At 70.2% G+C, this 41,200-nt stretch carries 38 protein-coding genes and 1 pseudogene (1 of these 39 running past the window's edge); 8 read left to right on the top strand and 31 right to left on the bottom strand.

Annotated elements, in window-relative coordinates; translation table 11 throughout:
- From Acor_RS07595 to Acor_RS07580, 5 genes and pseudogenes are all read right to left on the bottom strand, one after another.
- On the bottom strand, positions 1-723 hold a 723-nt coding region (locus Acor_RS07595; RefSeq protein ID WP_155336004.1), incomplete at its 3' end, for a Clp protease N-terminal domain-containing protein.
- An 82-nt stretch (positions 724-805) separates the two neighbouring features.
- Entirely contained in the window at positions 806-1,180 is a 375-nt protein-coding gene (locus tag Acor_RS44080; protein WP_340163126.1) for a DUF6508 domain-containing protein, read from the bottom strand.
- Positions 1,181-1,207: 27 nt separating this feature from the next.
- Positions 1,208-1,708, bottom strand: a pseudogene (locus tag Acor_RS44075) (O-acetyl-ADP-ribose deacetylase); the annotation flags it as partial.
- 178 nt (positions 1,709-1,886) lie between these two features.
- On the bottom strand, positions 1,887-3,959 hold the full coding sequence (locus tag Acor_RS07585) for a hypothetical protein (RefSeq protein WP_155335843.1): 2,073 nt from the start codon (positions 3,957-3,959) through the stop codon (positions 1,887-1,889).
- Positions 3,960-4,290: 331 nt separating this feature from the next.
- Positions 4,291-5,439: a low temperature requirement protein A gene (locus Acor_RS07580; RefSeq protein ID WP_155335842.1), complete on the bottom strand. Its 1,149-nt coding sequence runs from the start codon at positions 5,437-5,439 to the stop codon at positions 4,291-4,293.
- 155 nt (positions 5,440-5,594) lie between these two features.
- Between Acor_RS07580 and Acor_RS07575 the strand changes: the two genes are divergently transcribed.
- Complete coding sequence (locus Acor_RS07575; RefSeq protein WP_155335841.1) at positions 5,595-5,819, top strand: hypothetical protein; 225 nt, start codon at positions 5,595-5,597, stop codon at positions 5,817-5,819.
- 75 nt (positions 5,820-5,894) lie between these two features.
- On the opposite strand, the gene Acor_RS07570 is transcribed toward Acor_RS07575, so the two are convergent.
- The 8 genes from Acor_RS07570 to dnaK all read right to left on the bottom strand — a co-directional run bounded on the left by Acor_RS07570 (position 5,895) and on the right by dnaK (position 16,042).
- Positions 5,895-6,581, bottom strand: coding sequence for a DUF4386 domain-containing protein (locus Acor_RS07570; protein ID WP_155335840.1), 687 nt, complete (start codon positions 6,579-6,581; stop codon positions 5,895-5,897).
- Positions 6,582-6,741: 160 nt separating this feature from the next.
- Positions 6,742-9,450 (bottom strand): winged helix-turn-helix domain-containing protein, encoded by a 2,709-nt coding sequence (locus Acor_RS07565; protein ID WP_155335839.1) that lies wholly within the window; start codon positions 9,448-9,450, stop codon positions 6,742-6,744.
- A 162-nt stretch (positions 9,451-9,612) separates the two neighbouring features.
- Positions 9,613-10,035 carry a thioredoxin gene (gene trxA, locus Acor_RS07560; RefSeq protein WP_155335838.1) on the bottom strand — a complete coding sequence of 141 codons (423 nt, stop codon included), beginning with the start codon at positions 10,033-10,035 and terminating at the stop codon, positions 9,613-9,615.
- A gap of 1 nt (position 10,036) precedes the next feature.
- Positions 10,037-12,613, bottom strand: coding sequence for an ATP-dependent chaperone ClpB (gene clpB, locus Acor_RS07555; RefSeq protein ID WP_155335837.1), 2,577 nt, complete (start codon positions 12,611-12,613; stop codon positions 10,037-10,039).
- On the bottom strand, positions 12,603-12,884 hold the full coding sequence (locus Acor_RS07550; RefSeq protein WP_155335836.1) for a chaperone modulator CbpM: 282 nt from the start codon (positions 12,882-12,884) through the stop codon (positions 12,603-12,605). The genes clpB and Acor_RS07550 overlap by 11 nt, the downstream gene beginning before the upstream one ends.
- On the bottom strand, positions 12,881-13,657 hold the full coding sequence (locus Acor_RS07545) for a DnaJ C-terminal domain-containing protein (protein ID WP_155335835.1): 777 nt from the start codon (positions 13,655-13,657) through the stop codon (positions 12,881-12,883). Before Acor_RS07545 ends, Acor_RS07550 begins: the two co-directional genes overlap by 4 nt.
- Positions 13,657-14,217, bottom strand: a complete 561-nt coding sequence (locus Acor_RS07540; RefSeq protein WP_155335834.1) for a nucleotide exchange factor GrpE — start codon at positions 14,215-14,217, stop codon at positions 13,657-13,659. Before Acor_RS07540 ends, Acor_RS07545 begins: the two co-directional genes overlap by 1 nt.
- Positions 14,180-16,042 carry a molecular chaperone DnaK gene (dnaK, locus tag Acor_RS07535; RefSeq protein WP_155335833.1) on the bottom strand — a complete coding sequence of 621 codons (1,863 nt, stop codon included), beginning with the start codon at positions 16,040-16,042 and terminating at the stop codon, positions 14,180-14,182. Before dnaK ends, Acor_RS07540 begins: the two co-directional genes overlap by 38 nt.
- Positions 16,043-16,220: 178 nt before the next feature.
- On the opposite strand from dnaK, the gene Acor_RS07530 reads away from it, so the two are divergent.
- Positions 16,221-18,452 (top strand): helix-turn-helix transcriptional regulator, encoded by a 2,232-nt coding sequence (locus Acor_RS07530; protein ID WP_155335832.1) that lies wholly within the window; start codon positions 16,221-16,223, stop codon positions 18,450-18,452.
- 286 nt (positions 18,453-18,738) lie between these two features.
- Here the strand turns inward: Acor_RS07530 and dmpG are convergent, their stop codons facing one another.
- The 7 genes from dmpG to Acor_RS07495 all read right to left on the bottom strand — a co-directional run bounded on the left by dmpG (position 18,739) and on the right by Acor_RS07495 (position 24,575).
- Entirely contained in the window at positions 18,739-19,737 is a 999-nt protein-coding gene (gene dmpG / locus Acor_RS07525; protein ID WP_155335831.1) for a 4-hydroxy-2-oxovalerate aldolase, read from the bottom strand.
- The gene (locus tag Acor_RS07520; protein WP_170316838.1) at positions 19,734-20,609 is read right to left on the bottom strand and encodes an acetaldehyde dehydrogenase (acetylating); all 876 of its coding nucleotides are present in this window, start codon (positions 20,607-20,609) and stop codon (positions 19,734-19,736) included. The genes dmpG and Acor_RS07520 overlap by 4 nt, the downstream gene beginning before the upstream one ends.
- A 61-nt stretch (positions 20,610-20,670) precedes the next feature.
- Positions 20,671-21,441: a 2-keto-4-pentenoate hydratase gene (locus Acor_RS07515; RefSeq protein ID WP_155335830.1), complete on the bottom strand. Its 771-nt coding sequence runs from the start codon at positions 21,439-21,441 to the stop codon at positions 20,671-20,673.
- 101 nt (positions 21,442-21,542) lie between these two features.
- Positions 21,543-22,478 carry a DODA-type extradiol aromatic ring-opening family dioxygenase gene (locus tag Acor_RS07510; RefSeq protein WP_155335829.1) on the bottom strand — a complete coding sequence of 312 codons (936 nt, stop codon included), beginning with the start codon at positions 22,476-22,478 and terminating at the stop codon, positions 21,543-21,545.
- Positions 22,475-23,335, bottom strand: coding sequence for an alpha/beta fold hydrolase (locus tag Acor_RS07505; RefSeq protein WP_155335828.1), 861 nt, complete (start codon positions 23,333-23,335; stop codon positions 22,475-22,477). The genes Acor_RS07510 and Acor_RS07505 overlap by 4 nt, the downstream gene beginning before the upstream one ends.
- Positions 23,332-23,835, bottom strand: a complete 504-nt coding sequence (locus tag Acor_RS07500) for a cupin domain-containing protein (RefSeq protein ID WP_155335827.1) — start codon at positions 23,833-23,835, stop codon at positions 23,332-23,334. Before Acor_RS07500 ends, Acor_RS07505 begins: the two co-directional genes overlap by 4 nt.
- On the bottom strand, positions 23,835-24,575 hold the full coding sequence (locus Acor_RS07495; RefSeq protein WP_155335826.1) for an SDR family oxidoreductase: 741 nt from the start codon (positions 24,573-24,575) through the stop codon (positions 23,835-23,837). The genes Acor_RS07500 and Acor_RS07495 overlap by 1 nt, the downstream gene beginning before the upstream one ends.
- A gap of 62 nt (positions 24,576-24,637) precedes the next feature.
- On the opposite strand from Acor_RS07495, the gene Acor_RS07490 reads away from it, so the two are divergent.
- The 3 genes from Acor_RS07490 (at position 24,638) to Acor_RS07480 (ending at position 27,428) form a co-directional block, all read left to right on the top strand.
- On the top strand, positions 24,638-25,399 hold the full coding sequence (locus Acor_RS07490) for an IclR family transcriptional regulator (RefSeq protein ID WP_155335825.1): 762 nt from the start codon (positions 24,638-24,640) through the stop codon (positions 25,397-25,399).
- 86 nt (positions 25,400-25,485) lie between these two features.
- On the top strand, positions 25,486-25,938 hold the full coding sequence (locus Acor_RS07485) for a cupin domain-containing protein (protein ID WP_218034175.1): 453 nt from the start codon (positions 25,486-25,488) through the stop codon (positions 25,936-25,938).
- Positions 25,935-27,428: a flavin-containing monooxygenase gene (locus tag Acor_RS07480; RefSeq protein WP_155335824.1), complete on the top strand. Its 1,494-nt coding sequence runs from the start codon at positions 25,935-25,937 to the stop codon at positions 27,426-27,428. Before Acor_RS07485 ends, Acor_RS07480 begins: the two co-directional genes overlap by 4 nt.
- Here Acor_RS07480 and Acor_RS07475 read toward each other — a convergent pair.
- From Acor_RS07475 to Acor_RS42070, 7 genes are read right to left on the bottom strand one after another with little or no spacing between them, the layout of a single operon-like run.
- Positions 27,418-28,341, bottom strand: coding sequence for a sugar phosphate isomerase/epimerase family protein (locus Acor_RS07475; protein ID WP_155335823.1), 924 nt, complete (start codon positions 28,339-28,341; stop codon positions 27,418-27,420). The genes Acor_RS07480 and Acor_RS07475 overlap by 11 nt on opposite strands.
- 13 nt (positions 28,342-28,354) lie before the next feature.
- A complete protein-coding gene (locus Acor_RS07470; protein ID WP_155335822.1) occupies positions 28,355-29,284 on the bottom strand; it encodes an NAD-dependent epimerase/dehydratase family protein in 930 nt (309 codons plus the stop codon).
- Complete coding sequence (locus tag Acor_RS07465; protein WP_246238498.1) at positions 29,269-30,153, bottom strand: formylglycine-generating enzyme family protein; 885 nt, start codon at positions 30,151-30,153, stop codon at positions 29,269-29,271. Before Acor_RS07465 ends, Acor_RS07470 begins: the two co-directional genes overlap by 16 nt.
- A gap of 11 nt (positions 30,154-30,164) precedes the next feature.
- Positions 30,165-30,446, bottom strand: coding sequence for a MoaD/ThiS family protein (locus Acor_RS07460; protein WP_155335820.1), 282 nt, complete (start codon positions 30,444-30,446; stop codon positions 30,165-30,167).
- A 5-nt stretch (positions 30,447-30,451) separates the two neighbouring features.
- Positions 30,452-31,411: an NAD-dependent epimerase/dehydratase family protein gene (locus Acor_RS07455; RefSeq protein ID WP_155335819.1), complete on the bottom strand. Its 960-nt coding sequence runs from the start codon at positions 31,409-31,411 to the stop codon at positions 30,452-30,454.
- A 9-nt stretch (positions 31,412-31,420) separates the two neighbouring features.
- Complete coding sequence (locus tag Acor_RS42075; RefSeq protein ID WP_170316837.1) at positions 31,421-32,569, bottom strand: UDP-galactopyranose mutase; 1,149 nt, start codon at positions 32,567-32,569, stop codon at positions 31,421-31,423.
- Entirely contained in the window at positions 32,566-33,480 is a 915-nt protein-coding gene (locus Acor_RS42070) for a hypothetical protein (RefSeq protein WP_170316836.1), read from the bottom strand. Before Acor_RS42070 ends, Acor_RS42075 begins: the two co-directional genes overlap by 4 nt.
- Before the next feature lie 102 nt (positions 33,481-33,582).
- On the opposite strand from Acor_RS42070, the gene Acor_RS07445 reads away from it, so the two are divergent.
- Entirely contained in the window at positions 33,583-34,659 is a 1,077-nt protein-coding gene (locus Acor_RS07445) for a Gfo/Idh/MocA family protein (RefSeq protein WP_170316835.1), read from the top strand.
- A gap of 326 nt (positions 34,660-34,985) precedes the next feature.
- The gene (locus Acor_RS07440) at positions 34,986-35,852 is read left to right on the top strand and encodes a ParB N-terminal domain-containing protein (RefSeq protein WP_218034174.1); all 867 of its coding nucleotides are present in this window, start codon (positions 34,986-34,988) and stop codon (positions 35,850-35,852) included.
- On the opposite strand, the gene Acor_RS07435 is transcribed toward Acor_RS07440, so the two are convergent.
- From Acor_RS07435 to Acor_RS07420, 4 genes are read right to left on the bottom strand one after another with little or no spacing between them, the layout of a single operon-like run.
- A complete protein-coding gene (locus Acor_RS07435) occupies positions 35,849-37,780 on the bottom strand; it encodes a glycoside hydrolase family 127 protein (RefSeq protein ID WP_246238481.1) in 1,932 nt (643 codons plus the stop codon). The genes Acor_RS07440 and Acor_RS07435 overlap by 4 nt on opposite strands.
- Positions 37,781-37,814: 34 nt before the next feature.
- Positions 37,815-38,621 (bottom strand): carbohydrate ABC transporter permease, encoded by an 807-nt coding sequence (locus tag Acor_RS07430; protein ID WP_155335816.1) that lies wholly within the window; start codon positions 38,619-38,621, stop codon positions 37,815-37,817.
- The gene (locus tag Acor_RS07425; RefSeq protein WP_155335815.1) at positions 38,618-39,535 is read right to left on the bottom strand and encodes a carbohydrate ABC transporter permease; all 918 of its coding nucleotides are present in this window, start codon (positions 39,533-39,535) and stop codon (positions 38,618-38,620) included. The genes Acor_RS07430 and Acor_RS07425 overlap by 4 nt, the downstream gene beginning before the upstream one ends.
- Positions 39,532-40,812 carry an ABC transporter substrate-binding protein gene (locus Acor_RS07420; RefSeq protein WP_155335814.1) on the bottom strand — a complete coding sequence of 427 codons (1,281 nt, stop codon included), beginning with the start codon at positions 40,810-40,812 and terminating at the stop codon, positions 39,532-39,534. The genes Acor_RS07425 and Acor_RS07420 overlap by 4 nt, the downstream gene beginning before the upstream one ends.
- A 273-nt stretch (positions 40,813-41,085) precedes the next feature.
- Between Acor_RS07420 and Acor_RS07415 the strand changes: the two genes are divergently transcribed.
- Positions 41,086-41,200, top strand: partial view of a LacI family DNA-binding transcriptional regulator gene (locus tag Acor_RS07415; RefSeq protein WP_155335813.1) — the beginning only. Its footprint extends 911 nt past the window's final position; only the first 115 of its 1,026 coding nucleotides appear in the window; the start codon lies at positions 41,086-41,088; its stop codon lies beyond the right edge, outside the window.

The following is a 41,200-nucleotide window of genomic DNA, read 5'->3' as shown; positions in this document are numbered from 1 at the left end:
GGGGGTTTCGGGGGTGAGGTGCTGCTCCAGGCGTTCGATGCGGGCGATGAGGGGCTGTAGCGCCGCGGCCAGTGCTTGGGCGGGGTCGGTGGAGGTCTGGGCGCGCAGGTGGACGTATCCGGCGAGGGCGGCTGTCACGGCGCGGCGGGTGAGGCGGGGGTCGGCGCCCTGGGTGCGCAGGATCTTTCCGGCGGTGCCGTCAGGTTCGGTGACCAGGCCGAGGAGGAGGTGCTCGCAGCCTACGTAGTTGTGGCCGAAGGCGGTCGCCTCGGTTACGGCGAGTTCGAGCGCGGCGGCGGCGGGGGCGCTGAAGTGGACCGATGGGCTGTCGCCGGAGGTGCCGGCTTCGGGGTCGGTCGGGCGTTCCAGGTCGTGCTGGATCTGGGCGGGGTCGATGTCCACCGCCTGGAGTACCTGCAGTGCGAGGTTGCCGCCCTCGGTCACCATGCCGGCGAGCAGGTGGCCGGTTCCGACGTTCGGCGCGGCTTCGGCGCGGGCCTGGTCGATCGCCAGTTTGACGACGGTGCGGGTGCGCGCGGTGAACAGCGGGAAGCGGGCGCTCATGTCGTCGGCTTCCAGTTCGCCCAGGGCGGTCTGGCGGATCGCGGTGATGCGGCGCACTGCCTGCTCCAAGGCGCGCTGGCAGATCGCGGACACGGGTACGCCGGTGTCCTTCACGGCCTCCGCCAGCTCGTCGGGCAGATAGACGTTGATCTTCGGCATGGCATCGTCCTCGGGGTGGGGTTATCAAGGGGTTACTCAATACTTATACCCCCTGTGTGGGTATATGCAATAACCCCAACCCTCATTGGCGTTCGTGCTCGTACCAATGGCGTAGTCGTCGCAGGATGGCGTGGAAGGTGCCGTTCTGGATCGCTGCGTGGATCGTCCCGTCGGAGAATCGCTCGCCGCGGATGAGAGTGGTCGCCAGGCGCGCGGCGTCGGCGACCGGGGCTTGATCCAGCCCGTTTCCGCCGGGGAAGGCGCGCCATGCCGGCCAGTCGAACACCACAGTGATCTTCAGGCCGACCAGCATGCTGATGACGGCGTTCAAAGGCTCGCTGTAGGGGCCCTCTTCGCTCCCCCAGGAAACCTGCAGGTCTGCCTCCGTCAGCCCGTCGTACAGCAGGAAGAGTCGCTCCCAGCGTTCGGACGGCTGCTCGGCGAGTAGCGCCGCGATCTCCTCGTCGGTGGGTCCCAGGCCCTGAAGGACCTGTTGGAACGTCTGGTACGCCGCCGTGTCGAATAGCACGAACCGGACATCCTCGACCTGCGTAACCACCGACCGCACCGTGCCGAGGGCGATTCGGGCGGCGTCCTCCATCGGCCACCCGAAACTCCCCGCGGAGATGGCGGGGAAGGCGACACTCCGCGCGCCGAGTTCGTCGGCCACCCGCAGTGATTCCCGATAGCAGGAGACCAGTAGTTCTGACCTGTCCTCCCGTACCGAATGAATCGGCCCGACCGTGTGAATCACCCACCGTGCGGGCAGGTCCCCGGCCGTGGTCGCGACCGCCTCCCCGGTCGGCAGGCCCTGGTCGTAGCGCGACGCCCGCAACTGGCGGCACTCCGCCAGAATCCCGGGCCCGCCCCGCCGATGGATGGCCCCGTCGACGCCGCCCCCGCCCATGAGCGAGGAGTTCGCGGCGTTGACCACGGCGTCCGTGGCCTGCCGCGTGATATCGCCTTGCAGCAGCGTGACCTTCATGCGGTCGAGTATCCCCGCCGAAGATCAAGCTCAGGCGTCAGGCACCTGCGGCCCCTGTGCATGCGCGGCGGCCGCGCTCAACGCGGCCCCCGCGGCCCTCGTATGTGTACGGCGTTCGGCGGCGGACGTGCTCAACGTGGCCCTTGTGTGTGCGGCGCTCGCTTTCGGCCGGGCCGCGCTAGACCCGGAGCTTCTTGCGCACCGGTGACTTGGTGCGTTTCTTGCTGGTTGTCGTCGTGCTCTGCTGCCGTGGCCTGTCGAGGTCCATATCCGAGTCAGTCGTGCCGGAGTCCGTCGGAGACGTTCGCGTTGTGCTGTGGCTCGGCAGCGATGCGGTCCGCCCCCTGCTTGGGGACGTCCGGTCGGAGTCGCCGCTCGCCAGGTCAGGCTGCTGGGTTCGTTTGACCTTGGTGAGGGGTGCTTTCGTGATGGTCGGCTCGCTGGGCCTGCGCGGTGCGGATCGCTGATCTGTCGGCGAGGTCTCGGTGCGCGTGACGTCCTTGTCGGGGTAGAGCAATCCGTCGTAGAGCTCCGCTTCGCGCTCCGCTTCCTCGGCCGTCGGCCCGTCCTCCTGTTCCGGCCACGCGGGTGTCGACGGCAGCTGCGAGGCGGGCACCTGGGTCGACGGGAATCCGGTGTCGAGGGCCCCCTTGATCCCCTGTACGGCGAAGAACGCGTTGACCAGCGCCGCTCGGCCCTGGGGGTCCTGGAGCGCGGCCCGCAGGTCCTCCGGCGGGTCTTCCCAGCCGGCGAACAGCTGCGCCAGCGCCTGCGCGTCGGCGAAGAAGCCCGGCGGGGGCCATGGGTAGGTGTTCAGGTGGGAGGCCACCGGACGGTTGTCGAAGGCCTCCGGCCAGAGGTCGTGCAGGACCAGCCAGCACTTGAAACAGCACAGCCTGCCGATGCCCAGCTTGGCGCCGGGATACCTGAGGGCGATGGACGTCGCCTGCATCTCCGCGTGAACTTGCTGCTCGCGATGGACCAGCTGCGGATGGCCGAAGGAGTCCTTCTCGGTGACCGCCAGGGTGGGAAGCGGGTCGTCGTAGGCGACGACCCGGAGGCGGCCGTGCTCCTGTTCGAGTTTGCGCAGGTAGGAGATGGCTTTGAGAATCCGGACCTGGTCCCGGCGTTTCGAGGATTCGGGCGCCGATCTGCTGCTCCTGGACGCGCGCCAGGTCATTTTGGCCAGGATGCCCCACACGAGATTCTCGGCCTCTTTCCCCGTCGCGCGGGAAGCGGTCAGTAACTCCGCCAGGTCCACGGCCAGCTGGTTGTCCGGCTTGTTGGCGAAGACTCCGATCTCGCGCCCGTTGTGGAGCACCGCGGCGCAGACGCGATTCGCGTTGAGCAGGGTCATCACGTCGGCCAGCCGGTCGAGCGAACGGTCATCGCTGAGTTCCGGCTTGGCGCGCAAGTCCCCCAGCCACTTCTCGGTCGTCTCGTGTTCCGTGCCGAGCTCCGATTGCCTGGCGGGCACCGCCGTCTTCAGCCACGCCGCGGCCTTGTCCTTCAGCGTCCCCCACCTGCCGTATTTCATCGACGCGATCGTCGCGGGCTCGGGGTCGGGCAATCGCTGCCTGGCCTGGAACGCCGCGCGCCGCTGGTCGAAGTCCGACGCCAGGCCCGCTTTTCGCAGATCACTCTGCACTTCGGCCAGGTCCCGGGTCCGCACCGCCCTGGGCTTGGTCCAGTAGAGCTCGGCCAGCATGCCGGTACGGCTCGTCTCGCTGAGGTTCAGCGCTTTCCCGGTGACCGTCAGCAGGGTCTCGTCGGTGATCTTGCTGACTTTGGTCAGGTCGTCGGGGGTGACTTTGCGGACGTGCGCCAGCCAGTACCGCGCCATCTGGTGATCGGCCGCGAACGGGTGATCGAGCGCGTCCAGCAGGCCCGCCGTCAGTTCCGCGTGGTCGGCGGTGAATTGCGCGAGGTCGTCGAAACTCCCGAATGGCGTACGGTCCTGGAGCGCTTTGTACTTGGCCGGGATCCGCGGCGGGGGTTCGATGACAGGGATCGCGTCATCGGCTTCGACCTCCGGTCGCGGGCTCTCGAACTGGGTCTCCGGGATGACGATGTCGGAGTCGCTGTCGCCGCCCTGGGAGCTTGGGAAGTCCAGGAAGTCCAGGAAGGAGGTCTGGGTGTCGGGAGCCAGGATGATGGGCTGCGGCTGGAAGATCGACAAAGGCGGGATGGTCGACTCCGGCCGGATCGGGGAGCGAGTCTCGGCTTCCTGCTCGTGTGTCAAATCGATCAATCGGCGTTTGGGAGGATCGATCAGCTTGGTCGCGGGACGTCTTTCCTGGCCCTTCGGTTTCGGCGCCGTCGGGTAGCGCAGCTTTTCCTTTCCGGTGAACACATCTTCGAGCGATTCGGGAAAGTCGGGAAGCCGCGGGGCTGGCTTCTCCCGTTGACGTTTGGCCTGCCGTGTCGACTTCTTCTTGCGCGGATTCAGATCCGGGGGTGGGAGCCCCGGAATCTGCCCGTACGTTCTCTTGGGCTTGTGCATCGGTGTCGACATGACGTAGCCCTCGGTCGCTGCGGCCCCGTTGTCCCCCTATGGTGTTCGCCCTCCGGAGTCTTCGGACCTACTGCCGTGGTGACAGTTGACGCGCCCGCTCGGCCACCAGGACCGTACCCAGCAGCGCGACGAGGGCGGCCAGCTGGGCGAGCGCCGACACCAGCCCGAGCAGGATGGTGAGCGGGGCCGCCACGGCGGCCATCGTCCGCAAGCGCAGCGCGGGCATGGCCAGCACCCGCCGGTACAGCGCGTCGCCCGCCATGAACAGCGTCACTCCGGCCGCCATCGTGACGGCGGGGGCGAGATGGAACGGGTCGAGCGGATGGCTGAGCGCGGTCTTGACGCCGGCCGCGATCGCGACGATGCCCACCAGCAGCGGGATGTGCGCGTAGAAGTACGCCCCCAGGATGAGCCGGGTCCGGCTCACCACCTCGGCGCGCATCAGCGCGTGCTCGGCCGCCACCTCGTCGTCGCCCCCGAAGTAGGCCCACCACAGACAGGACGCGAGGGCCAGGCCGAGCACCGCGGCGATCAGCACGGCCGGGCCGGCCGAGCCGTGCGCGCCCAGGCCGATGGCCACCACCGACTCGCCGAGCGCCACGATGACCAGCAGGCCGTGCCGCTCGACCATGTGCGCCGGATGCAGGGTGAAACCCTTCTGGCCGATGAAGTACGGGCTGACCCACAGCAGGATCACCGCGGCCCCCCACAGCAGGTGGGCGACGGTCCCGTCGAAGAACGCGGCCGTGAAGAGCAGCGCGGTCCCCACCAGGTTGAACGGCAGCACCCGGACGAACGACGCGGTGGCCTGCAGGAAGAGTCCCGCGTGGACCAGCACGATGATCAGGTAGCCGAACGCGAAGGCGATCCCGCCGCCGTCGAAGGCCGTGGGGATCGCCAGCGCCATGATCAGGAACCCGGCCATGCCCAGCAGGATCAGGACCCGGCGGGCGGGCCGGGCGGGCGGGACCGTGTTCGTCAGCCAGGCGTACCCGGAGTACATCCACCAGATGACGCCGAACACCAGCAGAACCCTGAGCGCGCCTGCGGCGGGGGCCGCCGCGTCCCCGGCGAACCCGTCCACCAGCAGCGTCGTCAGCTGGGTGATCGTGAAGACGAAGACCAGGTCGAAGAAGAGCTCCAGCGTGGAGACGCGTAAGGCGTTCTCCGCGGGAGTGGGTTGGATGTGCTCGGCGAACCAGCCGGGGAGGCGCATATGCCTATTTTGCCGCCTTTGTTGGGGTCCTTTACCGGGTCGTTCGCCGAAGCCGTATTTATGCGTAGCCGTTCGGCGAATCGGTTGGTGTACTGCGGAGGCTGGCGGGTTGTCCGGCGAACCCAACCGTCACCGTCTTTATCGGGGGAAATCCAATGAAGCTCACCCTTGTCACGTTGCTGCGCCAGGGCCGGAACAGCCGGTCCGTCGAGGTCTCCTATCTGGCGGGCCTGGCCGCCGACGCCCGGATCCGCCGGGCGCGGATCCGCCCCGAGACCTGGCCCACCCGTCCGCCCGGCTTCGGCGGCGGGGACCTCGCTGTCCCCATGCCGCGCCGCCCGCGGCCCGCCGACGCGGAAATGGCTGCCAGCTCCCGCTGAAGAGCGCCCAACGGGTTCGATTCCCATATACGAAAGGCCCAGGTCGGGATGTGAATCCCGATCCGGGCCTCGTTATCAGACGGCGCTGTCGCGGTGGGCGGGTGCCGCTGTGATGGGGGAGGGCTTGAAGCCTTTGACGACCAGATAGACGCCCAGCGAGAACTCCCATAGCGCGACCGGGAGCGCGGCGATCGCCGACAGCGCGGACACTTGTCCCCATGAGCCGAACAAGGTGGCGGCGGCGGAAGCGACGAGCAGGGGCGCTCCGATGAATCCGAGCAGGGGAAGAATCCGCGGCACCAGGCGCGACTTGTACAGCAGGGAGCCCAGCAACAGGGCGTTCAGGGCCGGAAGGAGCCCTTGTCCGAGGAGGAACGTCCAGTTGTGCAGGGCGACCAGCGCCTGGCCGGTGACCAGCGCATCCGCTCCGGCTCCGGCCTGACGCAAGGTCACGATCGTCAGGAGGGGTGCGACGCCGGCGAAGATGGTGGCGGCTTCCAGGACCCGGACGCCGACGAAGCCCAGCGCGACCCCTTCGTTCTGCCTCTTGAGCACCGGATACAGCGCGACGGCCGTACCGATGCAGGCCAGGGCCACGATCATCTCCAGGACGCCGGCGAAGAAGACGGCAGTGTCCGGGCCGGAGCCGAGGATGTAGTCCGGAGCGAGCACCGGACCGTACATGGCGAGGGTCGGGATCGAGACAAAGGTGATCAGGTAGAACACGCCCGCGATAAGCGCGGTCTTCCTCAGCGAATCCATCGGGACTGGCTTCGTCGCTGTGTTCGGTCGATGATGGCCGGTCGATATCTCACTCATGGTGCCCCCTCCGATGGTGCGGATGCTCTTGGTCTGATCGAAAAGTAGGAGGAGACGTGATGAGGAAGCATCACCACATGTGATGAATGACGTGGTGAAATGGTCAGCGGTCGCGGTTCCGGGACATCAAGTCGAGTTCCACCGCCCGGCGGACCGCGGCCCGACGGTTGTTCACGCCGAGCTTGGTGTAGATGTTCCTGGTGTGAGTCCGTACGGTGCTCAGGGACACGCTGAGTTCGCGAGCGATGTCCGGGCCATTCAGGTCGGTGACGAGCAGCCGGAGCACGTCCAGCTCGCGCTCGCTCAGCGGTTCGACCAAGCCCTGTCGGACGGGCGGGGTCTTGTCAGTCTTGTCGAGGGCCGCCAGGAGCCGGCGGACATAGCTCGGGGCGATCCCCTGTTTCGCGGCCGCTCTCAGCAGGGCGGCCATCGGCGGACCCTCGTCCACGAAGATGCGAACGTAGCCCTCCGGCTCGGCCAGCGTCAGCGCGCGCCGCAGCGATGCGAGGGCGGCGGGGATGTCGCCTCGCGTCTGGTGGGCAAGCGCCTGCAGCACCAGCACTTCGATGACACTCCCCGTCCTCGCTCCCTCTTCCGCCGCGCGCAGCAGGCGCTCCAGGAACGGGGTCGCCTCGTCAACGGAGCGCTCGGTCGCGGCCAGGAGCACTCTGGCGAAGGTGATGTGCTCGAACTCGCGCAGATAGCTGAGCTCGTCCGAAACGGATAGACCCCGTTCACGCGCCCATCCCAGTGCTTCACCCAGCCCGCCCCGCGCGACGTGCACCCGTGCCCTCATCGCCGGGATCGGCCGCACATTGGGGAAGAGATCACCCGTGTACAGGCGCTCCGCCTCGTCGAGCAGGTCAAGCGCGCCGCCCAGATCTCCTTCGGCCTCCCGGATCCGCGCCATCGCGACCCGCCAGCGATACCGGTTCTGCGGCAACCCGGTGTGCTCGCCCAGCTCCTGGCTCCGCAGCAGATGCCGCGTGGCGGCAGGCAGGTCGTCGCGCTCGCGGTGGAGCTCGCTCATCCCCACGTACATGTCCGCCGTTCCCCGCAGAACCGACCCGTCCTGGTCAGGCGCACGCAGCAAGGCCTGCTCGTAGGTGCGCATCGCCTCGCCGGGACGACCTTGCACAAGCCGGATGTCCGCCAGCGCGATCGCGCACCCGAAGGTGTCGGCGACGTGCCCGGCCCGGTGCAGCCCCGCCATGCAGTCGGCCCACGCCCGGTGTGCCGCCTCAAGGTCCCCGCTCGTCCAGAACGTCAGCCCCAACAACCCAGCTGCCGCCGCCCCGCAAAGGTGGTCCTCCGCAGGGGAGAGATCGAGGGCTCGCCGGGCGTGCCGCGCGGCGCCGGGCACCTCGCCCCGGGCCAGGGCCTGTCCGGCTCGGTACAGCTCGATCGTCGCCGGGAGGCGGCGAAATTCCGCGGTGTCGACGACGACCATCTCCGCCGATGCGCCGACACCCGTCGTCGTGTTCAGCCACCGCTCGGCGTCCAGCAGCCGGTCCTCAACGCCCTCGAACTCGCCGACGGCCAGTAACACCCCGGCGAACCCGACGCTGAGCACGGGCCTGACGCGGACCAGCTCGTCGGGAAGCATCCGGAACCAGCCACGCACCGCGGCCTCCTGCCTGCTCATGCGCATGGCCGGAATCGCCAGCTCGACCAGGTCCGCCGCCCGCTCGAAATCCTCGGCGGCCAGCGCGTGGCGGATCGCCTCGGCCGGCTCGCCGTTCCGCTCGTACCAAGCGCTGGCCCGCCGGTGCAGGTCGGGAACGTCGCCGGGCCGCTCGTCCAGCAGGTGCGCCTGCAGAACGTCGGCGAAGAGCTGGTGATAGCGATACCACCGGCGGCGGTCATCAAGCGGGACCAGGAACAGGTTCCCTCGCTCCAACGCCGCCAGCCTGGCCTTGCCCCCGTCCTGGCCCGTGACGGCATCGCACAGTGAGCCGCACAGCCGGTCCAGGACGGAGGTCTGCAGCAGGAAGCGCTGGACCGGTTCTGGCTGGCGCTGCAGGACCTCCTCGGCCAGGTAGTCGACGATGTACCGGTCATCCCCGGCGAAGCCGGCGATGAACGCGGCGACGTCGTCGCGCCCCTGCAGCGAGAGCGCCGCCAGCTGGAGCGCGGCGATCCACCCTTCGGTGCGCCCCTCCAGCGCGGCGACATCCCGCGCCGTCAGCATCAATCCCATCGCCCCGGTGAGGTACGCCGCGGCCTCGCCGGGCGTGAAGCGCAGATCGGCGGCGCGGATCTCGGCGAGCTCGCCACGCCCGCGCAACCGCGCCAGCGGAAAGGCCGGGTCGGCGCGACCGGCGATCACCAGGTGCAGCTGTGGCGGCAGGTGCTCCAGCAGGAAGGCCATCCCGTCCTGTACGTCGAGCGCGTCGATGACGTGGTAGTCGTCGAGCACCAGCACGACATCAATCGGGAGGGCGTCCAGGTCGTTGAGCAGAGTGGCGAGGACCGCTTCGACCGGTGTCTGGGGTGACCGCAGGAGCGAGAGCGCATTCGCGCCGACCCCGGGCGCCGCCGTCTTCAGCGCGGTGACCAGATATGTCCAGAACAACGGGGGATCGTTGTCGCGCTGGTCGAGCGAGAGCCACGCCGCGGCGGGTCCATCGGCAGGGGCGGCTGCCAGCCATTCCGCCAGCAGCGTCGTCTTACCGAACCCGGCCGGGGCCGACACGAGCGTCAACGCCGACTCCGCCCCACGGCTCAGGCGCTCGATCAATCTCGGACGCGTCACCAGATCGCGTCGCCGCCTGGGGATGTGGAGCTTGGTCTCAAGCAGTGGGCCTGCCATGACCACCATCCTCCCGTGCCGCCGAGAGATCATCTGGTCACACGTGGCTCCACCGTACGCGGAGTTCGCCATGACCGGTGGGCCACAACCGGCTGCCGATCACCACCGTGGAGGCCACGTGGCGTCCCTCGTCGGTCTCGTCCTGCTCATCGCGGGAGCGGTCTAGATCCGGGCGAGGACGTCGTCGATCCATTCCTCCAGCACGTATTCGGGGACGGCCCCGCACCGGACCGCGATCACCCGGCCGTCCCGTACCACCATCAGGGCGGGGATGCTTTTGATCGCGAAGCGTTCCGCGGTTCTGGTGGCCTCGTCCACGTTGACCTTGACCAGTTTGATCAGGCCGGCCCGGTGTTCGGCCACGTGTTCCAGCGCCGGGCTGATGATGCGGCACGGCCCGCACCACGCCGCGCGGAAGTCGACCACGGCCGGGATCTTCGCCGCCTCGACCACCTCGGCGAACGTGTCGTCGCCGGCCTCGGCCAGCCAGGGCAGCGAACAGTGGCAGGCGCCGCAGTGCGGCAGGCCGTCGCCGACGGCGGGGACCCGGTTCTTCCGCCCGCACCCGGGACACTGGACGACCATGTCAGTCACCGAACCGGATGACGAGGTCGCCTTCCGCGGCGTCCACGACAATCGTGGTGCCGGGCGGCACGTCTCCGGCGAGCAGGGCCCGGCCGATCCTGGTCTCGACCTCGCGGGCGATGAAACGGCGCAGCGGGCGCGCGCCGTACACGGGATCGAAGCCCTGCCGGGCGAGGTGGCGGCGGGCCGGCTCGGTGACCTCCAGGTCGAGGTCGCGGTCGGCGAGGCGGACCCGGACGTCGTCGAACATCAGCTCCACGATCTGCTCGATCTCGTGCTCGGTCAGCGGCTTGAACAGCACGATGTCGTCGACCCGGTTGAGGAACTCCGGCCGGAAGTGCCGGCGCAGCTCGGCCATCACCCGGTCGCGGCCCTCGGGTTTGAGCTCGCCGCCCGGCGTGACGCCGTCCAGCAGGTACTGCGAGCCGATGTTGGACGTCATGATGATCACGGTGTTGCGGAAGTCGACCGTGCGGCCCTGCGCGTCGGTCAGCCGCCCGTCGTCCAGGACCTGCAGCAGCGTGTTGAACACGTCCGCGTGCGCCTTCTCGATCTCATCGAACAGCACCACGCTGTACGGCTTGCGCCGCACCGCCTCGGTCAGCTGCCCGCCCTCCTCGTATCCGACATATCCGGGCGGCGCTCCGACCAGCCTGCTGACCGTGTGCCGCTCCTGGTACTCGCTCATGTCCAGCCGGACGATGTTCTCCTCGGTGTCGAACAGCGCCGCCGCCAGCGCCTTGGCCAGCTCGGTCTTGCCGACGCCGGTCGGCCCGAGGAAGACGAACGAGCCGATCGGGCGGCGCGGGTCCTTGATGCCGGACCGGGCCCTGATCACCGCGTCGGCGACCAGCTGGACCGCCTCGTCCTGGCCGATCACCCGCTCGTGCAGGATCTCGTCCAGCCGGAGCAGCTTCTCCCGCTCGCCCTCCCGGAGCCGGCTCACCGGGATGCCGGTCCACCGGGACACGATCGACGCGATCTCCTCCTCGGTCACCACCTCGCGCAGCAGCCGGTGCCCGCTCTGCTTGGCGGCCAGCCGCTCCTCCTCGGCGGTCAGCCGGCGGGCCAGCTCGGGCAGCCTCCCGTGCCGCAGTTCGGCGGCCCGGTTCAGGTCGTAGGCGCGTTCGGCCTGGTCGGCCTCGCGGCGCGCGTTCTCCATCTCCAGGCGCAGCTCCTGCACCTGGCGCAGCACCCGCCGCTCGGCCTCCCACTGGGCCCGCGTCGCGTCGGCCTCGGCCTTGAGGTCGGCCAGCTCCCTGCGGAGCCCGGCCAGCTGGGCGTCGTCCTGCTCCTTGGCCAGCGCCGCCTCCTCGATCTCCAGCCGCATCACCCGGCGGGTGAGCTCGTCCAGCTCGGCCGGCATCGAGTCGATCTCGGTACGGATCAGCGCGCACGCCTCGTCGACCAGGTCGATGGCCTTGTCCGGGAGGAACCGGTCGGAGATGTACCGGTGGCTGAGCGTCACGGCGGCGACCAGCGCGCCGTCCTGGATCTTCACGCCGTGGAAGATCTCCAGGCGCTCGCGCAGGCCGCGCAGGATCGACACGGCGTCCTCCACCGACGGCTCGTCGATCATGACGGGCTGGAAGCGCCGCTCCAGCGCGGCGTCCTTCGCCACGTGCTTGCGGTATTCCTGCACCGTGGTGGCGCCGATCATGCGCAGTTCACCTCTGGCCAGCATCGGCTTGAGCATGTTGCCGGCGTCCATCGCGCCTTCGGCCGCGCCCGCGCCGACCACGGTGTGCATCTCGTCGACGAACAGGATGATCCGGCCCTCCGCCGCCCTGACCTCGCCGAGCACGGCCTTCAGGCGTTCCTCGAACTCGCCCCGGTACTTGGCGCCGGCGACCAGCGCGCTCATGTCGAGGCTGAAGACGGTCCGGTCCCGGAGGCCCTCCGGCACGTCGCCCCGGTGGATGCGCTGGGCCAGGCCCTCGACGACGGCGGTCTTGCCGACGCCCGGGTCGCCGATCAGGACGGGATTGTTCTTGGTCTTGCGGGACAGGATCTGGATGACCCGCCGGATCTCGGAGTCCCGCCCGATGACCGGGTCGAGCCGGTCGGCGGCGGCGTCGGCGACCAGGTCGCGGCCGTACTTCTGGAGGGCCTCGTAGGCGGCCTCCGGCATCGCGGACGTGACGCGCTGGTTGCCGCGGATCGCGGTGAGCGCGTCCAGGAAGGCGTCCCGGGTGAGGCCGGCCTCGCGCAGCAGCGGCACGTCCTCCAGCAGGGCGATCAGCAGGTGCTCGACCGAGACGTACTCGTCCTTGAGGCGGCCGGACTCCTGGGCGGCGGTGTCGAGCAGGCGGGACAGGCGCTGGGTGAGGAACACCTGGCCGGGCGCGGCTCCCGGTCCGCTGACCCGGGGGCGGCGGGCCAGTTCGGCCTCCAGTTCCGCGGTCAGCCGGGGGACGTCCGCGCCCGCACCGGCCAGCAGCCGCGGCCCGAGTTCCTGGTCCAGCAGGGCCAGCAGCAGGTGTTCCGCGTCCACCTCGGTGTGGCCGAAGCGCAGCGCCTTGGTCTGGGCGTCGTGCAGGGCCTCCTGGGATTTCTGGGTCAGCCGGTCAGCGTCCACGGTTGTGCTCCTCAAGTTCGGCGATCCGGTCGAGCAGGTCGATGACCAGGCCCAGCGCCGCGTAGTTGAGGGCGAAGCCGGCGCGCAGGCGCTGGATGCGGGCCACCTTCGCGAGCTGGTCCGCGGGCAGCCACAGGTTGCCCGCCGTGTCGGCCGAGGCCTGGAGCAGGTCCAGGGCCACCAGGCGGCGGACGAGTTCGGGGTGCAGGCAGGTTTCGCGGGCGAAGGCGTCGAGGGTCAGCCGGGCGGGCCGTACCAGGGCGAAAGTCATGGTCGTCTCCTGGGGTCGAAACGGGAGCTGGCCGCGAGCCGCTCGAACAGCTTGCGTTCCTCGTCGGTGGGGTGGGGCGGGACCATGATCCGGGCTTCCGCGTACAGGTCGCCGCCGGCCAGGCCGCGGCCGCGCAAGCGGAGCCGGCGGCCGGACGAGGTGCCCGGCGGCACCCGGACCTTGGCCTCGCCGCCCGGGGTGTCGAGGGCGACGTTCGCGCCGAGCGCCGCCTCCCATGGGGTGAGCGGGAGCCGTACATAGAGGTCGCGGTCTTTGACGCGGTAGCGCGGGTGTTTGGTGATGCGGACCGTCAGGTAGAGGTCGCCGGGCCGCGCGCCGCCGCCGCCCCGGCCGCCCTGACCGGAGAGCCTGATCCGCCGGCCGTCGGCGACGCCCGGCGGGATGGTCACGTCGATCGACCTGGAGTCGATCTTCAGTGCGTGCTGGCCGCCGCGATAGGCCTCCTCGACCGTCAGCCACAGGTCGGCTTCCTGGTCGGCGCCCGCCATCGGCCCCCAGCGGCGGCCGAAGACGCCGCCGAACAGGTCCTCGACGTCCGAAGTCCATCCGGGCGCCGGCGCCTTGTCGTATTCACGGCGCCGTTCGGGGTCCGAGAGCACCTGGTAGGCCTCGGACGCCTCCTTGAACCGGTCCTCGGCCGCGGGGTCCTTGTTGACGTCCGGGTGGTAGGCGCGCGCCAGTTTGCGGTACGCCCGCTGGATCTCCTCCTGGGACGCGTCCCGCGACACCCCCAGAATCTCGTAGAAATCCATCAGTCGCCCTTCGTCGCCACCACGACCGCCGCCGGCCGGAGCCGCCGGCCGCCCTCGCCGTAACCGGGCCTGACGACCTCGGCGACGGTGCCGGGCGGAGCGCTGATGGCTGGTACGGTGGCGACCGCGTCGTGGCGTTCCGGATCGAAGGCCGCGCCCTCGTCGTCCTGGCGCGGGTAGCCGAGGCGGCTCAGCACCGCGAGCGCCTGCTCGTGTACGGCCCGCAGCCCGTCCACCACGGCCTCCGGATCGGCTTTGGCGTGGCGCAGCGCCAGTTCGAGGTTGTCCAGCACGGGCAGCCACTCGGCGGTGGCTCTGGCCCGCTCGCGTTCCAGCTCCCCGGCCAGGCGTTTGCGTAGATTGTCCAGGTCGGCGGCCGATCGCAGCAGCCGGTCCTCCAGCTCGGCGACCCTCGCATCGGGGCCTGCGGGCGGAAGGTCGGCCGTTCGGCCCGACCCCTGACCGGCGACCCTCGCATCGGGGCCTGCGGTCGGCTCTTCCGTCGGGTTCGCGGTCGTGTGCTCAGTCGGATTCGGTGAATTCGGCGTCGATGACGTCATCGCCGTCCTCCTCCTGCGCCCGCGTCCGCTGCCCGCCGCCCGCGCCGAGGCCGTGGTAGACCTGCCGCAACTCGGCGGTCAGCGACCGGAGCCGGTCCAGTGGCGCCTCCTCCTTCACGGCCTGGCGGGCGTCGCTGACGAGCATGTTCGCCCGCGCCTTCTCATGCGTCGGCACCGCCTCGCCCTGCTCGTTGAGCTTGCGTTCGACCTGGTACGCGGCCGAGTCGAGCTCGTTGCGCGCGTCGATCTGCTCGCGCAGCCTGGCGTCCTCGCCGCGATGCTGCTCCGCGTCCCTGACCATGCGCTCGATCTCGGACTGATCCAGGTTGGAGCTCTCACTGATCGTGATGCGCTGCTCGCCCCCGGTGTCCTTGTCCTTGGCGGACACGCTGAGGATCCCGTTGGCGTCCACGTCGAAGGTGACCTCGACCTGCGGCACACCCCGGGGCGCGGGCCGGATGTTCTCCAGCCGGAACCGGCCGAGCACCCGGTTGTCCGCGGCCCGCTCCCGCTCACCCTGGAGCACCACCACGTCCACCGCGCCCTGATTGTCCTCGGCCGTGCTGAACGTCTCGGTACGCCGGGCCGGGATGGTGGTGTTCCGCTCGATGACCTTGGTCATGACGCCGCCGAGCGTCTCCAGCCCCAGTGACAGCGGGATGACGTCCAGCAGCAGGACGTCGCTCACCTCGCCCTTGATGATCGAAGCCTGCAGAGCGGCGCCGACCGCCACGACCTCGTCAGGATTGACGGTCATGTTCGGGTCCATGCCGCCGGTCAGCCGCTTCACCAGGTTCTGCACGGCCGGGATCCTGGTCGAGCCGCCGACCAGGATGACCTCGTCGATGTCGTCGGCGGTGAGCTTGGCGTCGGCGATGGCCTGCTCCACCGGGCCGATACAGCGTTCGATCAGGTCGGCCGTGAGCTCCTCGAAGGTGGAGCGCATCAGGGTTGTGTTCAAATGCTTCGGCCCGTTCGCGTCCGCCGTGATGAACGGCAGGCTGACCGACGTCTGGGTGACCGAGGACAGCTCCGTCTTGGCCTTCTCCGCCGCCTCGAACAGGCGCTGCAACGCCTGCGGGTCGGTACGGAGATCGATGCCCTCCTGGCGCTGGAACTCCACGGCCAGCCGGTCGACGATCCTGCGGTCGAAGTCGTCGCCGCCCAGGTGGCCGTCCCCCGAGGTGGCGCGGACCTCGACGACGCCGTCGCCGATGGCCAGGATGCTCACGTCGAAGGTGCCGCCGCCCAGGTCGAACACGAGCACGGTCTCGTTGGCCTTCTTGTCGAACCCGTACGCGAGCGCTGCCGCCGTGGGCTCGTTGATGATCCTCAGCACGTCCAGCCCGGCGATCTTCCCCGCGTCCTTGGTGGCCTGGCGCTGCGCGTCGTTGAAGTAGGCGGGCACCGTGATGACCGCCTCGGTGACCCGCTCGCCGAGGAACTTGCCCGCGTCGTCGGCCAGCTTGCGCAGCACCTGCGCGGAGATCTCCTCCGGCGCGTACTGCTTGCCGCGCACCTGGAACCTGACCGCCCCGCCCGGCCCTTCGACGACGTCGAACGAGACGGCGTTCATCTCGCTGGTGACCTCGTCGAACTTGCGGCCGATGAAACGTTTGGCCGAATAGATAGTGCCCTTCGGGTTCAGGATGGCCTGCCGGCGGGCGAGCTGGCCGACCAGGCGTTCGCTCTGCTCCGTGAAGGCCACGGCCGACGGCGTCGTCCGCGCCCCCTCGGCATTGGGAATCACGGTCGGCTGACCGCCCTCCGTCGCCGCGATCACCGAATTCGTGGTGCCCAGATCAATACCTACGGCTTTGGCCATCACTGCACCCTCCCCAGTCGGGTCACTTCTCCAGCGTGTCCGGGTGACGTGGGTCTCACATCCTCCGATCGGATAGCCATCCACCCGCCAACTTGAGGGGGTGAGCGCCTCTGACCTGGGTATTCCCTGCGAGAGAGGCGGCCGCAGGGCCCGCCTGCCGACCGGGGAGTCCGCACCAATGAGGGGCCGCGAGCGCGAATGGTCCGCCGTCGCCCGCCTGTTCGAGGCCGCCGAGGGCGGACACTCGGCCGCCCTCCTCCTGGAGGGCCAGCCAGGCATGGGCAAGTCCCGGCTCCTCACCGAAGCCGCCACCGCCGCACGCGCACGCGGTTTCTCGGTGACGGCCGGCACAGCCGAGGAACTCGGCCAACTGATCCCCCTGGCACCACTGGTCCTGGCAGTCACCGATTCCCCCGATTCCCCCGATTCCCCCGATTTCGCGGATGGACCGAATCCCGCGGAGGGACCTGGTCGGGCGAATGAACCGAATCTCGCGAGAGGACTTGATTGGGCGGATGGACCGAATCTCGTAGGGGAACCTGGTCGGGCGGGTGGATCGGATCTCGCGGGGGGACCCGATCGGGCGAATGGACCGAATCTCTCTGGAGGACCGGTTCTCGGGGTAGGACAAGCTCTTCTCGCTCAGTTGCGGAGCGGTCTGGCGGCCATGGCCGGGCGACGGCCGCTGCTGGTCACCCTCGACGACCTGCAGTGGGCCGACACGACCACGCTGATGGCCGTGCGCACCCTGCACGCCTCGCTCGCGGAGCTGCCGGTCGCCTGGCTCCTGGCCCGCACGGTCACGGACGGTCACCACCACGTCGACGCACTGTTCGACATCCTCGAACGGCACGGCGCCCCCCGGGTGAGGCTCCCGCCACTACCGGCCGCCGCGGTCGCCGAACTGGCCGCCGACGTGCTGCGCGCGCCCCCCGACCCCGCGCTCCTCGCCCTGGCAGCCGACGCGGACGGCAACCCCGGCCTCCTCGTCGACCTCCTGCGCGGCCTGCGCGACGAGAACTGCCTGGAGATCACCCCCGGCCGCGCGCGGATACTGTCCGCGCACCTGCCCGACCGCCTCCAGATCTCGGTACGGCAGCGCCTCGACCTCCTGACCCCCGAAGCACGGCAACTGGTGGAGACAGCGGCGGTGCTCGGCCGGGCCTTCCGGCTGGAGGAGACGGCCGAACTACTGGGCTCCTCCCCGGCCCTGCTACTGCCCGCCCTGGAAGAGGCAATCACCGCCGGGGTGCTGGCCGCCGACGCCGAAACGCTCACCTTCCAGCACGAGGTGCTCTGGCGGGCCGTCATCGAAGGACTGCCCCCGGCCATACGCGGACCCCTACACCGCCAGGCCGACGACATGCGCGCCGCCCACGGAACGACGAGCGATTCGGACGTGCGGGACATGCTCCGCCGCGGCGACCTGGCGGACGCGGCGGCACGCGCGGAAGCCGACCGATCGGCCCTCCCACCGGACACCTCCCCGGCCAGGATCCGATCCGAACTGCTCCTAGCCCAGGTCGTCGAGGCCCGCGACGGCGCCGGCCCGGCGATGACACTCCTCCGCCACTTCTGCGCCGAACCGGCCACCTGCCGGACCCTCCTATCGGCCGAACCTACGGCCGCCCCCTGGCTGGTCAGACTGGCGCTCACACTCGGCCGCCGAGCCCTCGCCGAACGGGTCACCGTGCTCTCCGCCGAACTGGCATCCACGACACCGGCGTCTGCGGCACCAGCGTCCGCGGATCGGGCCTCTGCGGCACCGACGTCTGCGGACCGGGCGTCCGGAGAACCGGCGTCCGTGGATCGGGCGTCTGCGGACCAGGTATCCAGAGGACCGGAGTCTGCGGACTGGGCGTCCGCGGAACCTGTGTCCGCTGAACTGGCGTCCGCCGACCCGGGACGCCGCCGCTTCACGGCTGCGGCGGCGCACGCGCATGGCCTGCTCTGCGCCGATGCGTCGGCTTTGTCGCGGGCCGCAAGGACGGCACCCGATGCCTGGTGCCGGGCGTCCGCGTCGGAGGATCTGGGCGTGATCCTGGCCCGGGCCGGTGAACGGCCGGGCGCGCTGCGTGGTCTCGACGAGGCACTGACCGGCTACGGCGAGTGCGGCGCGACCCGGGACGCGGCCAGGGTTCGCCGCCGGATGCGCCGGATGGGCGTGCGCCACCGGCACTGGTCCGCCGCCGACCATCCGGTGTCGGGCTGGGACAGCCTGACCGCCACCGAACTGCGGGTGTCCCACCTGGTCGCGCAGGGCTGGACCAACCGCCAGGTGGCCGAGCAGATGTTCATCAGCGTGCACACGGTCGCCTTCCACCTCCGGCAGGTCTTCCGCAAGCTGGAGATCGACTCCCGGGTGTCCCTGGCCCGCCTCGCGGCCGAGGCCGACCACCGCCCCGAATAGGGCGAGCCGAGGCTGGCCACCGCCCCCAATGGGGCTGAGGCCGATCACCGTCCCGAATAGGGCGAGCTGAGGTCGATCACCGCCCGGAAAAGGGCGAGCTGAGGTCGATCACCGCCCGGAAAAGGGCGAGCTGAGGTCGATCACCGCCCGGAAAAGGGCGAGCTGAGGTCGATCACCGCCCGGAAAAGGGCGAGCTGAGGCTGGCCACCGTCCCGAATAGGGCGAGCTGAGGTCGAGTAGCGCCCCGGAAAGGGCGGATCGAGGCTGGTCACCGGCCGGAATTGGGCTATTTGCGTAGGTCGAGGGCGATGTCGAGGAGTAGGTCCTCCTGGCCGCCGACGAGGCTGCGGCGGCCGGCTTCCAGGAGCAGGGTTCGTACCTCGATGCCGTATCGGGTGGCGGTGGTTTCCGCGTGGCGGAGGAAGCTGGAGTACACCCCGGCGTAGCCGAGGGTGAGGGTTTCGCGGTCGACTCGGACTGGGCGGTCCTGTAGTGGGCGGACCAGGTCGTCGGCGGCGTCCTGGAGGGCGAACAGGTCGCAGCCGTGTGGCCAGCCGTCCAGGGTGGCGGCGGCGGTGAACGCTTCGAGGGGGCAGTTGCCCGCGCCTGCGCCGTGACCGGCCAGTGAGGCGTCCACCCGGATCGCGCCGGATTCGACGGCGGCCAGTGAGTTGGCCACCGCGAGGGAGAGGTTGTCGTGGGCGTGGATGCCGATCTCGACGGTGGGATCGAGTTCCTCGCGGAACAGCCGGACGCGTTCGCGCACGCCCTTCGGCGTCAGGTGCCCGCCCGAGTCGGTTACGTAGACGCAGTTCGCCCCGTAGGAGGCCATCAGCGCGGCCTGTCCGGCCAGGGCGGCGGGGGCGGCCATGTGGCTCATCATGAGGAATCCCGCCACGTCCATGCCCAGGTCGCGGGCGGTGGCGATATGCTGGGCGGCGATGTCCGCCTCGGTGCAGTGGGTGGCGACGCGCACCGAGCGGACCCCCAGCGCGTACGCCTGTTTGAGGTCGGCGATGGTGCCGATGCCGGGGAGCAGCAGCGTGGTCAGCCGGGCGCGGGTGACCACGCCCGCGACCGCCTCGATCCACTCCGCGTCGGTGTGGCTGCCGAGCCCGTAGGCGAGGCTGGAACCGGCGAGCCCGTCGCCGTGGGCGACCTCGATGGCGTCCACCCCGGCCGCGTCAAGGGCGGCGGCGATCTGCGCGGCCTGGTCGGGGTGGAGGCGGTGCCGGGTGGCGTGCATGCCGTCGCGCAGGGTCACATCCTGGATGTACAGGCTCATGAGGTCTCCAGGGCCAGCCGCTCGCCGACCCGCAGGGCGGCGGACGTCATGATGTCGAGATTCCCGGCGTACGCCGGCAGGTAGTGTCCTGCGCCTTCGACTTCGAGCAGGACGCTGACCTGATGGGCGTCGCCCAAGGGGGTGACCTGCACCGGCTGTTTGAGCCGGTAACCGGGCACGTACGCGGCGACTTCGGCGACCATCCGCTCGACGGCCGCTGCGATCCCGGGATGGGCCTCGCCGACCAGGCAGAACACGGTGTCCCGCATGATCAGCGGCGGCTCGGCCGGATTGAGGACGATCACCGCTTTGCCGCGGGACGCGCCCCCGACCGACTCGATCGCCCGCGCGGTCGTCTCGGTGAACTCGTCGATGTTGGCGCGGGTGCCCGGCCCTGCGGACCTGGACGCGATCGACGCGACGATCTCCGCGTACCCGACCGGGGTCACCGAGGACACCGCGGCCACGATCGGAATGGTCGCCTGCCCGCCGCAGGTGACCATGTTCACCTCGCGCGCCCCGAGATGCTCGCGGAGATTGACGGCGGGCACCACGAACGGCCCCAGCGCGGCCGGCGTGAGGTCCACCATCCGGATGTCGTACGGAGCCAGCTCGCGGGCGTTCTCCAGATGCGCCGCCGCGGAGGTCGCGTCGAACACGATCCGGATGTCCTCGAACCCGGGCAAGGCGGTCAGCCCCTTCACCCCGTCGGCGGTGGTGGCGACGCCGAGCCGCCGGGCGCGGGCGAGCCCGTCGGAGGCCGGATCGACGCCGGCCATGGCCGCGACCCGCAGGCCGGTGTCCCCACGCAAGATCTTGATCATGAGATCGGTGCCGATGTTCCCCGAACCGATCACAGCCACATCCGTCATGAACGCTCCCCACTGAAGGCCGCGCTGACCGCGCCGATCCCGTCGATCACGGCCACGTCCGTCATGAATGCCCTCCGCTGAAGGCCGCGCTGACCGCGCTGATCCCGTCGATCACGGCCTCGAAACGGTCGCCCGGCAGAACCGGCACCATCGGGCCGAGCGCGCCGGACAGCACCACGTCACCCGCCCGCAGCGGACGGCCGCGATCGCGCGCGGTCACGGCCAGCCACGCGACCGCGTTCAGCGGGTCACCGAGGCACGCGGCCCCGGACCCGGTGGACACGACATCGTCGCCGCGCCGCATCGTCATCGCGCAGCCGCGCAGGTCCAGCCCGTCCAGGCGGCGCCGCCCGCCCAGCGTGAACAGGCCGGAGGAGGCGTTGTCGGCGACGGTGTCGACGATGTCGATGTCCCAGCCCGCGATCCGGCTGTCCACGATCTCCAGCGCCGCCGCCACCCAGCCGGTCGCGGCCGCCACCTCGGCCGGTCCGATCGTGTGGCCGGTCAGGTCGGCCGCGAGCACGAACGCGACCTCGGCCTCGATCTTCGGCTGGAGCGTCCTGGCGATGTCGATCTCCTGCCCGGCCGGGCACTCCATGGTGTCGAGCAGCACCCCGAAGTCGGGCTGGCCGACCCCGAGCTGCCGCTGCACGACCGGATTGGTGAGCCCGACCTTGCGCCCCACCACCCTGGCCCCGGCCGCGACCTGCGCGGCCACCCAGGCGGACTGCACGGCGTAGGCCGCGCCGACGTCCCCGGGCGGCAGCAGAGTCCGCACAGGAGCGCAGGGCCGCCCGGTGGCACGCGCCTCGGACAGTTGTGCCAGCGCCATCTCAGCTCACCTCGGACAGTTGTGCCAGCGCCATCTCAGCTCACCTCGGACAGTTGTGCCAGGGCCATTCAGCTCACCTCGGACAGTTGTGGCGGCGCCATTCAGCTCACCTCGAAGGTCGTGCCGATGCCCATGCCGGTGATCCATTCGGGCACTGGCTCGTAGCTGGTCCACACCAGTGGCCGGTCGGCGGCGGCGAGCCCGATCAGCCAGGTGCGGATCTCGTGGCCGCCGCTCCCGGCGTGCCGTTCCAGGCCCTCGTCGCCGAGGTCGGTCACCGGGCCGAGGTCGGCCGCGGCGAGTTGCTTGAGGAACCACGCGTCCCACCCGGCGTTGACCGGCGCGTCCGGATTGCCGGCCATCGCCAGCACCCTCGGCTCGCGGGCGGCGGCGAACGCGCGGGGGTCCTTGCGGCCGTGGATCACCGCCGCGCGGCGTTCGGCGGCGACCGAAGGGTCGCGCGGGTCGTTGGACGGCAGCCAGTGCGACAGCCCGCCGCTGGCCACGATCAGGACCCGCCCCGGGTAGGCGGACGCCCGGATCGCCGCGCCGAGCGAACGGCCGAGCCGTACACAGCGCGGCATGCCGGGCAGGGGCGGGGCGGCGGTGTTCACCATCAGCGGGACGATGGGGAGCTCGGCTCCGCCGCGGACCATCTCGTAGCTCTGCACGATCCCGTGGTCGACGGTCAGCGCGTACGACAGGGACAGGTCGAACCCGTCGTCGGCGAGGGAGTCCCGGATCGACCACGCCAGGTCGGCGGCGACCGGCAGCGGGCCCGCCTTGCTCCCGAAGTCGCCGAAGCCGTCGGCGTGCTCGACGCCGAGCACGAAGGGCGGCATGGCGTCGTAGAAGTTGGCGTGGAAGTGGTCGGGCCCGATGACCACGAGCGCGTCCGGCGCGAGCCCGGCCACGGCGGCCTCGACCCGCCGGGCGTCGGCGAGGAACCGCCCGCCCGGCTGGCCCGCGCCGGGCGGCGGCAGCAGGGTCGCGAACGGCGAGTGCGACATGCCGACCATGCCGATGATCTCGCTCATGACGCGCCGAGCAGGAACTCGTGGTGCACCCGCAGGTACTCGTCCGGTTTCTCCCACTGCGGCCAGTGCCCGGCGTCGGCGATCACGTACAGCCGGGAGTCCGGCAGCCACTCCCGCAGCATCGCGGCCTCGTCCAGGCCGCCGGTCGGGTCGTGGTCGGTCCACAGCAGCAGCGTCGGCGCGGTGATCTTGCCGACCCAGCCGGGCTCCCAGGCGAAATCCTTGCGCACCACCGGGTCCTGCAGCACGAGCGTGTTGGTGATGGCCCGCACGAACCCCGGCCGCCCGTAGACCGCCCGGCGCAGCCCGACCAGCTCGTCGGTGACCATCTCCTTGTGGTGGAACAGGAACTCGACCCGCCGCCGCACGTTCGCGTCGCTGGGGTCCAGCACCGCGGTCATCGTGCTCTCCCGCAGCCGCGCCATCACCTCCGGCTTGTTGGCGATGTTCCCCGGCGTGTTGAGCACCAGCCGGTCGACCCGGCCGGGATGGTGCGCGGCCGTCCAGGCGGCCACCCACCCGCCGAGCGACTCGCCGGACAGGTGCGCGGCCTCGATCCCCAGCGCGTCCATCAGGCCGATCAGGTGGCCGGAAAGCACGTCGATCGTGTACGGCCGGTCCGGCAGATCCGACCAGCCGTGCCCCACCATGTCGTACGCGGTCACCCGGAACCGCGCGGCCAGCCCGGCGATGTCCCTGGCGTACGCCTCCAGGTGCCCGCCGGTGCCGTGCAGCAGGATCAGATCCGGCCCGGCCCCCGCGCGCAGCACCCGCGTCCGCACACCGCCGACCTCGACGTGGGACAGCTCATGGTCGACATCCGCCAACTCACCCCAGATGCTGATATGTCCGCTCATTCCGTGGCCTCCGGGAAGCGGGCGCGGGCCTCCGCGACGGTGGCCAGGCCGGCGCTCTGGCGGCGGCCGACGCACAGCAGGTTGAGTAGCCGGGAGTTCTCGATGGTCAGGAACTCGACCGGTTCGTCCGCCGAGTCGTTGTAGTGCCGATGCCACGTCCACGGCGGCGTGTACACGAAGTCGCCCGCCGCCCAGTCCGCGGTCTCGTCCTCGATCTCGCTGTGCCCCCGGCCGGAGATCACGTAGTGCACCGTCTCGTGGTGGTGCCGCTGCATGTCGGAGCTCAGCCCCGCCGGGATCGTCTGGCGGAAGATCTCGAACGACACCGTCGGCAGCTTGCCGGCGATCGACAGCTTGGTCGGATTGTGCACCTGGTCGGCCGGCAGGGTCTCCAGTTCGGCCGCGTGCACGACCACCGGACGCGCCGGGCTCGGCCGTACCGTGTCGCTGATCGAGCCGAGGAAGCCTGCCAGGCTGAAGCCGAATCCTGAATGGGTCATCAGATCGTTTCCGTCCTTCCGCCGTCGACCGTGAGCACGGTCCCGTTGAGGTAACTCGCGTCCGCCGACGTCAGGAACGCGACGGCGGCGGCGATCTCGTCCGGCCGGGCCGGCCGCCCGGCCGGAATGCCGCCGGTGTCGTCCGCGTCCAGGTCCTGGTAGGACCGTCCGGTGCGGAGCGCCCGCCCGGCCAGGATCTCGCGGCGGCGTGCCGTGTCGGTCGCGCCGGGGGCCACGCAGTTGACCGTGACGCCGTCGGCCGCGTACTCGCGGGCGAGCAGTTTCGCCGCGGCTGTGACCGCCGACCGCAGCACCACCGAGACGGCCAGGTCGGGCTGCGGCTGCCGTACCGCCGCGGAGGTCACGAACACCACCCGGCCGAAACCGCGCCCGGCCATGCCGGGCAGGGCCTGCCGCGCCAGCCGCAGCGGCCCGAACAGCAGCAGTTCGGCGCCCGCCCGCCACGCGTCGTCGGCCACGTCCAGGATCCGCCCGGGCGGGGGACCGCCCGCGTTGACGATCAGGATGTCGGCGGATCCGACGTCGGCGTCGCCAGCGGAGACGTCGCTGACCTGCGTCTCTACGGTCGCGCCCGTTTCCTCCTTCAGCTGGAGCGCGGCGGCGTCGAGCGCGTCGCCGCGGCGGCCGGTGATCACCACGCGGTGCCCGGACCGGGCCAGCCGCGACGCGATCGCGTAGCCGATGCCGGTGGCTCCGCCGCCGACGAGTGCGGTACGCATGACTGCCTCCCCAGGTATGGATGCCGGGTTTAGCCTGACTCGTATGCACAAGGGAACCAACGTTGAGTCCCACTGAGCGGGACGAATCCGGAGCGGGCGGGCTGGACCGGGCGGCCGCGATCCTCGGCGCGTTCGACGCCACCCACCGCGAGCTGACCCTCGCCGCCCTGGTGGCCAGGTGCGGCCTGCCCCGGTCGACCACGCACCGGACCGCCGACCGGATGATCCGGCTCGGCTGGCTGGACAAACCCGGCGGACGCTACCGGATCGGCAACCGCCTGTTCGAGATCGCCAGCCTCGCCCCGATCCGGATGGAGCTGCGCGAGGCGGTGCTGCCGTTCCTGCAGGACCTGCACCACGCGACCCGGATCACCGTGCAGCTCGGCGTCCTGGAGGGCGGGCAGATCCTGGTCGTCGAGAAGATCACCGGCCATCGGGCGATGCCGATGCTGTCCCAGGTCGGCGGGATCATCCCGGCGTACTGCTCGGCGCTGGGCCGGGCCATCCTCGCCTACTCCGACCCGGCGGTGATCGACTCGGTGCTGCGCGGCCCGCTGCCGGCGCGCACGCCGCGCACTCTGACCAGCTCGGTCGCGATCGTGCGCGAGCTGACGGCCGTCCCGGAACGCGGCTGGGCGGTGGAGCGCGAGGAGGGCAACATCGGCGTCAGCTGCGTCGCCGCGCCCATCTTCGGGCCGCTGGGCGATGTCGTCGCGGCCCTGTCCGTCACCGGGCCCAGCCAGTTCATCCGGGCCGACAGGATCGGCCCGGCCGTGCGGATGGCCGCCTCGGCCGCGTCCCGGGCCTACGCCAAAGGCCGATAGTCCTACTGAGTGGGACAGATCATTGCCAAGCACGCCGCGGAACTCCACGCTGTGACCTCAGACACACCGACACAAAGGAGACAGCGGTGACTCTCGGCGGTGGATACATGTTGCCGTCCCGCGACGGGCACAAGATCGCGGCGATCGGCATCGGGATCACGATGAAGACCGACGGCAAGTCGACCCACGACGCGTACTCGCTGTTCGAGTACACGGTTCCGCCGCGGACCGAAGGACCGCCGCCGCACCTGCACACCCGCGAGGACGAGTCGTTCATCATCCTGGCCGGACGGCTCGACGCCCACCTGGGCGGCCAGGACTTCACCCTGGAGCACGGCGACTACCTGTACCTGCCGCGCGACGTCGTGCACACCTTCCGCAACTCCTCCGACGAGGAGTGCCGGGTCATCTCGGTGGTCTCGCCGGCCGGGCTGGAGGGCTACTACCAGGCGCTCGCCGAGATGCCGCCGGGCCCCAAGGACATCTCGCTGATCAAGAAGATCATGGCCGACTTCGGCCTTGAGATGCGGCTGCCATGAGAATCGGGATCATCGGCGCCGGGGTGGCCGGCCTCGCCACGGCCAAGGTGCTCAAGCAGGCCGGGCACGACGTGCTGATCTACGACAAGTCGCCCGACGTCGGCGGCGTCTGGAGCCGCACCCGCCGCTACCCGGGCCTGTGCACCCAGAGCCCGAAGGCGCAGTACGCGCTGTCGGACTACCCGATGCCCAAACACTTCCCGCAGTGGCCCGGCGGCGAGCAGATCCAGGAGTACCTGGCCGCCTACGCCGAGGCGTCCGGCCTCACCCCCGCGCTGCGGCTGGACACCGAGGTGACCTCCGCCGAACCCGGCCCCGGCGGCTGGACGGTCACCGCGGGCGGCGAGACCACCCGCTTCGACCGGCTCGTGGTGGCCAACGGCGTGTTCTGCGAGCCCGCCGTCCCGGCCTACCCCGGCCTGGCGGAGTTCACCGCGGCCGGCGGCCGGCTGCGCGCGGTCTCCGACGTGCACGACGCCGAACAGGCCCGCGGCAAGCACGTCCTGATCGTCGGGTACGGAAAATCCGCCAACGACATCACCGTGCCGGTCAGCCTGACGGCGGCCACCACCACCGTGATCGCCCGCCACCTGCTCTGGAAGGTGCCACGCAAGATCGGCGGCTTCCTCAACTTCAAGATGCTGCTGCTCACCCGCATGGGCGAGGCGCTGTTCCGCTACATCCGCCTACGCGGCCTGGAGAAGTTCCTGCACGGCCCCGGCGACGGGATGCGCGGCCGGATGATCAACTCCATCGGTTCCGTCTCGGTGCGCCAGTTCGGCCTCGCCAAGCTGGGCCTGGTGCCGCCCGGCCACATGGAGGACATCGTCAGGGGCGCGATCGGCCTGGCCACCGAGGGCTTCTTCGAAGGGGTCGGGGAAGGCAGGATCTCGGTCCGCCACGACCGCGTCATCACCCGGCTGTACGCCGAGGACGGCAGTCCGTACGCGGAACTGGACGAGGGCAGCACGCTCCCGGCCGACCTCGTCATCTGCGCCACCGGCTACACCCAGGGCGTCCCGTTCCTCCCCGGCGACGTCCAGGACCGGCTGCTGGACGAGCGCGGCAACTTCCTGCTCTACCGGCAGATCCGGCCCCTCGACGTGCCCGGCCTGTACTTCAACGGCTACAACTCCTCCTTCTTCAGCCCGCTCAACGCCGAGATGGCCGCCGTCTGGATCGCCGCCGACCTCGCGGGCCAGGTGCCCCTGCCGGACCAGGCGGAGATGCGCCGGCGGGTCGTCGACCAGCTCGCGTTCATGGACGTGGCCACCGATGCGCACCACTGCCGCGGCACCAAGATCATCCCGTTCTCCATGCACAACGTCGACGAGGTGCTCGGCGATCTCGGGCTCAACATCGGCGCCCGCGTCCGGGCGTCGCACTGGCTCAACCCGATCAACCCGGCCGCCTACCGCCGCGTCACCCCGGCCCTGCTGAAACGCCTGACCCCGGCCGCCGCCGAGGACCCGGTCGGGCTCAGAGGATGAGCGGGCGGAGCGTACCGGCGGCTATCTGGAGCCCCTGCTTGATCCGCTCTTCCGAGCCGCCCCACACCGGGTCCTCGTGCTCGACGGCCACGACGCCGTCGAAGCCGCCCGCGTAGAGGGTGTCCACCAGGCGGTTCCAGTCGAGGAGGCCACGGCCGGGCACCCGGTAGCGCCACCAGCCGACGTCCTCGGGGGCCTGCCGCCCGACGGTCTTGCCGAAGAAGCCGTAGCGGGTGCGGGCCCGGTCGTCGATCTCGATGTCCTTGGCCTGCACGTGCAGGACCTGGCCGCGCTCCAGGCGGGGGCGGAGCGCGTCGATCGGGTCGATGCCCAGCCACACCAGGTGGGAGGGGTCGAAGTTGAGGTACAGGCCGAGGCCGGACAGCCAGTCCCACAGTTCGGGGGAGTAGGCGAGGTTGCCGGGATACCCGTCGGGGTGCCAGGACTCCATCGGGCAGTTCTCGATGACCAGGCGGATGCCGCGGGCGGCGGCGTACTCCACCAGCGGCGGTAAGTGCCGCTGCGCCCGCGCGAGGTTGTCGGCGACCGAGCGGGACGCGTCGCGGCCCACGAAGGTGCCGACGCACGGCACCTCCAGGGCGGCGGCGGCGTCGACGCAGGCCAGCAGGTGGCGGTGGATCCGCTCGCGTTCCGCGTCGTCGCCGTGCAGGTTGTTGGCGTAGTAGCTGATGGCCGACAAGGTCAGGCCGTTGCGGGTGAGCACGCCCCGGACCCTGGCGATCTCGTCGCCGGTCATCCCGGCGACGTCGATGTGGGCGGCGTAACCGGCCTCGGTGGCGGCCGTCGGCCAGGCCGCCACCTCCAGCGCGTCGTAGCCCTGCCGCGCGGACCATTCGGCGATCGCCTCCAGCGAGAGGCGGGGCAGGCATCCCGTGAACAGTCCGAGCCGCATGTGTTCCCCTCTGTTATCTGTCGGGTTCTCCGGCGAGCACCCACGCGTAGACGCTCGCGACGCCCTCCTCCAGCGAGGTGGCCGCCTTCCAGCCCAGCTCACCGGCGGCGCGCGTGACGTCCAGCGCGCTGCGCCGCAGCTCTCCCGGCCGGGCGGGGCCGAAGCCGGGCTCGACCGGGCGGCCCGAGACCTGGCCGATCACGTCGGCCAGGGTGAGGATGCTGGTCTCGGCGCCGGTGCCGATGTTCCACACCCCGGGCCGCGGGGCGTCGGCCGCGGCCAGGAAGGCGTCGGCGACGTCGCCGACGTGGACGTAGTCGCGGGTCTGGCCGCCGTCGCCGTAGATGACGGGCTGCTCGCCGCGGCTGACCTTGCCGCAGAAGATGGCGACCACGCCCGCCTCGCCCGCCGGGTCCTGGCGCGGGCCGTAGACGTTGCCGAGGCGGAGCACCGAGTGGGCGGTGCCGTGCAGTCGGTTGGCGAGGCCGATGTACTGCTCGGCGCAGTACTTGGCCGTGCCGTAGGGGGCTTCAGGTTCGGGGAACTGGTCCTCGGCGGAGGGGATGGCCGCGTCCATGCCGTACAGGGCGCCGCCGGTCGAGGCGAACAGCACCCGGGCGCCGCCCGCGCGGGCGGCCTCCAGCACGTTGATGGTGCCGATGACGTTGGTCCTGGCGTCGGCGGCCGGGTCCTCGACCGAGGCCCGGACGTCGATCTGGGCCGCCAGGTGGCAGATCAGCTCGGGGCGGACCGCGTCGACGACCGCCGCCAGCGCGGCGGCGTCGGTGACGGAGACCTGGTGCACCGCCACCCGGGGGTCCAGCCGGCCGGGCCGGCCGGTGGACAGGTCGTCGAGTACGGCGACCTCGTCGCCCCTGGACAGGAACGCGTCGGTCAGATGCGAGCCGATGAACCCGGCCCCGCCGGTCACGAGAATGCGCATGGGGAAGAGCCTAGGGGCAGGTCGGCGGCGCAGCGGAAACCGAGCGCGAAGCTGGAGTAAACGGGGTCCACCGCGATCCGCTCGCTGGTGCGGACCTGGAACCTGAAATCCTTCCAGGAGCCCCCGCGGACCACCATGTAGCGGCCGGCGGCCATCGTGTAGACGGGATCGTAGGAGCGGTCCCGGTCGTACAGGTGGTAGGTGGTGGCGGTCCACTCCGCGACGTTGCCGGCCAGGTCGGCGACGCCGAACGGGGAGTCGCCGGTCGGGGAGAAGGCCCCCACGGGGGTGGTGGCCGGGGTCTCGCCGTGCTCGGCGCGGCGCCGCGCCCACCAGGACCGCCAGGCGGCGAAGTCGCTGATGGCCGTGCCGCTCCAGTGCTCGGCGCAGTTGGCGAAGCCGGGCCCCCACTCCGCCCCCCACGGCCAGCACCGCCACTGCGGGCCGTGCGCCGCGTACTCCCACTCCGCCTCCGTCGGCAGGCGTTTGCCCGCCCAGGCGGCGTACGCGAGCGCGTCCGCGTGGCCGACGTGCACGACCGGGTGGTCCAGCCGGTCCTGGACCGAGTCGCCGGGGCCGGCCGGGCGCCGCCAGCAGGCCCCTTCCCGCTCCTCCCAGTACGACGCGCCGTACACCAGCCCCCAGCCGCGCAGTTCGGCGGCGGTGCGGTGGCCGGTCGCCTCGGTGAAGGCCAGGTATTCGCCGTTCGTCACCGGATAGGTGTCGATCGCGAACGTGGCGACGGCCCGCCGGTGCTGGGGCGACTCGTCCTCGAACCATTCGCGCCCGTAGTGCTGGACGGAGGTGAGGCCGTCCATGTGCTCCTCGGACGAGCCGATCTGCACCTCGGCCGCCGGGATGGTCACCATCGCGCCCACGCTCAGCCCCCCGCGAGGGCCGGCACGACGGTCAGGCGCGCGTCGCCGGAGAGCGGGGTGTCCAGCCCGTCGAGATGCCGGACGTCGTCCTCCCCGACGTAGATGTTGATCCACGAGGCGAGCCGCCCCTGGCCGGTGTAGACCCGCGCGGCGAACTGGGGGTGGGCCTCGGTGAGCCAGTCGAGGGCGCCGCCGACGGTGTCGGCCGAGCAGCGCAGCTCGCCGAGCTCACCACCGGCGACGGTACGCCAGTTGGCCGGCACGATGAACTCCACGGTCGCCATCCTGGTCACTCCTTCCCGGCGAGCTGTTCGCGCATCCAGGCCACGGTCTGGGCCAGCCCGTCCCGCAGCGAGGTGGTGGCCTCCCAGTCCAGGTCCTCGCGGGCCCTGGTCAGGTCGGGGCGGCGCAGGTTGACGTCCTGGTCCCGGGCGGGCAGGAACTCCAGCTTGCCCGTCCCGGAGATCTCGACGACCAGTTCGGCGATCTCCCGGACCGAGGCCTCGTCCGCCGAGCCGAGGTTGACCGGGCCGGCCAGGTCGCTGTCCAGCATCTTGATCAGGCCCTGGACGAAGTCGCCGACGTAGCAGAGCGAGCGGGTCTGCTTGCCGTCGCCGTGCAGGCGCAGCGGCTCGCCCCTGATCGCGGCGGCGGAGAAGGCGGCGACGATCCGGCCGTCGTCCGGCCACATGCCGGGGCCGTACACGTTGAACGGCCGGACGATGCCGGTGTCGAGCCCGTGGTGGCGGCGGTAGGCGACGGTCGCGGCCTCGCTGAACCGCTTGGACTCGTCGTAGGCCGAGCGGGGGCCGACCGGGTCGACGTTGCCGCGGTAGGTCTCCTTCTGCGGGTGCTGCTCCGGGTCGCCGTACACCTCGGAGGAGGAGGCGAGGATGAACCGCGCCTCCTTCGCGCGGGCCAGCTCCAGCACGTTGAGGGTGCCGATCGAGCCGACCCGCAGCGTCTCCAGCGGCATCGCGAAGAAGGCGACGGGGGAGGCCAGCCCGGCCAGGTGCACGACCGCCCGGACCGGTCCTTCGAGTTCGAGGGGCTCGGTCACGTCGTGCTCGACGAAGGCGAAGCCCTCACTCTGGCGCAGCAGGTCCAGGGCCGCCGACCGGCCGGTGAGCAGATTGTCGACCGCGGTGACCCGGTCTCCTCTGGCGAGCAGGGCGGAACAGAGGTGGGCCCCGATGAAACCGGCTCCGCCGGTCACCACGATCCGCCCTTCGGGCTGTGACGATGTCATGCCGTCCTCCTAGTGTTCTGGCGTGCCGGGGAACGTGCCGAGGAATTCGAGCACCTGTCGCGCGCAGGCCATGCCCTGGCCGATCGCGACGTCCTGGTTGATGTACACGTAGTTGGCCAGCCGCCCGCAGAAGAACACCCGCAGCGAGGTGACCTGCCGGATCTCGTCCTGGAGCCGCTCGTTCGCCCGCTCGTAGCGGCGGTCGGGGGTGGGCACCGGATAGTGCTTCTCCGGCGCGCCGGGATACTCCTCGGTGACGACCGTGCCGCGGATCGACTGGCCGGAGGCGTGCTTGGTCTCGACCGTCCGGGTGTACGGCCGGCGCAGCGAGGGCTGGTTCACGATGTAGCCCGCCGTCACCGTGCCCGCCGGGTCCTCCAGCGGGATGTACGTGCTCACCGAGCGGATCCCGCGCCACTCCAGCTCGCCCGGGAGGCCGAGGAAGTCGTCCAGCGGCGCCGTGATCACGATGGCCCGGTAGGAACGTTCGAGCTCAGGCAGGTCGCCGGCGCCCAGCTCCTGGCCGAACGTGGCCGGGATCGGCCGGACCATCTCCTCGATCACGGCCTGGGCGCTGGGCAGCGGGAACAGCTCCCAGGAGTCCTTGAACATCCGCCGGTTGCCGTCGGCCCGCAGATCCAGGCGGCTCGGGGCGAACGTGCTGGACATCTCCGCCGGATCCCGCCCCCACTGCTTGATCGTGTAACCCTCGATGAACAGCCGGAAGAGCGTCTCGCCCATCAGCCCGACGCAGTAGTCCCGTAAATTCTTCGTGGACGGGACTTCGGGCAGCCCGGCCAGCTCTTTTTCGATCGCCGGCCACAGCGGGAGGTCCTTGAGTTCGCCCACCTGCGGCGGCCAGGAAAGCAGCCGGGGTTTCTCGTCGGCGTCGTCCAGGAAAATCTCGGTGAGGCCGTGGTGGGCGTAGTCGTGGGCTATTCCGAAACGCCGTACGAAATTCATCACGGTCACGTCGGAGGTGTGGAACACATGGGGCCCGTGCGGCTCGAACATCACCCCGTTGATGGTGCCGCTCTTCGAATGGCCGCCGACCGAAAAATCGCGGTCGAATAGGTGCACTGGATATCCGGCGTCGTGAATCAACCGGGCGGCGGTGGCGCCCGCCCAGCCCGCGCCGACCACCGCGACGGCGCTCACGGCGACCGCCGGCCGGCTTCTTCGACCTGCTGCCTGGCCGCGATCAGGGCGGCCCTGTTCTTGTCGACCAGCCCGTCCGAGTCGAGGCCCTCGTCGGCCTCGAAGACGACCCGGTTCGCCGGCAGCGGATCCGGCACGGGGACGCCGCTGATCGCGCTGATCTCCTTGATGAACTGCCAGTAGGCGGGCCGTTCCGGAAAGGTCGCGTGAATGGCGGCCAGGCCGTCCAGGCTCACCACCGGCGGGTCGTTGATGGGGGAGACCAGCGCGTACCTGGCGGGATCCAGGGCCACGGCGCGCCCGCTCTCGAAGTGGCTCTGCAGCACGTGGGCGAGCGTGCCCTGCTCGTCGAAGAAGTCCATCTGCTCGGCGCCGCGCTGCTCGGTCAGCCACGTGTACGCCTGGCGGATCTCGTCGGTGAGATCGCAGCCGGCGCGCTGGCCGACCAGTCCCGTGTTGATCGGCTGGAAATCCTCGGGCAGCAGGTCGCCGAATCGCCCGTAAACCCAGCGCGGTTTGATCGGGAAATCTTCCATCGTCACGATGTAGTCGTGCCGGTCGCCGTTCACGAATTCGAGCAGTTCGGTCGGCGTGTTGACCAGGAACAGATCCGCGTCCACGTGGATCTCGGTCCTGCCGGGGTCGTAGCGGAACCGGGGCGCCCATTTGTGCCAGCGGTTCCACCGCCATTGTTCGTCGATGTACTCGGGCCGTCCCTCATTCATGTCGAGAACGACGGCGTCCACCTGGAGCCCGGCCTTCATGGCGGCCACGTCGTCGGTGAAGACGATGTAGTCGCTCGGCGCGCCGAAGAATCGCTGGAAAGTGCCGATGCTGTGGCTGAGCATGCCGAGCGCGTTCTCGTTCGGCGCCCACAACGCCCACCGAAAAATGGCACCGACATTTCCCATTGTGCCTCCTAGCTCGGGATTTGACACAGATACTTCAAGCCGGAAGCCGATCGTGTCAACGTGATCTGGTTGGACAGACGATCGCTGGGTGATGCTGTCCGGGTGCTTCCGACTCTCGGTCCCGCGCCGGCCCTGGACTACCTGCCCCCCGCGCCCGCCGGGCCGGCTCCCCCCGTCGCCCTGATCGGCTGCGGCGGCGTCAGCAACCTGCATCTGGCCGCCTACCGCGAACTGGGGCTCCAGGTCGTCGCCCTGTGCGACGTCGACAGGACCGCCGCCGAAAGACGGCGGGCCGAGTTCTATCCCGGCGCCGAAGTGTTCACCGACCACCGCGAGCTGCTCGCCCGCTGCCCGGCCGCCGTCGTCGACGTGGCCACCCACGTGGACGTCCGGCTGGACATCGTCAGGGCCTGCCTGCTGGCCGGCCGCCACGTGCTGAGCCAGAAACCCTTCGCGATCGACCTCGACGACGCGGAACGCCTCTGCGATCTCGCCGACTCCCGGAACCTGGCGCTCGCGGTGAACCACAACGGCCGGTTCGCCCCGCACTTCGCCTGGCTGCTCGCCGCCGCCAGGGGCGGCCTGCTGGGCCGGGTGGAGACCGCCGACTTCAGCCTGTTCTGGCCGCACGACCAGGCGGTGGCCGGGACGGTCTTCGCGGACATGCGGGACCTGGTCCTGTTCGACTACGGCATCCACTGGTTCGACCTGCTCGGCATGCTCTTCGCCGGCCGCCCCGCCACCGGCGTCTACGCCTCGGCCAGGCCCACGGCGTCCCAGCGCATCACCGCGCCGACCCTCGCCACCGCCCTGATCGAGTTTCCCGACGCGCAGGCCGTCCTGCGCTTCCACGCCTCCGCCACCACGCCGGAGCTGGGACACTACCGGGTCGGCGGCGACCTCGGCACGGTGAGCAACACCGGCACGACGGTCGGTGGCGAGCGCGTCATCCTCGACACCCCGGCCGGAACCGGGTTCGCCGACCTGCCGGGCCGCTGGCTCGCCGACGGCTTCCGCGGCTCGATGAGCGCCCTGCTGGCGGCCCTCGACCGCGGCGAGCCGCCGCTGAACGCGGCCAGGACCAGCATTCCCGGCCTCGCCCTCTGTTTCGCCGCCGTCGAATCCGCGCGCACCGGGCGGCCGGTGAGACCTGGCACGGTCCGTTCGATTTCCCCATGAATTCGGGCGGGAATATCAGAGCTTTTCCTGCGGTACGGATCTGGCGTGCCGGCGAATCCTCGGATAGTTTTGCGAGTAGCGATCGGCCGGACGGCGCGACCATGCCGAGGCGCGGCGAGGGATTGCCTGATCATAACCGATCGCAATCCATGAGGTGCGAAAATGGCCACGGAAATCGACGGGGACCGTGATCTACCGCCACTCGAGAATGTCCGATGATGCGCGATGACACTCAGTCGTTTATTCATTTCGAAACGTTTACATTCCAGCCGGGGGGCACGACTGAGCTCGCGCTCGAAGCGCTTCGCCCGGCCGACTCCCCCCGCTTGGCGGGAATCGACTTCGAGCACGTCAACACCCTCGCGGGGGCGGGGAGGACGCTACCCCCGATCACGGTCGCCCGGTCGTCCATGCGGGTCGTGGACGGCATGCACCGGGTCGCGGCGGCCCGGCTCAACGGTCAGCCGAGAATCGCCGCCCGCTTCTTCGACGGCACCGACGACGACGCATTCCTGCTCGCCACGGAGGTGAACACGGCGCATGGCCTCCCGCTTACTCTGGCGGACCGGAGAGCGGCGGCCACGCGCATCATCGGATCGCATCCGCAGATGTCCGACCGGTCGATAGGACTGATAGTCGCGCTGGCCTCGAAGACAATTGCCGCGCTCCGCAGGCGTGCAACCGGGGAAATTCCCCAGTTGCACACGAGAGTCGGCAGGGACGGCCGTGTTCGCCCACTGAACATTACCGAAGGAAGGCTGATGGCCTGCGAGATCATCGCGGCCAAACCGAATGCCTCGCTGCGGGAGATAGCGAAAGAGGCCGGTATTTCGGTGGGCACGGCGCGTGATGTGCGGAACCGGGTCCAGGCGGGGGAGGACCCGATCCCGAACGGCCGACGGCCCGCCTCGGAGTCCCGGCGGCGCACTGCGTCGCGGCCGGCCGAGCCGGTCGACCCGCGGAGCGTGCTCGACCGGCTGCGCAAGGATCCGTCCCTGCGGTTCACCGAATCGGGCCGCCGGATCCTCCGCTGGCTGACCGCCCACATGATCGCCGCACCCGACTGGGAGGCGCTCACCGAGGAGCTGCCGCCGCACTGCGGCCCGCTCGTGGTGGCACTCGCCCGTGCCTGCGCCGCGTCGTGGCTGGAGCTCGCGGACGAGCTCGAGCGCGGCGCGGGGGAGTCCGGTTAGTCACCCGCTCCCGTGGGGATCCAGACGCGCATGGTCGAAGGTCCCCGGTTCGCCCAGTCGTAGTACGGGGTCAGCGCCACTTCGGCCGAGGCCGCGAGCGACGGGGTGACGTCCGCGACGTCGGCCGAGTAGGGGAACGGCCGCACCGGCAGGTCCGCCGCGGAGAGGTGGACGCGCACGCCGTCCCCATTCGCGAGCGGCGGCTTCGACACGTCGACGACGGTCGTCTCCGTGCTCCAGCCGTCGGGGAGGTCGACCGACTCCAGGGCGTGCACGACGGGGCCGCGCTGGACGGCGACGCAGCCGCGGACGGCGTCGACGCGGTGGTGCGGGTAGACGAAGCGCGCCTCCATGGGCAGCTCCAGCACGATCGTGTCCCCGGCGGCGAACGGCCTGGTGACCGAGGCTACGCCCGGCTCCGCCGCTTCCGCGACCCCGTTCACGGACACGGTCGCGCCCCCCGCCCAGGAGGGGACGCGCAGCGCGAGCGTCCAGGCGCCCGGGGACTCCCGGACGGTGATCCTGATCGTGCCGCTGTTCGGGTAGTCCGTCTCCACGTCCAGGCTGATCCGGCGTCCGTCCGCCAGCACGGTGTCGACGGAGGAGCTGCCGTACTGGTGGATCTGCACGCCGTCGGCGTCCTTGGTCGCCCAGAGCGCGCCGAGGCCGGCCAGTGTTCTGGCCAGGTTGGTGGGGCAGCAGGACGCCTCGAACCACGCCTCGCGCCCGCTGCTGGAACCGCGCAGGCAGAGGCCGTCGGCGTTGACCGGCGCGGGCTCGCTCATCGAGCGCTGGTGCAGCGTGTTGGCGTAGAAGAAGGCTTGGCCGTCCCGGGCGGGCGCCGCGGCGAGGACGTTGTAGAGGGTGCGCTCGATCAGGTCGGCGTACTGGCTCTTGCCGGTGGCCAGGAGCAGCCGCCAGCTGAACATGATGGAGGCGACGCCCGCGCACGTCTCGCAGTAGGAACGGTCGGGCGGCAGCACGTAGTCGAGGCCGAACGCCTCGTCGTTGTGGTGGGAGCCCATCCCGCCGGTGACGTAGACGCGGGTGGCGACGGTGTTGGCCCACTGGGTCTCCAGCACCCGCAGCAGGTCGGTGTCACCGGTCTCCACGGCGACGTCGGTGGCGCCCGCCGACAGGTACAGCGCCCGTACGACGTGGCCGCGTAAGACGGTGGCCTCGCGGACCGGGATGTCGTCCTGGGAGTAGGCGCTGCCGTACTCGATCCGGGGGAGCGTTCCCGCGCCGCGCCGGTCGATGAACAGCACCGCCTGGTCCAGGTAGCGGAGCTCGCCGGTGAGGCGGTAGAGCTCGACCAGGCCGAGCTCGATCTCGGCGTGGCCGCAGACCGTGCGCAGGCCGTTCTCGCCGAACATCACGCAGACGTGGTCGGCCAGCGCGATCGCCACCTGGAGGTACTTCGGGTTGGCGCCGGCCCGGGCGTTGGCGACCGCGGACTGGAGCAGGTGCCCGAAACAGTAAAGTTCGTGCCCCCAGGAGGGGTCGGAGTAGCGCGGGCGCTGCCAGGCCCGGCCGAACAGCGTGTGCAGGTAGCCGTCGGCGTCCTGCGCCGCCGCCAGCCGGTCGACCAGCTGGTCGAGCGCGGCGTCGAGGACGTCGTCGGGGCCGCTTCTGGCCCGGTCCCAGGAGATCGCCTCAATGATCTTGTAGATCTCCGAGTCGGCGAACTCCATGCCCCGGTGGTCGTACTTGGCGCCGGCCGCCGCGTGGTCGAAGTTGCCGGTCCAGCCCGCCCGCTCCAGCCAGTGCAGCGCGTGCGGGATGATCGCGCTGCGGTTGAGCTCCTGGCGCTCTCCCCAGAATCCCCCGGAGAGGCGGGATTCATCAAGACCGAGCGGCGTGAACACCCCGCCGCGCGGGACCACGGGGGCGACAGGGGAGGGGTGTCTTTCGACGATGCCAGTCACATTTGTCCTTAGTCAAAGAATGCGGAGGTAACCGCTAGCCGCGCAGCGCGCCCGACATGAATCCGCGCACGTAGTAGCGCTGGAGCACGGTGAAAAGGAGCAGGCAGGGGATGGCCATGACCATGACCCCGGCTTCGAGCATCCCGTAGTCGATCGCTCCGAACGTGCGCTGCGTCATGCTCCAGACGGCCACCGGGAGCGGGAAGCTGGCCCCGTCGTTGAGCAGGATCAGCGGGGCCAGGAAGTCGTTCCACGAGGCGAGGAAGGCGAACAGGCCCACCGTCACCAGGCCGGGCCGTACCGCGGGAAGGAGGATGGAGATGAAGGCGCGGAAGGTGTTGCAGCCGTCGACCATCGCCGACTCGTCCAGTTCGCGGGGGACCGCCTCGAACGAGTTGCGCATCATGTAGAGCGCGAACGGCAGCTGGAACATGATGAAGACCAGGCTCAGCCCGACCAGCGAGTTCTGCAGGCCGATCTGGGCCAGCAGCACGTAGAGCGGGATCAGGATGGTCGCGTACGGCACCATCAGGATCGCCAGCGTCGCCAGGAACAGCAGGTTCTTGCCCGGGAAGCTGAACCGGGCGAACGCGTAGCCGCCCAGCGCCGAGACCACCAGCGTCCCCGTGACGGTCATCACGGACACCAGCAGGCTGTTCGTCAGGTACGTGGCCAGCCCCTCGCCGAAACCGGCCATCCGGGTGTAGTTGCCGAAGCCGAATCCGGTGGCCTGGCCGCTGCCCGCCTGCCCTTTCAGGGACGACCAGCCGCTCCACACCAGCGGGAACAGGAACAGGACGGCCAGCGCCGACATACCGGAATAGGAGGCGGTGCGCCTCATTTGTTGCCTCCCCGGAGAACCCGCAGCTGCAGGGCGTTGAGCGCGACCAGCGCCACCAGCAGCACCACCGAGAGCGCCGCGGCGCCACCCAGGTCGAAGCGGAAGAACGCGTTGCGGTAGATGACCATGACCATCGACACCGTGCTGTTGTCGGGGCCGCCGTTGGTGAAGATGAAGAACTGGTCGAAGGCCAGCAGTGAGCCGGTGACGCTCAGGATCAGCATCAGCGCGATCGTCGGGCGTAGCAGCGGCAGCGTGATCCTGGTGAAGATCTGCCACCGGTTCGCGCCGTCGCTCCTGGCCGCCTCGTACACCTCGACCGGGATCGCCTGCAGGCCGGTGAGCAGGATCAGCATGTTGAACCCGGCGAACCGCCACAGCACCAGCGCGATGGTGGAGAACAGCGCCATGTTCGGCGTGCCGATCCACTTCACGTCCATGAATCCGAGCGGGCCGAACTCGGGGTTGAGCATGCCGTAGAACAGCAGGGCGGCCGCCGCGAAGCCGACCGCGCCCGGCAGGAAGAAGGCGGTGCGGAAGAAGGCGATGCCGGGCCTGCGGTTCTGCACGAGTAACGCCAGGCCGAGCGCCACCGCCGACAGCAGCACCGTGATGATCACGGTGTACTTCAGGGTGAACAGCACCGAGTCGACGAACAGCGGGTCATCGGCGATCTTGACGTAGTTGTCGGGGGCGTTCAGATGGGCCGGGCCCAGGAGCGGCCACTTGTTCAGCGACATCCACCCGATCAGCGCCAGCGGGGCGATGAACAGCACGCCGACGATGACGGCGGTCGGGGCCGCGTACAGCAGGCCGACGTAGTCGCGTGAGCGGAACCGGCCACGGGCGTGGGCCGAGCGGGCCGCGACCTTGACAGGGTCGCGGCCCGCGCGGGGCGGGGCAAGGTTGGTCACTGGACGAGCGACTTCTCGACCGCGACGTTGAGTTCGGCGAGCTTGGCGGGGTCGCCGAAGACGGCCTCGCGGGCGAAGCGCAGCCACGGGCCCTGCGGGTCGTTGAAGGTCTGGCCGAAGCGCGGCGCGTACGGCGTCTGACCCTTGGCGACCAGCGAGTTGATCAGGACCACCCGGGGGTCGGCCGCGGAGTACTTGTTGTTGGACAGGTCGGTCCTGGCCAGCACGTCCTTGTTCTTGGCCATGACCTCGACCTGGGCCTCGTCGGAGACCGTCCAGGTCAGGAAGTCCCAGGCCGCGTCCGCGTTCTTGGTGGTGGCCGAGATGCCGACCGAGTCGCCGCCGACGAAGGTGGACTCGCCGCCGTCGGGGCCGGCGATCGGGGCGACGCCGATGTTCATGTCCGCGGGCATTCCGCCGAGCGTGGTCGACGGCATCGGCATGACGCCGATCTCACCCTTGGGGAAGAAGCCGGTCCAGGTCGCGCCCTGCTCCTCCTTGGTGGTGGGGCCGCTGAGGCCCCGGTCGTACATGTCCTTGTAGATCGCGAAAACGTCGGTCATCGGCGACTGGTTCACCAGGGACTTGGTGCCCAGCTCGTCCATGACCTGGCCGCCGGCCGCCCAGACCGAGGGCCAGAAGGTGAAGACGTAGCAGCCGCCGCAGTTGCCGCCGAAGAAGGTGCCGTGCACCTTGCCGTCCTTGCCCAGCTTCTCCTGCACGGTGGTCGCCTGCTCGGCGAACTCCTTCAGGGTGGTCGGGCCCTTCTCCGGGTCCAGCCCGGCCTTCTCGTACAGGTCCTTGTTCCAGAACCACACCGACAGGTCGAGGGTGTGCGGGAGGGTGTACATCTTGCCCTCGTACGTCCCGAGCTTCATGTGCGAAGCCGCGAGCGAGTCCTTGAAAGGCAGCTGCGCGATCCGGTCGGTGATGTCCAGATACAGGCCCTGCGACGTGTAGTTCGGGACGAAGATCACGTCAGCCGCGAAGATGTCGGGAAGCTGCCCGGCGCCGGCCGCGGCGGCGATCCGCGGCTGGTAGTTGTCGATCGGGATGACGGTCAGCTTGACCTGGTTCTTGTGGCTCGCGTTGTACGCGTCGACCAGCCGCTGGCTCTGCGCCTGGGTGGCCGCGCGGGTCCACATCGTGACCGTGGTCCCGGTGTCGGGGGCCGGGGCGGATCCGCTCGCCGCCGGCGTCTCCTCGGTGCTGCCGCACGCGGCCAGCGCCGTTACCAAGAGCCCAGCGGCCAGAGCCGCCGAAAACCTTTTTGCCATGTCCTGCTCCTTGCACTTCTGGGGGGCTACCGTCCACGACGGCGGCGGGTACCCGATGCTTTCGCGCCCCGACCAAGCAACTGCAAACGTTCGCATCGGTGGTAAAGCGAAATTAAAGGTTTTCGGAAACGTAAGCGTCATCTGCGAGCCTGTCAAGGGCCTGGACACGCCGGGCGGTTGCCGTTATGTCTGCGCGACCGTTATGGTCTGCGTAAACGGCCAGCCGAGCGCGCTGGGCGACGGCCCCGGCCCAGAAGGAAAAGGTTTTCGCAAATGCGTCCTGAGCGACCACGTGCGGTCACGATCAACGACGTTGCGGCGCTGGCCAAGGTCTCCATCGCGACCGCGTCCAAAGCGCTCAACGGCCGGGGCCAGGTGCGCGCGGAAA

It is taken from the genome of Acrocarpospora corrugata, from assembly GCF_009687845.1.
Lineage (GTDB): Bacteria > Actinomycetota > Actinomycetes > Streptosporangiales > Streptosporangiaceae > Acrocarpospora > Acrocarpospora corrugata.
This window is presented reverse-complemented; position numbering and strand designations above follow the sequence as displayed.

Coding starts and splice junctions, on each gene's coding strand:
- Acor_RS07580 (WP_155335842.1), bottom strand. CDS start 5,439: ATGCGCCTCCCCGGCTGGTTCGCCGAGCACATCCAACCCACTCCCGCG.
- Acor_RS07575 (WP_155335841.1), top strand. CDS start 5,595: ATGAAGCTCACCCTTGTCACGTTGCTGCGCCAGGGCCGGAACAGCCGG.
- Acor_RS07570 (WP_155335840.1), bottom strand. CDS start 6,581: ATGGATTCGCTGAGGAAGACCGCGCTTATCGCGGGCGTGTTCTACCTG.
- Acor_RS07565 (WP_155335839.1), bottom strand. CDS start 9,450: ATGGCAGGCCCACTGCTTGAGACCAAGCTCCACATCCCCAGGCGGCGA.
- trxA (WP_155335838.1), bottom strand. CDS start 10,035: ATGGTCGTCCAGTGTCCCGGGTGCGGGCGGAAGAACCGGGTCCCCGCC.
- Acor_RS07550 (WP_155335836.1), bottom strand. CDS start 12,884: ATGACTTTCGCCCTGGTACGGCCCGCCCGGCTGACCCTCGACGCCTTC.
- Acor_RS07545 (WP_155335835.1), bottom strand. CDS start 13,657: ATGGATTTCTACGAGATTCTGGGGGTGTCGCGGGACGCGTCCCAGGAG.
- Acor_RS07540 (WP_155335834.1), bottom strand. CDS start 14,217: ATGACGTCATCGACGCCGAATTCACCGAATCCGACTGAGCACACGACC.
- dnaK (WP_155335833.1), bottom strand. CDS start 16,042: ATGGCCAAAGCCGTAGGTATTGATCTGGGCACCACGAATTCGGTGATC.
- Acor_RS07530 (WP_155335832.1), top strand. CDS start 16,221: ATGAGGGGCCGCGAGCGCGAATGGTCCGCCGTCGCCCGCCTGTTCGAG.
- dmpG (WP_155335831.1), bottom strand. CDS start 19,737: ATGAGCCTGTACATCCAGGATGTGACCCTGCGCGACGGCATGCACGCC.
- Acor_RS07520 (WP_170316838.1), bottom strand. CDS start 20,609: ATGACGGATGTGGCTGTGATCGGTTCGGGGAACATCGGCACCGATCTC.
- Acor_RS07515 (WP_155335830.1), bottom strand. CDS start 21,441: ATGGCGCTGGCACAACTGTCCGAGGCGCGTGCCACCGGGCGGCCCTGC.
- Acor_RS07510 (WP_155335829.1), bottom strand. CDS start 22,478: ATGAGCGAGATCATCGGCATGGTCGGCATGTCGCACTCGCCGTTCGCG.
- Acor_RS07505 (WP_155335828.1), bottom strand. CDS start 23,335: ATGAGCGGACATATCAGCATCTGGGGTGAGTTGGCGGATGTCGACCAT.
- Acor_RS07500 (WP_155335827.1), bottom strand. CDS start 23,835: ATGACCCATTCAGGATTCGGCTTCAGCCTGGCAGGCTTCCTCGGCTCG.
- Acor_RS07495 (WP_155335826.1), bottom strand. CDS start 24,575: ATGCGTACCGCACTCGTCGGCGGCGGAGCCACCGGCATCGGCTACGCG.
- Acor_RS07480 (WP_155335824.1), top strand. CDS start 25,935: ATGAGAATCGGGATCATCGGCGCCGGGGTGGCCGGCCTCGCCACGGCC.
- Acor_RS07475 (WP_155335823.1), bottom strand. CDS start 28,341: ATGCGGCTCGGACTGTTCACGGGATGCCTGCCCCGCCTCTCGCTGGAG.
- Acor_RS07470 (WP_155335822.1), bottom strand. CDS start 29,284: ATGCGCATTCTCGTGACCGGCGGGGCCGGGTTCATCGGCTCGCATCTG.
- Acor_RS07465 (WP_246238498.1), bottom strand. CDS start 30,153: ATGGTGACCATCCCGGCGGCCGAGGTGCAGATCGGCTCGTCCGAGGAG.
- Acor_RS07460 (WP_155335820.1), bottom strand. CDS start 30,446: ATGGCGACCGTGGAGTTCATCGTGCCGGCCAACTGGCGTACCGTCGCC.
- Acor_RS07455 (WP_155335819.1), bottom strand. CDS start 31,411: ATGACATCGTCACAGCCCGAAGGGCGGATCGTGGTGACCGGCGGAGCC.
- Acor_RS42070 (WP_170316836.1), bottom strand. CDS start 33,480: ATGGGAAATGTCGGTGCCATTTTTCGGTGGGCGTTGTGGGCGCCGAAC.
- Acor_RS07430 (WP_155335816.1), bottom strand. CDS start 38,621: ATGAGGCGCACCGCCTCCTATTCCGGTATGTCGGCGCTGGCCGTCCTG.
- Acor_RS07420 (WP_155335814.1), bottom strand. CDS start 40,812: ATGGCAAAAAGGTTTTCGGCGGCTCTGGCCGCTGGGCTCTTGGTAACG.